Source organism: Geothrix sp. 21YS21S-2 (assembly GCF_030846775.1).
In the GTDB taxonomy this organism is placed as follows: Bacteria; Acidobacteriota; Holophagae; order Holophagales; family Holophagaceae; genus Mesoterricola.
The window spans coordinates 4,833,953-4,891,623 of record NZ_CP132910.1 but is presented as its reverse complement, the minus strand read 5'-3'; the positions used below and the strand labels follow the sequence as shown (position 1 = coordinate 4,891,623).

Below are 57,671 nucleotides of genomic sequence, written 5' to 3'. Positions count from 1 at the left end.
AGGCACCATGGCATTCCTGCGATCCCTCAACCTCCGCGGCCAGTTCCTGTTCCTGCTGGGCACCCAGCTGGCGCTCCTGGCCCTGGTGGCCGTGCTGGGCGCCGCCAGCCTCGAGCGGCTGCGCACGGACCAGGTGGCCCTGGGATCCGGGCTCCCCAAGAGTTCCGTGGCCGCGCGGGTCCTCCACGACTCAGACGTGCTCAGGGTGATCCACGTCTCCCTGGTCGGCGCGGCCCGGAACGCGGACTATCTGGAGAACCGGGTCAAGCGCCTCAAGGAGGTGGAGGCCGATCTCGCCAGGTCCCTGGCCGAGATGGACGCCCTCCCATGGACGGGCCAGGACCGGGAGGACGCCGCCAGGATCACCGCCGGCATGCGGAAGTACATGGAGTCGTTTCCCCCGGTGCTGGAAAGGGCCCGCAAGGCCACCCTCGACGAGCTCCCCACCCTCATCGAGGCCAACACCACCTACCGGAGGGAGGGCTACAACCTCCTCCTCAAGCTCATCGCTCGCCTCCAGACCGACGGCGAGGACCTGGTGCGCAGGGACCTCGCGGGGAGCCGGACCGGTCAGTACCTGATCCTGGCCGGCCTCACCGCCGCCCTCGCCCTGGGCCTCACCTTCACCCGGGTGCTCGGGAACGCCGTTCGCAGGCAGGCCGCGGGCCTGCTCACCGCCATGGAGGCCCTGAGGACCGGGAACCTCGCCACCCGCTGCCCGGAGCCCGGAGGGGGCGAACTGGGGGATACCGGCCGCGCGCTGAACGCCGTCATCGACGACCTCGGGGAGCACATCCGCACGATCTCCGAAGTGAGCCACCGCGTGGCCTCCTCCGCCATGGAGCTGAGCGCCACCGTTTCCGAGGTCAAGGGCGCCACGGACGAGATCGGCGTCTCGTCCAACGAACAGAGGTCGATCATGGAGGCGGGCACCGGCCTGGTCCAGGACATGCGGGCCCTCACCGGCGCCGTCCAGACCGGCACCGCCCGGCTCCAGAACCTGGCCTCGGCCTCGGAGACCGCCGCCGACACGGCCCGAGGCAGCGCCGCGGACTCGGACCGCGCCATGGGGGGCATCCTCGAAAGTTCCCGCAACGTGGGCCGGATCACCACGGTCATCGCCGACATCGCCCGCCAGACCAACCTCCTGAGCCTCAACGCCGCCATCGAGGCCGCCAAGGCCGGCGCCCAGGGCAAGGGCTTCGCCGTCGTCGCCGAGGAGGTGCGCAAGCTCGCCGAGCGCAGCGCCGTGGCCGCCAAGGAGATCACCGCCCTGGTGGCCGAGAGCTCCCAGCGCGTGGACGAGGGCATCCAGGCCGTGGGCCAGGTCAACGAGGGCCTCGGCCGCATCCAGGGCCACATCCAGGAGAACGGCGGCCAGGTGCGGGACATCGCCGCCGCCATGGACCGCCAGGCCACCTCCTCCGAGCGCCTCCTGGACCACCTGGGCTCCATCGGCGCCCTCACCGAGCGCCACGGCTCCGCCACGACGCAGCTGGTGGCCACCATGGGCGAGACCGCGAAGACCGTGGAGGAGCTGGCGGCGCTGGCCTCGGAGCTGCGGCGGCTGACGGAACGGTTCCAGCTGGCGTGATCCTCGTTTGACCGGGTGGGCCGGGCCTTCGGATGATTGCCTCTACCCACCACGCATTGAACCTAGGCTGTGAATTCCATTGAAAAAAATCATCGCCGAGGACGCCGGGGAGCCGAGGTACGCCGAGAGGAAGGTCCATTTCCCTCGGCGAACCTCGGCACCCCGGCGTCCTCGGCGATGGGCATTTTCTTGCCCGACCACAGGTTCTTGCCATTGCGTGATGGGTCGGCGCATTCATCCGAAGGGCCGGCCCACCCACTCACACTAGACCTACGGTTCCTTTGCCGGCACCGCCCGCCACGCCATCACCTTGTTTGCCGCCGCCCGCCCCGCCTTCTCCACCAGGGCCGCCTCCTCCGCCTCGCGAACCGCGGTCACGCTCCCGAAGGCCTGCAGCAGCTTCTTCGCGGTGGCGGCGCCCACGCCGGGGATGGTGGTCAGTTCCGTCTGGATCGTGCGCTTGGCGCGCAGGGCGCGGTGGTAGGTGATGGCGAAGCGGTGGGCCTCGTCGCGGATGCGCTGGAGGAGCTGGAGGACGGGGCTGGTCCTGGGGATGCGCAGGGGCTCGGAGCTGCCGGGGCGGTACACCAGCTCCTCCTTCTTGGCCAGGGAGGCGCGCTCCAGCTGGTCCAGGCCCAGGGCCGAAAGGGCGCTCTCGGCGGCGTGGAGCTGGCCCAGGCCGCCGTCGATGAGGACGAGGTCGGGGAGGTCCTTTCCTTCGGCCTTCAGGCGCTGGTAGCGGCGGCCCACCACCTCGGCCATGTTGGCGAAGTCGTCGTTCTGCTCATTGCTGACCTTGAAGCGGCGGTAGTTCTTGCGGTCGGGCACGCCGTCGGTGAAGACGACGCAGGACGCCACCACTTCGCGGCCCTGCCCGTGGCTGATGTCGAAGCACTCCATGCGCCTGGGCAGGTGGGCCAGGCCCAGGAAGGCCTGCAGGCCCTCCAGCACGGCCTGGTTGAGCCGCGCGGGCTCGAACTTGCGCTCCAGGGCCAGGCGGGCGTTTTCCTGGGCCATGGTCAGGAGGTCCACCTTCTCGCCCCGCTGGGGGACGGCCAGGTGCGGCTTGGCGCCGCGCATGGTGCCCAGCCATTCGCGCAGCAGCTCGGCGTCCTCGGGCTCCACTTCCACCAGGATCCGCGCGGGCACCGGCTCCTCGGTGTAGATGCGCTTGAGCACCTCGGCCAGGACCTGGCCGTCGAAGGCCTCCACGTCCTCCAGCACGTACTCCCGGCGGCCAACCATGCGCCCCTCCCGCATCTCCAGGCGGTGCACGCAGGCCCTGCCGTCCAGCACGGCGCTGCCGAAGTAGTCGGTGTCCTCCTGGTCCACGGTGGCCGCCTTCTGGCGGTTGAACCAGGCGTCCACCTGGTTCAGCGTGTCCCGGTAGTTCGCGGCCTGCTCGAAGGCGCTGTGCTCCGCAGCCCGCCACATGGCCGCCTCCAGGCGGCCCTTGAGCTCGTCCCGCTTGCCCTCCAGGAACAGGCGCGCCTCCTTGGCCTGCTCGCGGTAGGCCTCCTGGGTCACGGCGGCGATGCAGGGGGCGGTGCAGCGGTGCAGCTGGTACTTCATGCAGGCCCGGCCCCGCTTGCCGTCGATGTCGATGTCGCAGTCCCGGATCTGGAAGAAGCGGTAGGCCAGCTCCGCGGTGCGGTAGGCGGTGGACGCCGGGAAGAAGGGGCCGAAGTAGAGCGAGCCGTCCTTCTTCACCTTCCGCGTGACGAACACCTGGGGGAAGGGGTCCTTCCAGGTGAGCTTCACGTAGGGGTAGCTCTTGTCGTCCCGGAGCATGATGTTGTAGGGCGGGCGGTGCTCCCGGATGAGGTTGTTCTCCAGGACCAGGGCCTCCAGCTCCGTCTCGCAGACGATGAACTCCAGGTCCCAGATGCGGCTCACCAGGCGCCGGGTCTTGGCGTCCAGGTGCTTGGCCTGGAAGTAGCTCTTCACGCGGTTGCGGAGGACCTTGGCCTTGCCCACGTAGAGGAGGTTGGCCTCCTTGTCCCGGTAGAGGTAGACGCCGGGGCGCGTGGGCAGGTCCGCCAGCTTGCGCTGGAGAAAGGGGCTGCGGTCGGCGTTCGAGCGGGTGCTGGCCATGGGGAATTCTAGCGGGAACCCCGGCGCCGCGCGGAGCACAGCTCCCCCATGGACGCTTCCCGGGGCCGCGCCGCCCAGCGGTACGGGCGCTGGTGCGAACGCGGCACCCTCTGGCTCCTGTGGCTTCGGGGCTGGGACCCCGTGGCCCGGAACCTGAAGGCCGGCAGGTTCGAGATGGACCTCCTGGTGGCCCGGGCCGACGAATTGCGCCTGGTGGAAGTGAAGGCCCGCGCCCCGGGGGCCTGGGTGGGGGGGGACGCGGCCCTCACCTTCGCCCAGCGCCTCCGCCTCCAGAAGGCCCTCCGGGGCTTCCTGGAGCAGGTGCCCTGGCCCTTCCGGGTGACGTTCCAGCGGGTGAGCTGGTCGGGGTGGCGGTGGCGCTTCCACCCGCCGGAGCGGTGGCGATAAGAAACCTTCATAATCATCCCCGCACCTGAGGATGCACGCGACATTCCGTCATGTGCTTGAAAAACATAGGATTTGAACAAATGACAGGCCGTTCGTTCCTCACGTACCGCAACCTGGGGTTCATCTCCCTGGTCCTGGGCGCCCTCAGCCACGCCCAGGCCCAGGACTCCACCTTCGCCGCCCTGATCAACCAGACCGACCGGAACTTCCACGTCGAACTTGCCGGGTTCGGGCACTTCCAGCATGATCCCTCCACCCAGCAACCGGTCAAGGCCATCCGGAGGGACAGCGCCGAAATGATCGGCCGCAAGGCCAGGACCCCGGCTCCGGTCCTGTACCTGGGCGCAGGGGTTCCAAACGTCAAGAGCACGGTCCTGGGCCCCGGCGAGGCCATCGAATTCACGGGCCGGGCCGGGTTCGACACCATGCAGACGGTGGGCCTGGCCGTCACGGAGGCGTCCGCGGGATCCACCGCGGGGCCGGGAGCCGTGGGGACGTTCGTCTACTGGACCTGGGAAACCGAGGTCCTGCCGCACGGCATGGTGGCCTCCGGCGGCGCCAGGGGAACCAACCCCGGGGGACCGGCGACCTTCTCCTTCGTGAACTACAGCGACGGCCGGATGGTCGGCATCGTATCGGGGCCCCCCAAGCCGGCGGGGCACGGGGTCGGGGTGCCCGAAACCAAGGACCTCCTGCCCGAACCCCAGGGCCTCCTGCCCGAGCCCCAGGGCCACGCGGAACGCAACCTCCCCTTGGGGATGGTGATGGTCCTCCATGGGAAGAACGGGGACCCCGGTTCCTCCACCTCCTCGACCTCGACCTCGACTTCGACCACGACCTCCTCTTCCTCCTCCAGTTCCACCTCCTCGACGTCCCAGCCCAACCCTGGCGTCCCCCCGGGCGGGTTTTGAGGATCCCGGGTCCGATTCCGGTACAATCTCGGGATGCTGGTACTCGGACTCGAATCCTCCTGTGACGACTGCTCCGCGGCCGTGGTGCGAGAAACGCCGGAGGGCCCCGTCCTCCTGGCCATGACCCGCAAGAGCCAGGACGAGCTCCACGGCCCCTACGGGGGCGTGGTGCCCGAACTGGCGGCGCGGGAGCACCTCCTGCAGCTGCGGGGGGTGATCGCGGGGTGCCTGGACAAGGCGGGTCTGCCGCTTTCGGCCATGGACCGTATCGCGGTGACCCAGGGGCCGGGTCTCGTGGGGTCCCTGCTCACCACCTTCTCGGCCAGCAAGGCCATGGCCTGGCGGGAGGGCATCCCCTGGGTGGGGGTGCACCACCTCCTGGGCCACCTGAACGCGGCGCGCTTCGCCGTGCCGGACCTGCCCTTCCCCGCCCTGGCGCTCCTGGTGTCCGGCGGGCACACCCACCTCTACCTCGCCCGGGACTGGTCCCACCTGGAGCTCCTCCAGAAGACCCGCGACGACGCGGCGGGGGAGGCCTTCGACAAGACCGCGCGCATGCTGAACCTGGGCTACCCGGGCGGGCCCATCGTGGACACCTGCGCGAAGACCGCCGACCGCGCCGCGGCCCCCTTCACTCCGCCCAAGTTCCGGGACGGCAAGGCCGGCTGGAGCTTCTCCGGCCTCAAGACCGCCGTGAAGATCCGCATCCACGGCGAAGCGGGCCTGGACGCCGCGGGCGTGGACGACCCCCGGGTGCGGGCCCTGTGCCGCACCCTCCAGGAGACCGTGGCGGCCTGGCTCCTGAAGCCCATCCCCGCCTTCCGGGACGAGACCGGGGCCCGCGCCCTCATCGTCTCCGGAGGCGTGGCCTGCAATTCGGAACTCCGGTCCCAGGCCAAGGTCCTGGCGGAAAGGCTGGGCCTGGTGCTGGCCATTCCGGAACCGAGGTTCTGCACGGACAACGGCGCCATGATCGCCGCGGCCGGCGCGATCCTGGAGCCCGCGGCGGACCCCTGGCCCTTCAACGCCGACCCCAACCTGCCGCTGGGGGCCTAGCCATGGAGGTCACCCGCGAGGACGTGCTCCGCTGCGCCGCCCTGACCCGCCTCAGCCTCCGGGAGGAGGAGATCGAGCCGCTGCGCAGGGACATGGCCCAGTTGCTGAGCCACGCCCAGAGCCTGGACGCCCTGGACCTGGACGGGGTGGAGCCCGCCAGCCTGGACCGGCCCCTGCCCCGCCGGGAGGACGTCCCCAGGGAGGGCTTCACCCAGGCCGAGGCGCTGGCCAACGCGCCGGAGTCCTACCGCGGGCTGTTCGTGGTGCCGCGGGTCCTCTGACGGTCACCAGGCGTCGAGGAGGGCCTTGAACTCCGAGAGGCTGAAAGGCTTGCGCAGGCTGCGCACCCCGGGGCGGCCCTCGGCGAGCCGGGCCACGTCCTGGTCGCTGTAGCCGCTGGCCATGACCACCCGCTGGCCGGGGCGCAGCGCCAGGATCCTGGGCAGGGTCTCGGCGCCGGTGAGGCCGGGCATGTTCATGTCCAGGATCACCAGGTCCACCTCCAGGCCCTGTTCCAGCAGGGTCAGCGCCTCCTGGCCGCCGGGGGCCAGGCGCACCTGGTGCCCGAGCACTTCCAGCATGGGTCCCACGGCCTCCCGGATCAGCTCGTCGTCGTCCACCAGGAGGATGGACAGGGGCCGGCCCCCCTTCGGCGCGGCGGCGGCCTGGACCGATTCCGGAAGCGCCTCCAGGATCCTGGAGGCCGGGAACCGGAGCGTGGCCACCGTCCCCAGCCCGGGGCCGCTCCTCAGCTCCAGGGCGCCTCCATGGGCCTTCATGGTGCCGAAGACCATGCTGAGCCCCAGGCCGGTGCCCTTGCCCAGGGGCTTGGTGGTGAAGAAGGGCTCCATGGCTTTCTGAAGGACCTCGGGGGCCATGCCCTCGCCGGTGTCCTCCACGGCGAGGCTCACGCCGCCGCCCGGCTCCCGCCGCGTGCGCAGGGTGAGCGTCCCGCCGCGCTCCATGGCGTCCACGGCGTTGACGCAGAGGTTCATGACGGCGTGGCTGAGGGCGCCGGCGTCCCCCATCACGGCCGGCAGGCCCTCCTCCAGGGCCATGACCGGCTTGACCCGCTTGAGCGTCGTGTGGGCCAGCAGCTGGGTGAGATCGGCCACCAGGGCGTTGAGGTCCAGGGGGCGCTCCTCCTCCAGGCCCTTGCGGGCGAAATAGAGGAGGCTCTTGATGACCCCCCGCCCCCGCAGGCAGGCGGTGACGATGGTGGTCAGGGCGCGGGCCAGGGCCGGGGGCAGCCCGCCGTCCTCGCGGTGGGCCGAGGCCAGGCTGAGGATGGCCCCCAGCACGTTGTTGAGGTCGTGGGCGACGCCGCCGGCAAGGCTCCCCAGGCTTTCCATCTTCTGGCTCTGCTGCAGCTGGGCCTCAAGGCGCTTCTGTTCCTCCGCGGCCAGGCGCTGCTGGGTGATCTCCACGCCGAAGGAGATGGTTCCCGTGATGCGTCCGCCCCTGCGCACCTCGCTGTTCTGCCAGCTGATGACCTTCTCCGTGCCGTCCTTGGCGAGGATGGTGTTCTCGAAGTGCCGGGGTACGCCCCCCCCGGCCAGGAGGTCCCTGAAGACGTCCCACACCTCGGGATACCGCTCCCTGGGCACGAGAACCTCGAACCAGTTGCGGCCCAGCAGCTCCTCCCGGGTGTACCCGGTGATGGCGGTGGCGGCCTCGTTGAGCACCACGACGCGGCCCGTCTCGTCCAGGCACACGACGATGGCGCTGGCGGTCTGGATGAGGTTCTCCGCGAATTCCTCCGCGGTGCGCAGCTGCTCCTCGGCCCGTGCGCGGCGGGCCTCCTCGTCCAGCTTGTCCAGGGCGAAGGCCAGGTCCAGGGCCGTCTCTTCGAGCAGTTCCACCTCCCCGGCCCCGAAGAAGCCCCGGTCCGTGGCCACGACGCCCAGGATGTGGGTGACCACGCCGGCCTGGGCGATGGGGAAGGCCGCGGCGGAGTCCGCCTCGTCCTCCAGGATGCTGGGCCGGCCCTCCCGGACCACCTCGGCCAGGGCGTCCCGCCCTCCTTCCCGCCTGAACCGGCCCAGGCCGGTCTCCCTTCCGCTCCGGCCCGCCACCGTCACTTCGCCCGTGGCGCGGTCCACGACGCCGATCCAGGCGGTGCCCATGCGGCCGAATTCCACCAGGACCGAGCACACGCGCTGGAACAGCCCGGCCCGGTCCCGGGTCCACACCACGGCCTGGCCCACCTGGCCCAGGGCGGCGTACAGCTGGGTGAGGTGGCGGATCTCCCGGGCCTGGGCGTGGCGCTCGGAGATGTCCCGGAGGAAGGAGAGCACGTAGGTTCCGCCGCCCTGGGAGACGACGCGGCTGCTGATCTCCACGGGAAACACCGTGCCGTCCTTGCGCCGGTGCCAGGTCTCCCAGACGCCGGAGCCTTCGGCCTTCAGCCACTCCCACTTGGACTGGAAACCCGCCGCGGCCTCCGGGGCCCTCAGGTCCGCGGCGTTCCGGCCCAGCAGCTCCTCCGCCGTGCAGCCGTAGCTGGCCTGGGCGCGCTCGTTGGCCTCCAGGATCCGCCCATCCGGGTCCAGCAGCAGGATGAGGTCGTTGGCCTCGCGCATCAGGACCTTGGATCGCTCGGCCAGGGCCTTGCGCTCCCGCTCCATGGCCAGCTGCTCCCGGATGCGGATGCCCCCCTGGCGCCGCACCAGGAAGCCCGTGGCCATGGCCAGCAGCAGGACGCTGCCCAGCGTCCCCATGGCCGTGCCCCAGAACCGGGGCCGCAGCTGCTCGACGAGGTCGGCCTCCCGGATCCGCACGGCCAGGGACCAGGGCGCCCGGCGCAGGGGCCTAACCGCGCCGAAGGCCCGGTTGCGCAGGCTCCCGGCGCCGACCGGGAAGTCCTGCCTGCTTCCCCTGGAGGCCGCCTCCAGGAACACGCCCAGCGCGTCGGCGGGAACCGAACCCAGGAGCCCCCTGCCGGGTTCCACCAGGAACGCCTCGCCCCGGGGCCCCATGACCGGCCACTGCGCCAGGAACGGCCCGAAGAATTGCCCGGCGCCCATGGCCAGGTTCACGGCCCCGGCCGGGGTGCCGCCGGCGTCCAGCACCGGGATCCAGAGGCCGAAGCGCCACTCGCCGCCGCCTTCGTCCTGGTGCAGGTCCTCCAGGCACACTTCGCCGGTGTCCAGGGCCTTCTGCAGCGTGCCGGGCGCCGGCCGGAACGGACCGTCCCCGGTCACCACGCGCCCCGCGGGATCGCACAGCGCCACGCAGCGGTAGCCGCACTGCGCGCGCAGGGTGGCCATCCAGGTCCGGATGGCGCCGTCCCCGGGCCCGGGGCCCCGCTGGAGCCTCTGGGCCAGGCTCTCCTGGAGGATGCCGCCCTTCCGGATCACCTCCGCGTCCGCGAGGCGCTCCTCCATCCAGCGGTCCAGGGCCGCGGCCTTCAGGTCCGCCGCCGCCGCCAGCTGGTCCTTGGCGGAGCGCCGGTGGGCCGTCACCTGCCCCCGCATCCACAGGGCCCCCCCCGCCCCGCCCAGGCTGGCCAGGACCATGAAGCTCAGCACGGGCAGGCGCTTCAGCCAGAGGCTGGTGGAGGCGGCCAGTTCCACCCGGTCCAGGTGGAAGAGGGTCATGGGGAAGGTGTCGTTCCCGGCCAGGGCCAGGAGGGCGTGGCCGAGGAAGAAGAGCGTGAGCGCCGCGGGCAGGGAGGTGGCCGAAGCCTCCGTCTCGAACAGCAGCGGCATCCCCGCGGCATAGCCGAACAGGAGCAGGGACCCCGCCACCAGGGGCACCAGGGCCGCCAGGGCCGCTGCCTGCCGGTGCCTCCAGCGCGCGGACCGGTGGCCTGCGGCCGCCGCCAGCGAGAAGCACGCGGCAAGGTACCCGATCCGGGCCAGGAGGGTGTTGCCGGGCGCGCGAAGGACGAGGACGCCGTAGAGGAGCGGCGCCCCCACCGCCAGGCCCGCCGCGATCATGAGCCCGCGCAGGATCAGCCGGCGGCGCCCGCTGCCGGCAAGGAACACGCCGCCGCCAATGAGCGCCGCGAGCCACCCGGCGGCGGGGGCCATCGGACGCAGGTCCCGGCCGAAGCCGGCCAGGGCGGGAAGCCCGGCATAGTGCCCCGCCAGGGACGCCAGCGCGGTGAGGAGGCAGAGGGAGGCCCAGAACCCGACCTTGTACCTTGAAAGGATTCCGAACACCGCAACTCCATTAAATCCACATAATACATTTTACAGGCAGAGCTGCGGGGTTGTTGAGATTTCGTACAAACCGGGGACGAGCGCCTTCGCAGACGCCTGCCCGTACGAACCCTTGCTATGGGTTCAGAAGTCGCTCCCGCCGGAGTCCCCGCCGCCCGAATCGCCCCAGTCGCCGCCGGAATCCGAGGAGCCGCCCGAGTCGCCCCAGTCGCCCCCCGAGGAGGAGGAACCCCCCGAATCGCCCCAGTCGCCGCCCGAGGAGGAGCCGCCGTCCCCGCTCCAGCCGTCCCGGTCGCGGTCGTGGTGGCCGCCGCCCATCATGCTGCCGATCATCATCCCGGTGAGCAGGCCGCCCATGCCGCCGCCGCCCTGGTTGGGGTAGTAGCCCGGCTGGCCCGGCGCCAGGCCCTGGGGCGCGTCCAGGCCCAGCCGCTGGCGGGCGCCGGGGGGCAGCTCCTCGTCCTTGAGCTCCTGCACGCCGGCGGTGCCTCCGCAGTAGCCGCAGGTCCAGGTCACCTTGCGCAGGCCGTCGTAATGCTGCTTCATCTTGTCGCCCGCGGCGCCGCAGGTGGGGCACTTGGGGTAGGGATTGGCGAAGGTGAAGCCCTCCACGGGCCCGGAGCCCATGGGGCGGTGCGCCGCGCCCAGCTGCTCCTGGCGGTCGCGCCGGCCGCGCATCACGAGCCACACGACGATGCCGATGACCAGGAGCATTACGAAACAGCCCATCCCCCCCCCGCCGGACGATTCGTCCCTCCTGCGAAGGAAGGCGGCCTGTTCCGTGAGCATGAGCGTCTGCATGGCGTACCTCTCGCCCTACAGCTTAACTCCACTGGCATACTGTCCGGGAGATGATCAGCGCCTCCTCCCTCCCGCCGGGCCCCTGGATGGTCCTCGGCCTCATGTCCGGCACCAGCGCGGACGGCGTGGACGCGGTGGTGGCGCGGGTGGACCCGGCCGGATTCAAGGACGGCAGCCCCTTCCTCGACCTCGTGGGGCACCTGCACGAGCCCTACCCGCCCGCCCTGCGGGAGACCGTCATGGCCGCCGCCAACGACAATCTCAGGCCGGGCGCGCTCTGCATCCTCCAGCGGGACCTGGGCGACCATCACGCGCGCGCGGCCTTCCAGCTGTCCCGGTCCCTGGGCGTGAAGCCCCACCTGGCCTCGCTCCACGGCCAGACGGTGCAGCACCACCCGGTGCGCGGGGCGACCCTCCAGCTGGCGGATCCCTACGTGCTGGCGGAGAAGCTCCAGTGTCCGGTCGTCTGGGACCTGCGCCGGCGGGACATGGCCCTGGGCGGCCAGGGAGCGCCCCTGGTGCCCCTCACCGAGCTCTGGCTCCACGGGCGCAGGGAACCCTGGATCGCGCTCAACCTGGGCGGCATCGCCAACGCCACGGTGTGGGACGGCGCGAAGGTGCGGGCCTGGGACCTGGGGCCCGCCATGACGCTCCTGGACCTGGCGGCCACGCTCTGGCTCGGGAAGCCCTACGACCCCGCCGGGGCCTCGGCCTCGGGCTTCGTGGAGGACTCGCTCCTGGAAGCCTGGCTGGCCCATCCCCACTTCCGCATCCCCCCGCCCAAGTCCACGGGGCGCGAGGTCTTCGGCGCGGCCTGGCTGGACTCGGAGCGGCGCTCCCTGGAGCACCTCCCCCTCCCTTCCCGCATGGGCACCCTGGCGGCCTTCACCGCCGAGGCCTGCGCCCGGGAGTTGCGGGCCTGGGCGCCCCCCATGCCCGCGGGCACCCCGATCCTGCTGTCCGGGGGCGGCGCCCTCCACGGCCGCGTGCGCCGGGAACTCGCCGGACGGCTTCCGGGCTTCCGCATCCAGGACGACCTGCAGTTCCCCTCCGGCGCCAGGGAGGCGGTGAGCTGGGCCCTTCTGGGCGCCGCCAGCGCCGCGGGCGTCCCGGGGAACCTCGCCGAGGTCACGGGGGCCTCCCGGCCCGCGATCCTGGGCAGCTGGGTGCCCGGGTGAAGACGGGGAGCTGGCTGGACCACCTCCCCCCATGGATGGCCTGGGGGGCCGTCGCCAGCACCGGCGCCTACAGCCCCGCGGAGATCACCGCCATGGCCGTGCCCCTGGCGGGAGCGGCCCTCGTGGAATGGCGCGGCGGCTCCCTGTACCGCTTCCGGCGCCTGCTGGAGATCGCTGCCCTGGCCGTGTTCCTCGTCCACGTGGCGGCGCGCACCGGGGTGCTGCCCACCGTCGTGAACACCCTCTTCGCCCTCTGCGGCGTACGGCTGTGCCTGCCCCGGGAGGATGCGCAGCGGCGCCAGCTCCTGCTCATGGGCTTCCTCGTGTTCCTCACCACCGCCGTCTCCACCTCCGAGCTGGATTTCCTGGTGTGGGCCCTGGTGTGGGTCTCGGGCAGCGCGCTGTTCCTCATGCAGCTCAACTGGGAGAAGTCCGCCCTCCTGCGCCACGGACCCGTCCACCCGGCGCCCTTCCGAAAGGCTCCTGCCTGGCTGGCGGCGGTCGTCGTCATGGCGGCCGGGTTCTTCGTGGTGCTGCCGCGGCTGCGCATGGGCGTGCGGGGCCTGCCCCTGGGCGTCCATGGGCTCGCGGGGGGACGCGCCGGGCTCAGCGACGTCCTGGACCTCGCGGGCGGGGGGCCCATCCAGGGCGGGGGCGAGGTGGCCCTGCGAATCGTCCCCGGTCCGGGGCAGCCCGGCTTCGAACGGGCCTTCGCGCTCCTGCGGGCCGTGGTCCTGGAGGAGCTGGACGGGCAGCGGTGGGAGGTCTCCGAGGCCACGCCCCGCAATCCCTCGGCCCTGTGGAACGAGGCCGGGCATGGCGGGGCGGCCCTCTCCGCCGAGGCGTTCATCAGCCCCAGCCCGCTGCCCGTCATCCCCCTCCCCTACGGCCGCACCATCCTGTTCCCGCCCGAAGGGGAGCGCCTCCGGGCCGGGCCGGGCGCCTCGGTGCGGTGGTGGTTCCCCATGCGCCGCATCCTGCCCCTCAAGCTCTCGGTCGTGCCCCAGGAAGGCGAGCCGGAGCGGCTCCCCGGCGGGGCCCGGCGCGACTTCCTCACCCGCGCGGGCGGGGACACCGGGAGCGCCCTGCGGTGGAGCCTGGCCACGGCCCCGGGAGACCTCCCCCCGCGCGAGCTGGCGGCGCGGCTCTCCAGCGCCCTGCGCACCTTCCGCTACACCCTGGACAACCCCTCGGGCGGGGCCGCCAACCCCCTGGCGGACTTCCTGGAGCGCACCCGGGCCGGGCACTGCGAGTACTTCGCCTCCGCGCTGGCCGTGATGCTCCGCCGCCGCGGGGTCCCGGCGCGGGTGGTCAACGGCTACCGGCTGGGGACCTGGATCGGGGGGGGCGGCTACTACCTCGTGACCCGGAACGAGGCCCACAGCTGGGTGGAGTACTACGATCCGGACCTGCGGGCCTGGAGGACCGAGGATCCCACCCCGGCCGCGCCGCCTTCGGCCCTGGGCTCGGGTTCGTTCATGTCGGCCATGGCGCGCCTGGCGGACTCCGCGCGTTTCGCCTGGGACCGCAACGTGGTGCGGTTCTCGGACGAGGATCAGGTGGCCGGCCTCGAATGGCTCCAGGCCAAGGTGGGCGGCATGGCACCGGACAGGCTGCGGGAACCCCTGCGCGCCGGGCTCGCCTTCACCGCCGCGGTGGCCGCCCTGGCGGCCCTGGCCTGGGCGGCGCGGGCCCTGCTGCCCCGGGCCCCGGGCGGACCCGGAAGCCCCGGCCGGCTCCCCCAGCTTGGGCCCCTGCTGCGCGCGGCGGGCCGGGAACGGCTCCCGGCCCCGGGCGAGACGGCCCGGGTCTGGCTCTCGCGCCTGGGAGCGCAGCGCCCCGATCGCTCGGCCCACCTGGAGGCCCTGGCGCGGGAGGCCGACGCCGTGGCCTACGGCGGCGGAGAGGCCGGCGCCCTGGCCCGCCTCGCCAGGGAGGAGGCCAAGGCCTGGAGACGGAAGGCGCGGGCATGATAAAATTTTTTCAATCGAGGTAATTTTTTTATGCACAGCCCCGTCCCCGCCGACATCGACATCGCCCGCCACGCCGCCATGCTGCCCATCGGGGAGATCGCCGCGAAGCTCGGCATTCCCGAACCCGACCTGGAGCCCCACGGCCGCACCAAGGCGAAGATCTCCCTGGACCTCTACCGGCGCCTCCGTGGCGGCCCCCAGGGCAGGCTGGTCCTGGTCACCGCCATCACCCCCACCCCCGCGGGCGAGGGGAAGACCACCACCACCATCGGCCTCACCGACGCCCTGGCCCGCCTGGGGAAGAAGGCGATGCTCTGCATCCGCGAGCCCTCCCTGGGCCCCTGCTTCGGCATCAAGGGCGGCGCCGCCGGGGGCGGCTACGCTCAGGTGGTGCCCATGGAGGACATCAACCTGCACTTCACGGGGGACTTCCACGCCATCGGCGTGGCCCACAACCTGCTCTCGGCCGTCATCGACAACCACCTCGTCTCCGGCAACGCCCTGGACATCGACCCCGGGCGGGTCGTGTGGCGGCGGGTGGTGGACATGAACGACCGGGCCCTCCGCCAGATCGTGGTGGGCCTCGGGGGCACGGCCAACGGCGCCCCGCGGGAGACCGGCTACGACATCACCGTGGCCTCCGAGGTCATGGCGGTGTTCTGCCTCTCCGAGTCCCTTCACGAGGTCAAGGAGCGCCTGGGCCGCATGATCGTGGCCTACACCAGGGACCGCAAGCCCGTGCTGGCCTCCCAGCTGAAGGTCCACGGCGCCATGGCCGCCCTCCTCAAGGACGCCGTCAAGCCCAACCTCGTCCAGACCCTGGAGAACAACCCCGCCCTGGTGCACGGAGGCCCCTTCGCCAACATCGCCCACGGCTGCAACAGCCTCATCGCCACCCGGATGGCCATGGGCCTGGCGGATTTCGTCGTCACCGAGGCGGGCTTCGGCGCGGACCTGGGCGCCGAGAAGTTCCTGGACATCATGTGCCGGCAGTCGGGCCTGGTGCCCGACGTCGTGGTGCTGGTGGCCACGGTGCGCGCCCTCAAGATGCACGGCGGCGTGGCCAAGGCCGACCTGGCGCGCCCCGACGCGGGGGCCGTGCGCCGGGGTCTGCCCAACCTCGTCAAGCACCTCGAGAACATCCAGGCCTGGGGCCTGCCCGTGGTGGTGGCCATCAACCACTTCACCGCCGACACCCCCGAGGAGACCGGGGCCATCGAGGAGGCCTGCGCCGCACTGGGCGTGAAGGCCGTGCGCGCCGACCACTGGGCCCGGGGCGGCGAAGGCGCGGTGGACCTGGCCGGGGAGGTCCTGGCCCTCACCCGAGGGCCCCGCCCCGCCCTGGCCTTCACCTACCCCGCGGAGCTCCCCCTCTGGGAGAAGGTCCGCGCCGTGGCCCGCCGGATCTACGGCGCCAAGGACATCAAGGGCGACGCCAAGGTCCAGAAGGCCTTCGCCGACCTGGAGGCCGCGGGTTTCGGCCACCTCCCGGTGTGCCTGGCCAAGACCCAGTACTCCTTCTCCACGGACCCTCTGCTCCGGGGCCGGCCCGAGGGCTTCACCCTCGCCGTGCGGGACGTGCGGGTGTCGGCGGGCGCGGGCTTCGTGGTGGTCCTGACCGGGGACATCATGACGATGCCCGGCCTCCCCAAGGTCCCCGCGGCCGAACTCATCGACATCGACGAGGACGGGAACATCACCGGCCTGTCCTGAAGGCTACTTCAGGTGGGACCTACCCGCCAGGACCCAGTCCTTGAGCTGCGCCCCCGGCATGGGCCGGCCCAGGAAGTAGCCCTGGCCCCGGTCGCAGCCCAGGGCCTTGAGCGCGTCCCACGTCTCCTGGGTCTCGATGCCCTCGGCCACCGAGGTGAGGTGCAGGTCCTTGGCCATCTGGAGCATGTTCCTCGCGAGGATGGTGTGGCGCTCGGAGCCGGGGAGGCCGCGGGTGATGGACTGGTCGATCTTGAGCTCGGTGAAGGGAATCCGCTCGAGCTGCTCGAAGGTGGCGAAGCCGGTGCCGAAGTCGTCGATGCTCAGGCCGAAGCCTCGCATGCGCAGGCGGTTCAGGTTGGCGAGGGTGTGGCCCAGGTTCGAAACCGAGGCCGATTCGGTCATCTCGAAGACCAGGAACCTGGGTGGCATGTCCAGGTCCGAAACCTTCTCCATGAGGCGGTCCGCGAAGGCGGGCTCGCTCAGGGACTGGGCGGAAAGGTTCACGGCGACTTCCAGCTTGAGGCCGCGGGCGTTCCATCCCTGCCATTGCCTCGCCACGAATTCAAGCACGTGGAGGGTGAGCCCGGACATGAGCTCCGTGTCCGTCTCCGCCTGGGTCAGGAAGGCGCCTGGGCCCAGCAGCCCGGACTGCGGGTGGCGCCACCGGAGGAGCGCCTCCACGCCCTTCAGGTGCGCTCCCTGGAAGGTCAGCTGGGGCTGGAAGAAGCAGAGGAATTCGCCGTCCCGGAGTCCCTTGCGGATCTCGTCCAGGCCGATGGCGCCCTGGACGGCCGGCACCGGCGCGGACCGGCCCAGGAAGGGCGGGCCCGAAAGGACCTTCAGCAGGTCCTCGCGGAAGACGGGCTTCTGCACGAAGCCCGCCACCGACAGGCCGAAGGTCACGGCCATGAGGCGGACGGAGCGCAGGATGTTCTGCTCCTGGGAGCTGACGATGACCAGCTCGGGACGGTAGCCCCGGGAGGCCATTTCCCCGATGAAGGCCACGCCGTCCATGACCGGCATCTCCAGGTCGGTGAGGATCAGGTCGATGAGCGGCTCCCGCTCCAGCTGGGCCAGGGCCTCCAGCCCGTTGGCGGCCTCGAGGGGGGCGGCTCCCCCGAGCTCCCGGATCAGGCCGGCCAGGTGGACCCGCTGGGTGGCGCTGTCCTCCACGACCATGACCCGTCGCCCAGCGAAGGGGGAAGACACGGACGCCGGAAGGAGGTCGGGCACGCGAAGGTCCTCTGGAAGTGGACGGGGAAGGGAATCCGTCCAACTATAACCCACGGGACCAGGGCCGTGCGACCGACTTCTGCGTGCGCTCCTCGAGGGTCACCGGACCGGGCCCGCCTGGAACGGTGAGGACCCAGAGGCGGTCATAGGCCCGCACTTCGGGGAAGAAGCCACGGAACCCCAGGGCCCCCGCCAGGGTGGCCAGGGTATCGGAATGGCCGCAGATGACCACGGTCCGGCCCTTCCAGTTCTCCAGGACCTCCTGGCCCACCGCGGCCTCCTCGCCCCGGGCGCGGATCTCCGCCTTGAGCCCGAGCCTGTCGGCAAGGGGCGCCACGGTCTGCTGGGTGCGCCAAACCTCCGTGGCGAAGATCGCCGCGGGCTTGAAGGCGGCGAGTTCGTCCACCAGGTCCCCGGCGCGGCGGAGCCCCCGGGAGGACAGGTGCGCGTTGGAGGACCTGGCGCCCTTTTCGGCATGGTGGATCAGCACCACGACGGTGTCCTGCCCCATGAGGGCGAAGGTCGCCAGGACCGCAAGAATCAGCGGCTTGAACATCTACGGCTCCCTTTCCAGCATCCCGAACCGCGCGACGATGCGCTTCTCGCCCTCCTGGAACCGGATGGTGTAGGTCAGCATGTCGCCGCTGCCCGAGGCTGCGGTGATGACCCCCCGGCCGAACCGGGGGCTCAGCACCCGGGTGCCCTTGGGCCAGCTCCCCGCGGGAGGGTGGGGCGGCTCCTCGGGCGGGGCCCCGTCTTCGGCCTCCGGCGCGGGCGGCTCCGGAAGACGCGCCTGGCTGAAGAAGCTGCGGATGCGCCCCAGCTCCGAGGCCACGCTGCTGCCGCCGCCCGAGGCGGGGCGCTGGGACGGGAAGTTGCCCTGGCCGGACCGGTACAGCTCCGTGCCCCACCGGATGGGCGTCTCCAGGCCCTCCTCGGGCAGTTCGCGCAGGAAGCGGCTGGGCATGCCCAGCATCTCCTGGCCCATGGCCCGGCGCCGGCGCGCGGCGGTGAGGTAGAGCTTGGTCTGGGCGCGGGTGATGGCCACGTAGAAGAGCCGGCGCTCCTCCTCCAGGCCGTCCTCGGCCTCGCGGGCGTTGCGGTTGGGAAAGACGTCCTCCTCGAGGCCCACGAGGAACACGACCGGGAATTCCAGCCCCTTGGCGCAGTGGATGGTCATGAGGGACAGCAGCGAGGCCTCCTCCAGCTCGTCGGAATCCGACGCCAGGGTCACCCGGTCCAGGAACTCCGCCAGGCGCAGCCCCAGGGTCTCGGCCTCGGCCGCGGCGGAGACGAATTCCTCCAGGTTGCGCAGGCGGGTCTCGGCCTCCAGGGTGGCCTCCTCCTCCAGCATCTGCACGTAGCCTGATTCCACCAGGACCCAGCGCACGAGGCCCGAGAGGCTCAGGGAATTCGCCTCGTCCGCGGCCCGCCGGAAGAGGTCCACGTACCGCCCCAGCTCCCGCTGGGCGCGGCCCTTGAGCTCCCCGGAGCGCAGGAGGGCCACGGTGGCCTGGAGCGCGGTGCCGCCGTCGGGAATGGCGGCCTCGATGCGGGCCAGGGTCGTGGCGCCCACGCCCCGGGTGGGGGAATTCACCGAGCGCCGGAAGCTCACGAGGTCGAAGGGATTGCAGACCAGCCGCAGGTAGGCCAGCAGGTCCTTGACCTCCTGGCGCTCGTAGAACTTCACGCCGCCCACGAGCTTGTAAGGCATGTTCTGGGCCCGCAGGGCCTCCTCCAGCTGCCGGGACTGCCAGTTGGCGCGGTAGAGCACCGCCATGCGGGCGTTGGGGAAGCGGTGGCGCTCCTGCCGGATGCGGTCCACCACGTACTCGGCCTCCAGCCGCCCCTCGTCCAGGAGCTTGAAGGTGATGCGCTCCCCCAGGCCCAGGTCCGTCCAGAGGGTCTTGCCCAGGCGCTGGGTGTTGTTGGCGATGACGGTGCTGGCGGCGTCCAGGATCAGCTGGGTGGACCGGTAGTTCTGCTCCAGCTTGATCTGCACGGCGTTGGGGAAGTCGGCCTGGAAATCGAGGATGTTCTTGATGTCGGCCCCGCGCCATTTATAGATGCTCTGGTCTTCGTCCCCGACGACGCAGAGGTTCCGGTGCTGCCTCGCCAGGTGCTGGACCATCAGGTACTGGGCCCTGTTCGTGTCCTGGTACTCGTCCACCAGGATGTAGCGGAACCGCTCGGCATAAATCGTCTGGACGGCCGGGTCCCGCAGGAACCGTTCCGTGTGCAGCAGGAGATCGTCGAAATCGCAGGCCTTGTGGCTCTTCAGGCCGTTCTGGTAGCCCCGGTAGGCCTCCAGCACCTTCCGGGTCCACGGGTCCATCGCCTCGTCCATGGCCTCCTCGGGGAGCAGGCACCGGTTCTTGAAGTCGGAGATCACCTCCAGGACCTTCTTGGGGTGGAACTGCTTCTCGGGGAGCTTCAGGTCCGCCAGCACCTGCTTGACGAGGCTCCGCTGGTCGGAGGGGTCGAAGATCACGAAGTCGCGGCCCACGGGCGTGCGGTCCCCCTCGCGGCGGAGGATGCGGGTGCAGAAGCTGTGGAAGGTGCTCACCCAGAGCTGCTCGGCGGGCACGTGGACCATGCGCTGCACGCGCTCGGCCATCTCGCCCGCGGCCTTGTTGGTGAACGTCATGGCCAGGATGGAGGCGGGGCGCACCCCCACCTCCTCGATGAGCCAGGCGATGCGCCGCGTGATCACGGTGGTCTTCCCCGAACCGGCCCCGGCCAGGATCAGGAGGGGGCCGTCCACGTGGGTGACGGCCTCCTTCTGGGGGTCGTTGAGGTTGCGGAGCAGGGGATGGTCGGGGGGATACTCGGGCATCCCACGAGTCTAGCAACGAATGGGGTCCTACTTGCGGGGGGTCCACATGGGGGCCTCGAAGCTCAGGTAGAAGAACACGGACTTGTCCCCCTTGCTGGGCCCCACGCCGATGGGGAAGGCCAGCCCCGGCACGATCTGGAGGCCGCTCTTGAAATTGAGGGCGAAGCGCACGCCGGGACTGATGAAAAAGGCGTCCGTCCTGCCCTTGAGTCCGGGTCCGGCCACGGTCTCCCCGCTGGAGAACGCGAATTCCAGCATGGCGTTGGCGTTGGGGTGGGCGAGCCAGATGAAGCTCTGGCCCATGGTCCAGGTGGTGATGTCGGCCTTGTCACCCGCGGCGTTCTTCGCGCCGGGAGTCCAGGTGGCGCCCAGGTTCCAGTGGGTGACCAGGGACCTGGCGAGCACCACGCTCACGGGCAGGAGGACCTGGTAGCCGATGGCCCCGTTGCCGCGCAGCTGCCGCTGGTCGCCGGTGGGCAGCACCAGGGAGAAGCGCGGGGCCACGGCCACCGGCGCGTCCCCGTCCCCGAGGAGCTGGTACCGGTAGTTGAGGAGCACGTCCCCCAGGGCGCTGCGCCCGTCGGGGGAGTCCTGGATCCGCTGGTACGGCAGGGTGTAGCTCAGCTGGTGGGTGATCTCCGGGACCGGCCACTCCTGGGTGAAGGTGTAGAGCCAGTCCTTCGTCACCCGGTTCCGGCTGAAGGTGCTGATGTGCTGGACCACGCCGGCTTCCTGGTTGTAGGCCTCCTCCACCAGGAACGAGTTGTCCTGGATGGGTTTGGGAGGCTCCTCCGCACGGGCGCCGACCGCGGCGGCCAGGGAGAGCCCCAGGATCCAGGAAACCGGATATTTCATTCAAACCCCCAGGCAAGCGAAACCCCTAGATTCTATCCCTAGAACTGGGAGGCCGCGTAGCCGATCCAGATCTTGGCCGGATCATTGGGATCCAGGATGTTCACGGTCTCGTCTGAGCCGAAGCGCTGCCGCCAGGTGGCCGAGTCGATCAGCAGGCCGAGGCTGGGCGCGCCCGAGGCCTTCACCACCTGGTTGTAGGGATCGTCCCCGTGGTCCATGTAGAGGTCCTCGCTCATGAAGTACATCAGCTCGTGGCCGGTGACCCAGACGGGCTGGACGGGGATGTTCACCACCCGCAGGGCCGAATGCACGAAGCCCGTGCTGCCGTGGCACCCCGCCGTCCAGTGGCGCAGCCCGTAGCCCGGGTTGTTGAGGTCGGTGGTGCCGTAGACGATGGCGGAGATGGGCGACCAGCCGCGGTACTGCCATACGGCGGCGTCGTTGCCGAACGTGTCCCCGCCGAAGAAGTGGGTCATGTTCTGGCGCATCCAGTCCAGGGTGCCGCCGATGGTGGCGAGCCGCGTGGAGCCCAGGATCCCGGCCTCGCGGAGCCAGCGGAAGGTCCACCTGGGATCCGCGAAGGAGGTGCGGGGGCGGTTGTTGGCCCGGAGGGAGGGCACCCAGGCGCTCTCGTAGGTGCCCATCCAGTAGACGTTCGTGTTGGGCGGCGTGAGCCAGGCCATGGTGGCGCTGTCGAAGATCCAGGCCAGGTTGGGCGCGGGGTAGTCCTTGACGCTCCAGGGGACCTGACGGGAGGTCTCCAGCAGGAGGGAGAAGGCCACGTGGGCCGTGTAGAGCTTCCACATGTAGGCGGGCGAGACCTGCTCGAAGGTGGTGCTGAGGTCGTTGGCCACGGAGGGGTGGAGGTTCACGGGCTGGTCCGTGAGGCCGGGCCCCCCCGGGACCATCGTCACGGCCGGCATGCCCTGGGAGTACCAGGCGGCGGCGTCCAGGTAGGCCTGCTCGAGATCCGCCTTCTGGCCGGGGCTCCAGGCGGCCCAGGCGATCTTGGAGGTGTCGTCGGGGGCGAGGTAGTAGTTGGCCGGATCCGCGCTCTTGAACTGCCACTTGATGGCCGCGGCCACGTCGGGGTTGGCCGTGAGCCAGGCGGTGAGGTCATGGAGCAGCGAGAGCGTGGCGGGGGTGCTTGCTGTGGTGTTGCCGAACGTGTCGCTCACCGAGACGGTGTAGATCGTCCCGTCATCCGCGGCCTGGAAGGCCGGGGGCGCGTAGGTGCCGGCGCCCGCGCCCCCGATGGCGGTGCCGTTGCGGTACCACTGGTAGGAGAGCGGCCCGGTCCCCGAGGCGGTGACGCCCAGGGAGGGGAGATCGCCGGGCGACAGGATCTGCCCGGCGGGCTGGACCGTGATGATGGGCGCGCCCACGGCCACCGACAGGGTGACGGAGGCGCTGCCGGTGCCGCCCGAATTGGCCGCGCTGACGGTGTACGCCTGGGAGGATGCCGTGGCCGTGGGGGTGCCCGAGATCCGGCCGGTGGCGGGGTCGAGGGCCAGGCCGGCAGGGAGCGGCGGGCTGATGCTCCAGGACGTGGAGCTCCCGCCCGTGTTCACGGGGGCCAGGGCGGCGATCGGGGCGTTCAGCTGGAAGTCGTGCGCCCACGCCGGGTAGGAGAAGGCCGGGGCCGCGTCGTTGACCGTGAGGATCAGGGTCGCCTGGCAGGAACCGTAGCTGTTGGTTCCGCGCACGACGTACGAGGTGGCCACGTTGGCGGACTGGGGCGTCCCGCTGATCACGCCCGTGGACGGGTCGAGCGCGAGACCCGCGGGGAGGGCCGGCGCGACGGTGTACGACGTGATCGGCCCGCCCCCATTGGCGGGACTGTCGGGGGTGATGGCCGCGTTCCGGGTGAAGACCGCCGGATTGACCCCGTAGGCCAGGTTGACCGGGGGACCCGAGCTCACGGTCACGGTGGCGGAGGTGGAGCCGTAGGCGCTGGTCGCCGTGAGCCGGTAGGTGGTGGAGCCCGTGGGCGGCACGACGGACACCGAGGTCCCGGCGACGGCGCCCACGCCGTGATCGATGCTGTAGCTGGCGGCGTCCGTGGCGGCCCAGGAGAGGGTGGTGGCCTGCCCCGGCGCCAGGTCCACGGGGCTGGCGGTGAAGGAGGTGATGGCCGGCGGCGGGATGACCGTGAAGGTCACCGAGGCCGTGGAGGTCCCCACCGCGTTGACGGCGGTGAGCGTGTAGGTGGTGGTGACCATCGGGTACGTCTGGGCCATGCTCGTCGTGATGGCGACCGGGCCCACGCCGTTGTCGATGCTTGCGCTGGTGGTGAAGGCCATGGCGTTCCAGGCCATGTTGGCCTGCTGCCCTCGGCCGATGGTGGACGCGAGCGCATGGAAGTTGTTGATGACCGGGAGGCGCGAGAAGTTCGCCGTGACCGTCATGTTCGCGGTGACGTTGCCGAGGATGAGGGGGTTGGCGGAGGTCGTCGCGAAGCCGCCGGTCCCGGTCCAGTTGAGGAAGGCGTAGCCCGCGGCCGGGACGGCGGTGACGGCGCTGGCGCTCCCCCCCGAGGCGATGGCCTGGCTCGTGGATCCGGTCAGGGACCCGTTGGAGCCCGCGGCGAACTGGACCACGAACAGCGTCGTGAAGTTGGCCGTGATGGCCAGGTCGGACGTCACGTTCGCGACCGTCAGGGGATTGGCCGCGGTGGAGGCGAAGCCGCCCGGGCCCGTCCAGTTCAGGAAGGAGTAGCCCCCGCCCGGGATGGCGGTCACCGCCGTGGCGCTGCCGCCGTAGGCCACGGTCTGGGAGGTGCTGCCGCCCAAGGACCCGCCGGTGCCGGCGGCGAACGTGGCCGTGAAGGTCCGGATGGCGAAGGAGGCGGTGACGGAGAGGTTCCCCGCCACCGCGGCATCGGTGCGCGGGTTGGCCACGGAACCGTCGCTCCACTGCACGAAGGCGTAGCCGGTGGCGGGCACGGCCGTGACGGCGGAGCCGGAGGACCCCTGGTCCACGGTCTGGGACGCGGAGCCCGAGATGGAGCCGTTGGCTCCGGCGGCATAGGCCAGGGTCCAGGTGTCGACGGCGAACCCGGCCGACACGGCGAGGTTGCCGGCCACCGCGGCGTCGGTGCGGGGATTGGCGGCGGAGCCGTCGCTCCACTGGGTGAAGTGGAAGCCCGGGGCCGGCACCGCCGTGACGGCGGAGCCCGAGGCGCCGTGGTTGACGGTCTGGGAGGCGGCGCCGGCGAGCGAGCCGTTGGCCCCCGCCGCGTAGGCCAGCGAATAGGCGTTGATGACGAATGAGGCCGTGACCGAGACGTCACCGGCCACCGCGGAGTCGGTCCGGGGGTTGGCCGCGGACCCGTCGCTCCACTGGGCGAAGTGCCAACCCGTGGCCGGCACCGCCGTCACGGGGGTTCCGCTGGCGCCGTAGGCGACCGTCTGGGCCGGGACGCCGGAGAGGCTCCCGTTGGCGCCGGCCGCATAGGCGAGAGCATAGGCGTTTATGCCGAATCCAGCCGTCACCGTGAGGTTCCCGGCCACGGCCGCATCCGTCCGGGGGTTGGCCGCGGACCCGTCGCTCCACTGGGTGAAGTGCCAGCCCGCGGCCGGCACCGCCGTCACGGCCGAGCAGGTCCCGCCGGGCGCCACCGTCTGGGTCCCGGCGCCGAGGATGGAACCGCCGGCTCCCGCCAGATAGGTGACCTGGCAGTCCACCCCGACGGCCGCCGTGGCCGTGACGGCGTCCCCGGCCGGGTTGGTCACCGTGAGGGTGAAGGTCGTCGCCGCCGCGAGGCCGCCCGTGGGGACCGGCGCGCCGCTGGCGACGGCGCCCACGCCGTGGTCGATGCTGCCCGAGCCGCCGGAGAAGACGGGGGTGAGGGTGGTGGCGGTGCCGGCCACGACGCGCGGGACCGCCGAGGTGAAGGACGCGACCGCCGCGGGGGGGACCACGGTGACCGCCAGGGACCGGGTGACGGGGCCTCCGAGGCCGGTGGCCGACAGGGTGTAGGTGGTGGTGGCCGAAGGGGTCACCGGATAGCCGGTGCCGCTGGCCACGGCGCCCACGCCCGGGTCGATGGCCGCGGAGGCGGCGTTCACGAAGCCGGGGGTGAGGACGGTTCCGGCGCCTGCGGTGATCGTGGACGGGGAGGCGGCGAAGGAGGTGATCGCCACGCCGGGTCCCACGGCCACCGTGGCCAGGGCCGTGGCGGCGTCGCCGGCCGCGTTGGTGACGGTGAGGCGGAAGTCCGTGGTGGCCGCCAGGGCCCCGGTGGCCAGGGTGCCGCCGCTGGGCAGGGCGCCGAGGCCGTGGTCGACGGTCCCGGTCCCTCCGGCGTAGACCGCCGACAGCTGGCCCGCGCCCCCCGGCAGGACGGCGCCGGGGACCGCCGTGAAGGCGGCGATGGCGGGGGCCGCCACCACCGTGACCGTCACCGCCGAGGTGACCGTGCCGCCCGCGCCCTGCACGGAGAGCGTGTAGGTGGTGGTGGCGGCGGGCGCCACGGTGACGGGCGTGCCCGAGGTCACGGCGCCCACGCCCTGGTCGATGGCGGCTCCGGTGGCCGCCGTGAACACGGGCGTGAGGGTCGTGGCCGCGCCCGCGGTGAGGATGCTCCTGGCCGCCGTGAAACTGGCGATGCCCGCGGGGGGGACCACGGTGACGGTGGCGGCGGCGGTGGATGTGCCGGAGGCGTTGGCGGCCGTGAGGGTGTACACGGTGGTGGAGGCGGGGCTGACGGTTGCGGAGGTGCCCGGGACGGCGCCCACGCCGTGATCGATGATCACCGAGGTGGCCCCGCTCACGGTCCAGGAGAGGGTGGAGGCCTGCCCGGGCACGACCGTCGCCGGGCTGGGAACGAAGGAGCCGATGGCGGGGACCGCGGGCGCCGCCGGAGCGGTCGTTCCTCCGCCACCTCCCCCGCCGCCGCATGCGAGGGCCAGGGCCAGGAGGAGGCAGAGCCCTCCGTTCCGGAAGTATCCAGACAGGTTGCCCCCAGAACCGTGGTGGTTTTCCATTCCGAGTCTCCGGAGCACCGAGCGGGCAAAAGCCCGCTGAGGAACCTATCGGTGGCACGGCCGGAAAAGTTGATCTAATTCTCCTCTTTGCAAGGACTCGTCCGGAGGTCCCTCCCGCGTTGCCGGTTCCAGCCGCGGGCATGGTGCCCCCACCCGGGGTCGAACCGGGATTCCATTGCTGGAGGGCGATTTTAAGTCGCCAGCGTCTGCCATTCCGCCATGGGGGCCCTGCTTGGGTTCCAGTCTACCGGGGCGGGCGGGGTCCGGACCATCCCGCACGCTGCACCCGGGGGAAAAATCCGTTCCGTACCCTTTACCGTGCCTTCTCCAGGAGTCATCCTTTGGCACTGTCCACTCTGGAACATGGATGTTCCCCCTTCTTCCAGTGGAGTATCCGATGAACGTTTCCCGTTCCTTCCGATCCGGGGTCCTCCTGACCGCCCTGGCGGCACTCGGCATCCTGGCCGCGTGCGGCGGCACCGCCAGCGGGACCCGGCCCGCCCACGCCGCGGGCACCGGCAGCCTGAACCTCGCCGTCACCGACGCCCCCTCCGATTCCTGGCAGCAGGTGTCGGTGGTGCTCAAGACCGCGAGCCTGCGCAACCAGGCCGACCAGGCCTGGACCCAGGTGTGGGCCGCGGACCCGGCCAACCCCGCCTCGGGCATGGTGAACCTCGTGGATCTCGCCAGCGTGGCCGAGCTCCTGGGCAAGGTCCCCGTGGCCGCGGGCACCTACGACCGGCTCCAGCTCACCATCGACACCACGCCCGCCTCCATGATCCTCGTGGACGACGGCGGGACCGCCATTCCCGCCGCCGACATCACCGTCATCGACCCCTCCGGCAAGGGCCAGATCAACGTGGTCATCGACCCGTCCCTGACGGTGGCCGCGGGCGCCACGGCCAGCCTGCAGGCCGACTTCGACCTCGCCCATCCCCTCTCCATCGTCCAGGAGACCATCGGCGGCGTGCAGAAGGTCATCCTCAACCTCCAGGTGCGCCACAAGGCCCTGCCCGCGAACATCCAGGACCTGCAGTTCGCCCGCAAGCTGGGGAAGGTGACCGCCGCCACCGCCACCGGGTTCACCCTCACCGACGCCCGGGGCGCCTCCTTCACCTACGGGGTGGACGCCGGCACCATCTACCTGGACGCCGACGCCAAGGCCGCCGGCACCCTGGCGGGCCTCAAGGCCGGCGCCTACGCGCTGGTGGCCTCGAACCTCAACGCCGACGGGAGCCTCTACGCCCGGCGCGTGTGGTACGCCGCCGACGCGGCCACCCTCCCCGCGAGAACCCCCGAGGGCCTCGTGCGCCGCGTCGACCTCGCCGGCAGCTCCTTCACCGTGTTCACGAAGAACGTCGCCGCCAGCACCCTGCGGGAGCGCTGGCTGGGCCAGACCGTGAAGGTGGATGCAGGCACGGTGTGGACCTTCCACAGCACCGTGGCCATGGGCACGGGCACCGCCCCCCTCCGGAACATCTGGCGCGGGGTCCGCGTGGACGTGCAGCTGGACAGCGCCGGCACCACGGCCACGGCGGTCAACGTCAACAACGCCCATGACGAGGGCTTCGTCACCTCCGCCACCGCCACGGGACTCACCTTCGGGTGGCCCGCCCTGACCCACCTGCCCATGGCCGGCGGCATCGTGAACGGCCCGGACGACCCCGGCGCCCGCACCTGGGCCTACGAACAGGGCACCGCCAGCCCCTTCAGCTGGTGGTACTTCGGCCTTCCGTCAGGCGCCAGCAGCGTGGTGCAGGACCTGGTGGACACCCTCGCCGCCGCCAATGCCGCCAGGCTCCCCGCGGCCGGATACGCCAACCTCGCCTGGGACACGGTCTCCGGCTCCTGGCAGGTCCACCAGCTGATCCTGGCGCCCGAACGGCTCCCCGTTGCCGTCATCACCAAGGCCTACTCCGACGGCCCCGCGGCCGGTTCCGGAACCCTGGGAATCAGCTACCAGACGCCCTTCGCCGGGCCCGCCTTCTCCCCCATGACGGTGACCCTGGACTTCACCGGGGATCTCCAGACCGTGGTGGAGTCCGTGACCTGGAACGGCGCCACCCGCCTGTTCACGTTCCAGGCCCCGGTGGACCACGCCCAGTGGGCCACCCTTCTGGCGCCCCCCGCCGCCGGCTCCTACGGAGGCGCCCGCATCTGGGTGCGCCCCGTGAAGAACGGCACCGCCTTCGACTGGCACGCGTACACCGTGGAGGTGTTCACCATCAACTAGCGCCCGGCGGCGCTAGAAGGCGATCCCCAGGCCCGACATCCGGTTCCGCAGCAGCAGGTGGAGGTCCTCCAGCTGCCCGCGGACCTCCGGGGCGATGCGCCTTCGCGTGGGCGAAAGGCCCCATCGGAGCCTGCAGGGCGCGCCGAAGTAGACGCCGTCCACGAAGCTGCTGGCCAGCACCTCCTTGCCCGCGAGGAGCTCGGGGAGCGTGAGCACGATGGAGGAGAGGGCCGGCCCGATGTACGGGAGGAAGCCCAGGTCCCGCACCCGGTAGTTGCCGGTGCGCGCCGTGCGGGTCATGGCCTCGCAGAGGGCCGGGTCCGGTGCGGCGGGGTCGTCGAAGACCAGCACCTCGGCGGAATGGGGTCCGTAGGGCACGCCCGTGCGGGCCACGCGCTCCCGCTGGCCCACGGCCGCGGCCTCGGCCATGGCCCGGCCCCACATCACGCCCAGGGCCAGGCCTCCCAGGCGCTCCGGGGCGAGCCCCGTGCCCAGCCAGGCCCCACCGGGGGCGTTGCTGTCGTGGAACGCGGTCTGGGCCAGGACCTCCACGGGGTCGGAGACCATCAGGAAGAGGCCCGCGTAGCCCTCCGCGTTGGCCGCGTCCAGGGCCCCCTGCAGGCAGGCCCGGTTGGGCTGGAACTGGGGAAGGCGCACGTCCCCCGGGGTGCCCAGAGGGGGCACCGCGCTGGCCGCGGCGAACAGGAACGCGTCGCAGTGCCGCATCATCTCCGGAAGGCCCGCGGCCTCGACCCGGGGCAGCGGGGAGTTTCCCCTCCAGCTGGCCACGGAGCCCAGCTCCTGAACCATGCGCTCGAGGTTGCCGGCATCGCAGTCGTGGAGCAGGAGGGTGCCGATGCGGGTGTGGGCGGTGGCCGCGGCCGAAAGCGCGGAGGCGGCGAGGCCCCCCACCCGGCCCAGCCCCGAGATGCCCACGGTGAAGTCGCGCACCCTGGGCGGCCTGGCCAGGGCCCGCAGGTACCGGTCCACGCCGGGCGCCTCCCGGAGGTAGGTCCAGTCCCGCCCATGCCCTTTCCAGAGGATGCCGGCACCCCCGCCGGGGGGGACCCGCCCCTGGGCGATCCAGGGTTCCCGCCGGGGGTCGCCGGCCACCGGCGCCAGGACGATCTCCGGTGCCGGGGCGGACCGCCTGCGCACGGTCCATCCCAGACGCTCCGCGGTGGCCGGATCATCCGCCAGCACCACGCGTTCGTTCCCGAAGAGCTTCATGTCCCGCTCCCGCAGCCATGTTTCTGTGATTTTGCCGATGAGCATAGCACAGGCCGGGAAGCGTCAGGATGGCCGGCGGATACGAGACGTCCCCGCCGGCCAGCTTGTTCGCTAAAAGCCTAGACGAGGCCCTGGTCGATCATGGAGTTGGCCACCTTGATGAAGCCGCCGATATTGGCGCCGAGCACATAGTTGCCGGGGTCGCCGTACTCCCTGGCGGTGTCGACGCAGGTCTTGTGGATGCCCTTCATGATGTTGTGGAGCCTGGCGTCCACCTCCTGGGTGCTCCAGTTGGAGAAGCAGGCGTTCTGCGCCATCTCCAGGCCGGAGGTGGCCACGCCGCCGGCATTGGCGGCCTTGCCGGGCCCGTAGAGGATCTTGTGCTTGAGGAAAACCTCGACGGCGTCGGGGGTGCTCGGCATGTTGGCGCCCTCGGAGACCACGAAGCAGCCGTGGTCCACGAGCATCTGGGCCTCTTCCTTGTTCAGCTCGTTCTGGGTGGCGCTGGGGAAGGCCACGTCGCACTTCACGAACCAGGGGCGCATGCCTTCGAAGTACTCGCACTTGAACTTGTCGGCGTACTCCTGGATGCGGCCGCGGCGGTTGTTCTTGAGGTCGAGGACGTAGGCCAGCTTGTCGGCGTCGATGCCGTTCTTGTCCACGATCGTGCCGTTGCTGTCGGAAAGGGTGATGACCTTGCCGCCGAACTGGTTCACCTTCTGGATGGTGTACTGGGCCACGTTGCCCGAGCCCGACACGGCGCAGATCTTGCCCTTCAGGCTGTCGCCGCGGGTATTGAGCATCTCCTCCGCGAAATAGGTGGCGCCGTAGCCGGTGGCTTCCGGCCGGATCAGGGAGCCGCCCCACGCCAGGCCCTTGCCGGTGAGCACGCCCTCCCAGGAGTGGGTGAGCTTCTTGTATTCGCCGAAGAGGTAGCCGATCTCGCGCCCGCCCACGCCGATGTCGCCCGCGGGCACGTCGATGTTGGCGCCGATGTGATGGAAGAGCTCCTTCATGAAGGCCTGGCAGAAGCGCATGACCTCCCAGTCCGACTTGCCCTTGGGATCGAAGTCCGACCCGCCCTTGGCGCCGCCCATGGGCACCGTGGTGAGGCTGTTCTTGAGGATCTGCTCGAAGCCCAGGAACTTCAGGATGCCCAGGTTCACCGACGGATGCAGGCGAAGGCCTCCCTTGTAGGGCCCGATGGCGTTGTTGAACTCCACCCGGTAGGCCTTGTTGACCTGGATCTCGCCCTTGTCGTCCTGCCAGGTGACGCGGAACTGGATGATGCGGTCCGGCTCGGTGATGCGCTCGAGGATCCGGTGGCTGAGGTATTCGGGGTGCCGTTCCAGGCAGGGCACCAGGGTTTCCACGACCTCCTTCACCGCCTGGTGGAACTCGTTCTCTCCAGGGTTCTTGGCGATGAGCCTGTCGAAGAAGATCTGGACGTACTGGCTGACACTGGAGACGGGCAGTGTGAGTGAGAAGGTCATAAATGACTCCTTGGAGTTGCCCCGGGGGGGGTGGTTGGATTACAGGGAGGAAGGTACGGCTCTGCGGGCCCCGGTCCGGGGCTGGACAAACACCTCCCAGGAGGCTGGATCCAATGGAGGCCTGCCTCTGGGAACACTTTGTGAACCTCAGCGTTCTCGGCCCCAATTATCAGAAGGTACCTTTTTGGGTCAATAACTATTTGGGCCCTTCCTAAATCCTGTGACATTCATCACGAAGCCCCCTGAATGCATTAAATGATTCATCCCTATTGGTCCGGGCGGACGGAGGGTCCGATTCATCGATTATTTGCTCGATCGCCTATTTGGTTGACGGACCGTCAAAGTGGCTCCGGATTCCGGGAGGCCGGACACAGGCTTGGCGGGGGAACTGCGGAGGGGGGATTTTCGGCGGTTTTACGAACAGGAAACGATGCACCGGCCCACCATGCATCGAACGTGCGCGGGACCGGCGTTGGGCAAAAAGAATTCAACGCGGAGGTCGCGCCACCGCCTTCCCTGCCCCACCGGATATGTCGTCCGGGCGACCGTCAGGAGCCTTGAATCCAGGCGCCGCCGCGCGGGACCCTCGCAGGGCCCGTCACCGTCTTCCCCATCCCGCCCGATGGTCCTTGTGGGCGTCAGGAAGGAGCCGCGCCAGGGCCTCGAGGTCCTGGCTGATGAACTCGCTGGGAGCGCAGTCCCGGGGCGGCACGAAGCCCCTCGGGAAGGGCGGGCACCGGGGGTGGCGCACCACGGCGGCCAGGTCGGCCAGGCTCAGGAGGCGGCCTTCGTGGGCGCGGAAGGCGTCCTCCAGGACCTGGAAGAGGAGGGCGGACTGCTCCAGGGCCAGCCGGGAGAAGTCCAGGGCCTCCTCGGAGCTGAGGCCGAGGGGGTGCGGGTTGTGGTAGGGGAGGCAGTCGTTCAGGCTCGGCGTGAGCGACAGGCCCATGGAGCGGCGGTCCCGGATGGTCCAGCCGCCCACGAAGGGGATCACGGCGCTTTCGCGCACGACGCCGCGCCAGTGGGGCACCACCAGGCCGGTGCGGTGGGGCACGCCGGCCATGTGCAGGGCGGCGTTCACGGAGGCGCTGGTGGCGCCCACGAAGACCTCCCGCAGCCGGATCTTCACCTTCCGGCAGGCCTCCTGGATCCGGATCACCTGGTCGGCGCTGTCCAGGAAGGGGACCAGGAGGATGGCGTTGCGGCCCAGTTCCCGCGCGGTGGTCAGCTGGCGCTCCAGGCTGGGGCTTCCGTAGGAGGGGCCCACGCCGGCCTCGTAGCCCTGCCCGGTGAGGTAGCGCTCGATGTCCAGGGAGAGGGTGGGGACGTTGCCGATGGTGTCCCGGGAGAACTGCCGCCCCAGGCCCAGGGCCACCCAGCCGGGGCCCTCCTTGGCGAGCCGCTCCTGGGTCCAGGCCGAAAGCTGGCGCTTGATCTCCTTCTCGTGGATGTGCAGGAGGCCGCTGCCGGGCATGCGCTCGGCGAAGAACCCGGCCAGGGACCTGCGGAGCTTCAGGATGACCTCCTCCACCGGCTCCGCGCCCAGGTAGGGGTGCTGGAGGAGCTGCTCCAGGTCGTGGATCATCACCAGGGGCCGGGTGAGCTCGATGCCGGCCCAGCGCAACCCGCGCGCGCCGCCGGCGTGGTCCCCCAGCCAGCCCGCGCCGTGGTGGCGCAGGAGCTTCCAGAGCCGCTCCCCGCCCTGCTCCGGCACGCCGATGAGGGCGAAGAGGAGGCCCTCGCTGAACCACTGGCCGATGATGCGGGAGAGGAGCTGGTCCAGGTCCACCAGGGAAGTGTCCCCGGGGCTGCAGCCCACGGCTTCCACCAGGGCTCCCGAACCCATCAGCCGGCCTCCCGCCAGCCCCGCCAGGGATTCGTCCTCCAGGGCCACGGGCAGGGCCGCGGCGGTGCCGGCCACCCAGGTGATGGCCGCCAGGTCCTCCCCGGTCTCCCGCGACTGCAGGACGGCGGTGCGGGGCTTGTGGCCCGTCCAGCGCGTCACCGCGCGCACCGTGTCCAGCTGCGCCAGCGGCACCAGGCCCGTGGGCAGCCCCCTTCCCTCCCGGGCGAAGCGCAGCTTCCACTGGGACTCGAAGATCTCCTCCTTGCGGGCGGGGTAGTTGACGTAGAGCCGGCGCTCCAGGAGGGTCCGGGCCACGAGCGGGTCGCAGTACAGGTCCAGCTCCCCGCGCCGGTCGAAGGCCTCGCGCAGGGAGGTGCTGGAGACCGTCTTCATGCGGGCGCCCACCTGGAAGACCTGCACCCCGGCCGTGAACTGCTCCAGCATGCCCTCCCAGCGCCTTGAGTTGGCCTCCTCGCGGGTGATCAGGAGGTGCGGGATGGCCCAGATGGGCGATGCCGGCCTGCGGTAGGCCGAGGCCCCCTCCAGCACGTCGGTGCCCACGATCAGGTGCAGGGGGCGCCGGCCGAGCTTGGCCTGGAGCTCCACCAGGCTCTCCGTGTTGGCGATGTTCACGGGCGGATCGAAGGGGAAGATGTAGGCCCCGGGGATGGTCGACAGGGCCATCCAGGCGAGCTCGTCCCGGACGTACCGGGGCTGGGCGTGCTTGCGCCAGGAGAAGTCGTCCACCTGGACGAACACCTCCTCGCAATGGGCCAGCGCCTTGTGCACCATCTCCCCGTGGGCGGAGGTGAAGGGGTCGAAGGTCCCCGGCAGGAAGCCCACCCGGGGGGCGCGGGGAAAGGCCACGGGACAGGCCGCAAGGGCCTTGTCCAGGCTCGACAGGGCCTCCGCGGCCAGGAAGAACCGGGCCCGCTCCCCCGGGAGGTGCTTGACCAGGGTCAGCACCTTCTTGGTGACGTGGGCGAGGATGGGGGCCAGGCGGGGATCGGGCGCCTCGCGCAGCCAGTCCAGGAGCACCGCCACGTGGGCGTAGCCTTCGTGGGCCACCGAGACCCGGCTGTCGGCCAGGGCCCCCAGGAGGAGCCCCGCCAGGCGGAGGATGCGGCCCATCGCTTCCAGGGGCAGGGCCAGGATGAGCCAGGTCGAGGCCTGGACCAGGAGCTGCTGGAGGCCCTCCGCTCCCCTGCGCGCGTCCAGGGCCATGTCGTCCAGGAGCTCGTCCAGCTCCTGGGCGGGGAGGCTCGCCAGGAGCGGGCCCAGGAACCGGGGGAGGTACCGCGTCACCCCTTCCCCGTCCAGCTGGAGGGAGCGCAGCAGCTCGATGGCGAGGTCGTTGCGCTGGGTGTCGGTGAGCAGCGGGATGAGGCCCACCAGGCAGCGCCCGGCGTGGAAGCGGGTGCCCTCCACGCGGCTCACCTTGAGCAGGTTGGCCAGGTGGAAGCCCACCTCGCCCACGAGCCGGGAGTCGAAGTCCGGGCCCGACACCAGGGAGACCAGGAAGTCGCAGGCGACCTTCTTCTCCACCCAGCCGGTCTGGCCCTTGAGGTTGCGCAGCATCACCTCGCGGATGGGGCTGCGGCCCTTGCCGCGCATCTCCCGGCAGCGGTCGGCCAGGACAGCGCGCCCCGACAGGGCCGCGCAGCGCTCCAGCAGGAAGAGCTCGGCCACGGTGGCCGTGGGTCTCGCGTAGGCGCCCAGGGCGTCCACGCAGTGCCCCACCTCCTCCAGGAGGGCGGGCTCCTGCTGGCCGAAGTTCGCCAGCACGTGGAGCACGCGCCACGCCATGAGGCGCACGTTGGCCACCTCGTGGAAGCCCCAGGTGCGGATGAGCTTGGGGAGCCTCAGGCGGCCCGCGGGGTCCATCTCCCGGGCCAGCAGCTCGAAGGATTCGCAGGTGTACAGCGCCGACAGGGGACGGCGGTCCGCGGCCCGGCCCAGGAGGCGCTCCACCACCTGGGGCAGGGCCTCCGCGGCCAGCTTCGGATTGGCGCGGCTGAAGAACCGGCGAAGGAAGATGGGGACGCCGTAGAGGATCTGCTCCTCGGGGCCCATGTCCTCGGCGGCCTCCTTCGGGGCCAGGTCCAGCAGGTCCAGCACGGCGATCACGTGGGGCATCACCCAGGGGCGCTCCTCCAGGGCGGCGCCCACGGGCAGGTCCTTGCGCCACTCCACCTCCCCGAGGGCGAGGAGGTCGGCCATGCGGCACGCGGCCTGGTAGCGGATGTCGTCGTCGGGGTGGCTGAGCAGCTCCCGGAAGAAGTCCAGGGCCAGGGCCTTCTGCTCCTCGGAGAAGGCCGGGGCGTAGTCGCCCACGATGCCCACGTACGTGCGCAGGTCCCGCCAGCCGTTGAAGCTCCGGGCCTCCTCCAGGAGCCGGCGCAGGGCCGGGAGATCGCGCAGCCGCTCCATCACGCCGATGTTGTGGGCCGTGGCCACGAGCCGCGCGGTGGACGGCACCTGGCCGCCGGCGGCCAGGGCCACGGTGTCGGGGCGCTGATTCCCCGCCATGAGGGCGACGATGTCCAGGCCGGGGGGGAGCCAGGGCCGGCGGCGCCGGGACACCTCGAACCCCGGGGGGTCCAGTTCCACGCCCAGGCTCAGGGCGTAGTCCTCCATGTCGCGGAGCTTGCGGTACACGGCCTGGTAGCGCAGGCGCTTTTCCGCGTCCACGTCCTCGAGCTTGTCCAGGATGGTGTCGAAGGCCTCCTTGAGGGAGATGACCTCCATGCGCCATTTCCCGTCCGGCCCCTTGACGTCCTTGACCCTGAAGTCGCAGTAGATGAGCACCTGGGTCTCGATGGGCAGGCGGATGAGCTCCAGGTCCCAGCAGGAGTGGTTGGTGGCGATGTGGCCCAGGCCGCCCAGGTCCCGGGAGGCGTAGTACTGGTGGGTGTAGTAGTAGTGGAGGCGCGGGATGCGCTTGGCCTCGTCGCCCACGCAGCCGAACTTGCCCACGTCGTGGCCGATGGCGCCGCCGTGCAGGAGGGGCAGGTCCACGGGGATGGACTTCGCCAGCTGCCGCCCGATCCACAGGGCCAGGCCGGTGACGCCCAGCACGTGGTCCTGGATGGAGAAGCCCCGCCAGAACTGGGCCATGGCCATGGCCACCAGGAACCCCTCCTCTTCCAGGTGACCCAGGAGCCGCCGGTACTGCTCCCCGGAAGGCCACGGGGCCTGTTCGGCTTCCGCCAGGGCCTGGAAGGGCAGCCGCGCGGAGAGGCTGGACGGCGCCGGCAGCCGGAGCCGGGCCGCGTCGGCCAGCGGGAAGAACGCGTCCGCCACGCCCAGGATCCGGCCCTCGCCCGTGCCGAAGCGCTGGGGGTAGAGCCTCCGGCGGGCCTCGGCCTGCATGGCCTCGCGCCAGGCGTCCAGGGTCTCGGGCACGTCCTCCCGGGCGATCTCCAGGGCCAGCCTCAGGGCCTCGTCCAGAGGCGCCTCCGCGGCCCCGGCCCGTGCGAGGGACGCGGGGGCCACGGTCCAGCCGTGACGCAAGAGGACAGCATCGAACACCCGACCCCCCCAGGTTTCTGATCAGAGGCTAATTCGAACCTCCGGAGGGGCCCTTGTCAAGCATTCCCGGGCAAGCCGCGGGGGGCGCACCTATACTCTTCAGCGGGATCCGACCCCCAGGGTTCATCCGGGAGGCGACATGGCTTCAGGCGTTCTGCGGAACCTCAAGGTCAAGGCCAAGCTCCAGGTCCTGGTGGCCACCCTCCTCGCCATGGGCATCGGCCTCTGGCTCTCGGGCTTCCTCGCGCTCAACCGCGTCGTGACCCAGTCCGGGAACGCCCTGGCGGCCACCTCCCGCGCCACCCTGGCCGGGGATCTGGCCCGGGACGCCCAGGCGCAGTTCAAGGGCCAGGTCCAGGAGTTCAAGGACATCCTCCTGCGGGGCCACGATCCCGAGCTGCTGGCCCGGTACCGGGGCAACTTCGAGAAACAGGAGGCCGAGGTCCGGGCCAGCCTCACCCGCCTGGAGGGGCTCCTCCCCCCCCTCGGCCTGGACCCCGCCCTGGCCGCGAGGTCCCTGAAGGAGCACGCGCGCCTGGGCGAGGCCTACCGGGCCGGCCTCGCAAGGTTCCAGCCGGCGGTGCCCGGGTCCTACCGCACCGTGGACCAGTCCCTGCGGGGCATCGACCGCCCCATGGGCGCGGCCCTGGGCGAGCTGGCCCGGTCGATCATCGCCGATGGCGAGGAGGTGCGCGCCCGCAGCACCGCGGACATGAAGCGCCTGAGTTCCGCCATCCTCACCGTGCAGGTGGTCCTCCTGATCGCGGGCGTGGCGCTGGCCCTGGGCCTCGTCCGGACCCACGTGCGCCAGATCACCGGCCCCCTGAAGGACGTTTCCGAGGGCATCCGGCGCATGGCCGGCAACGATTTCCGCTCGGGAGTGCTGGTGTCGGGCAGGGACGAGTTCGGGACCATGGCCGCGGACTTCAACGGCCTAGTCCGGCTCTTCCAGCAGCACTTCGGGGGCCTGCGGGAGACCAGCGCCCGGGTCGCCTCGGGCTCCACCGAACTGTCGGCCACGGCGGGGGAGATGGCCCGTGCCTCCGGGGAGATCGCGCAGTTCGCCGAGACCCAGCGCCTCACGGGGGAGCGCACCTCCGCCGCGGTCATGGAGTTCGCCGCCTCCGTCCACCAGGTGGCCCGGAACGTCCAGGTCAACGCCCAGGCCACGGACGCCATGGTGGCGGCCGTGGAGGAGGGGGTGGCCCAGGGCCGGGAGACCGGGGAGGCCATGGCGGCCATCCGCCAGTCGAATCAGCAGATGGTCCAGGCCGTCCGGGTCATCCAGGACCTGGCCCGCCAGACCAACCTCCTGTCCCTGAACGCGGCCATCGAGGCCGCCAAGGCCGGCGCCCACGGCCGGGGGTTCTCCGTGGTGGCCGAGGAGGTGCGCAAGCTCGCCGAGCACAGCGCCAGCGCGGCCCGGGAGATCGCCGGCCTCATCGGGCAGGCCGAGGAGGCCATGGCCCGCGGCGTCAACACGGTGGAGCGCACCGAAGCCACGCTCCGGTCCCTTCGGGAGAGCATCCAGGCCGTCGCCTCCGTGGGCCGGGAGATCGGCATGGCCACCGAGGAGCAGGGGCGGGCCTCCGACGACGTAGCCCGCCAGGTGGAGGAGGCGGCCCGGGCCACGGAGCGCAGCGCCGCCGCGTCCCTCGAGCTGGCCCAGACCGTGGAGGAGGTGAACCGCACCGCGGAATTCCTGGCCAAGGTCGCCGACGAGGTGGCCGAGGCCATCGCGAGCTTCAAGATCGACTGAAAATCCCGGGCCGGAGGCGTATGATGGTCTTCCCTCCCCACCTCTGGAGTTCTGATGGACGCCTTAGAAGCCCTCAACACCCGACGCAGCATCCGCGCCTTCACGCCCCGGCCCGTGAGCCTGGACATCGTGCGGGAACTGATCCGGGCGGCCATGCACGCTCCCAGCGCCGGCAACGAACAGCCCTGGCATTTCCTGATCATCACGGACCGGGAGATCCTGGACAAGATCCCCGACTTCCACCCCTACGCCGGCATGCTCAGCGAGTCCCCCGTCTCGGTGCTGGTCTGCGGCGACCCCCGCCAGGAGAAGCACCCCGGCATGTGGGTCCAGGACTGCGCCGCCGCCACCCAGAACCTGCTCCTGGCCGCCCATGCCAAGGGCCTGGGCGCCGTGTGGGTGGGCGTCCATCCCCGCGAGGACCGCATCGAGCCCCTGCGCAAGCTCATCGACCTGCCCGAGGTGGTGATCCCCTTCGCGCTGATCCCCATCGGCCATCCCGCGGAATCCCCCGAATCGGAGGACAGGTACCGCCCGGAACTGATCCACCTGAACAAGTGGTAGCAATCCAGGCAAAGGAAAAGGGCCGGCGATGCCGGCCCTTTTCCTGTTCCGGGTGAAGGCTAGGCCTTCCAGCCCGCCAGCACGCGCATGTAGTTGGCGCGTTCGAAAGCCTGGGGGTTGGGGCACTTCATGAGGCTCAGCGATCCCCGCATCTGCTCCAGGGACTCGTACTCGTGCTCTTCCATCCACGCGGCGAGGCCGTCGCGGACTTCCGTGATGCGCTCGGGGCCGTGCTTGAGGGTGGCCGAGACCATCTGGATGCCCGTCGCGCCGGCCATGGTGGCCTTCACGGCGTCTTCCGCGGTGTGCACGCCGCCGGTGACGGCCATGGGCATGCTGATGTGGCTGTAGAGCAGGGCCAGCCAGCGCAGGCGCATGCGCAGCGTGGAACTGGAGGAGAGCTGCAGGGCGGGGACGACCTCCAGGTTCTCGATGTCCAGGTCGGGCTGGTAGAAGCGGTTGAAGAGCACCAGGGCGTCGACGCCGGTCCCTTCCAGCACCTTGGCGAAGTGGGCCAGGCTGGAGAAGAAGGGCGAGAGCTTGACGGCCACGGGGATCTTCACGCTGCTCTTGACGGTGCGGACGATCTCGAGCGTGCGCTTCTCGACCATGTCGGCGGTCTCGAAGGGGTTGGTGGCGAGGTAGTAGATGTTGAGCTCGAGGGCGTCGGCGCCGGCCTGCTCCATCTTGCGGGCGTAGTCCAGCCAGCCGGAGTTGGTGATGCCGTTCAGCGAGCCGATGACGGGGACCTTCACGGCCGCCTTGACGCGCCGGAGCTGGTTGAGGTAGCTCTCGGGGCCCAGGGTCATCTCGTCGACGCTGGGGAAGTAGGAGGTGGCCTCCGCGAAGGAGTTCGCGTGGCCGTCCAGGTCGTAGAGGGTGCCGGACTCCTCGCGGGTGATCTGCTCCTCGAACAGCGAGGGCAGCGTGATCGCGGCGGCGCCGGCGTCCTCCAGCCTCCGCACGGCGTCCAGGTCCGCCCCGAGGGGGGACGCGCCGGCCATGATGGGGTGGTCCAGCTGCAAGCCAAGGTAGGTGGTCTTCATGTTCATGCCGAACCTCGAGAAGAAACGTGCTTCAGATTAGATCACCGGCCGTCCAGGGCCGTCACCGGAAATAATCGGTGACGGCCGGGGACGGCCGGTGCAACCAGGTTCTAGTCCACCACCGTCTTGACCGGCATGGTCAGGTTGGCGAGGTTCTCATACGTGGCATAGCGGTTGGTGACTTCGCGCTGGGCCATGGCGAGCAGGTGCTTGAAGTGCTCGGGGTTCTGCTGCTGGACCATGCGGAAGCGGGTCTCGTTCAGGATGTAGGTGGCCAGGTCGATCTTGGGGGCCGGGCTGTCCATCTGGAGCGGGCCCTGGCCCTCGGCGACGCGCCGGGGGTCGAAGCGGAACAGCGGCCAGTGGCCGGAGTCCACGGCCAGCTTCTGCTGCTCGCAGCCCTGGACCAGGTCGAACCCGTGGGCGATGCAGTGGCTGTAGGCGATGATCAGGGACGGACCATCGTAGCTCTCGGCCTCGACGAAGGCCTTGGCGACCTGCATGTCCTTGGCGCCCATGGCCACCTTGGCCACGTAGACGTTGCCGTAGCTCATGGCGATCATGCCCAGGTCCTTCTTGGGGAGGGACTTGCCGGCCATGGCGAACTTCGCGGAAGCGCCGATGGGGGTGGACTTGGAGGCCTGGCCGCCGGTGTTGGAGTACACCTCGGTGTCGAGCACCAGGATGTTGACGTTGCGGCCGGAGGCCAGCACGTGGTCGAGACCGCCGTAGCCGATGTCATACGCCCAGCCGTCGCCGCCCACGATCCAGACCGCCTTCTTGACCAGGTAGTCGGCCAGGATGGCGAGGCGCTTGGCTTCGGGCGTGGCGATGGAGGCCAGCTTGTCCTTGAGGATGGCGACCCGCTCGCGCTGGGCCTTGATGCCGGCCTCGGTGGACATGTCGGCGGCCACGATGCCGGCCACCAGCTCGTCGCCGATGGAGCCGGCGAGGCGGTGGAGCATCTCGAGGGCCTGCTGGTTGTGCTTGTCCAGGGCCAGGCGGTAGCCCAGGCCGAACTCCGCGTTGTCCTCGAACAGGCTGTTGGCCCAGGCGGGACCGCGGCCGTCCTTGTTGACGGTGTAGGGCGTGGTGGGCAGGTTGCCGCCGTAGATGGAGGAGCAGCCCGTGGCGTTGGCAATCATGGCGCGGTCGCCGAACATCTGGGTCATGAGCTTGATGTAGGGCGTCTCGCCGCAGCCGGCGCAGGCGCCGCTGAACTCGAACAGGGGCTCCATGAACTGGCTGCCCTTGACGTCGTACTTCAGGTTGGTGCGGTCGGGCTCGGGCAGGTCGAGGAAGAACTTGAAGTTAGCGGCCTCGGCCTCGCGCAGGGGAACCTGCGGGGTCATGTCGATGGCCTTGTGCTTGGGATTGCTCTTGTCCTTGGCGGGGCAGACCGCGACGCAGATGCCGCAGCCGGTGCAGTCCTCGGGGGCCACCTGGATGGTGTACTTGGAGCCCTTGAAGTCCGCGCCCTTGTAGTCCACCGACTTGAAGGTCTCAGGCGCGCCCGAGAGGCAGCTGGGCTCGTAGACCTTGGGGCGGATGGCGGCGTGGGGGCAGATCAGCGCGCACTTGTTGCACTGGATGCAGATCTTCTCGTCCCACACGGGGATGTCCAGGGCGATGTTGCGCTTTTCCCACTTGGTGGTGCCGGAGGGCCAGGTGCCGTCCACGGGGAAGGCGGAAACCGGGAGCAGGTCGCCGTTGCCCTGCATCATGATGGCCGTGACGCGCTGGACGAAGTCCGGAGCCTCGGCGCTGACGGTGGGGGGCATGACGCGGATGGCGGAGACTTCGGCGGGGACGTTGACCTGGTGCAGGTTGACCAGGGTGGTGTCCACGGCCTCGAAGTTCTTCTTGACCACGGCCTCGCCCTTCTTGCCGTAGGTCTTCTTGATGGCCTTCTTGATCTGGGCGATGGCCTCCTCGCGGGGCAGCACGCCGGAGATGGCGAAGAAGCAGGTCTGCATGATGGTGTTGATGCGCACGCCCATGCCCGTGGCCTTGGCCACCTCGAAGGCGTCGATGACGTAGAACTTCAGCTTCTTGCTGACGATGGCCGTCTGGACTTCCTTGGGCAGGGAGTCCCAGACCTCGTCCTTGCTGAACGGGGTGTTCAGCAGGAAGGTCGCGCCGGGCTCGGCCGCGGTGAGCATGTCGTACTTGTCCAGGAAGGACGTGTTGTGGCAGGCGATGAAGTTGGCCTTGCGGATCAGGTAGGCGCTGCGGATGGGCTTGGGGCCGAAGCGCAGGTGGCTGATGGTGATGGCGCCGGCCTTCTTGGAGTCGTAGACGAAGTAGCCCTGGCCGTAGTTGGGGGTCTCCTCGGCGATGATCTTGATGGAGTTCTTGTTGGCGCCCACGGTGCCGTCGGAACCCAGGCCGTAGAACATGGCGCGCTTGACGCCCTCGGGCTCGATGTCGAAGTCCAGGTCCATGGGCAGGCTGCTCATGGTGACGTCGTCGATGATGCCCACGGTGAAGTGGTTCTTGGGGTTGGCCTTGGCCAGCTCGTCATAGACGGCCTTGATGCAGGCGGGATTGAACTCCTTGGAGGAGAGGCCGTAGCGGCCGCCCACGACCTTGGGGGCCGTCGCGAAGTGGGTGAGGCCCTCGTCGGCGGCTTCGCGCAGGGCGGTGACCACGTCCAGGTAGAGGGGATCGCCGATGGCGCCGGGTTCCTTGCAGCGGTCCAGGACGGCGATGGTCTTGACGGTCTTGGGCAGCGCGTGGACGAAGTCCTTGATGGAGAAGGGCCTGAACAGCCGGACCTGGAGGACGCCGATCTTCTCGCCCTTGGCCAGCGCCCAGTCCACGTATTCCGTGGCGGTGTCGCCGCCGGAGCCCATGATGATCATGACGCGCTCGGCCTCGGGGTGGCCGTAGTAGTCGAAGAGGTGGTACTTGCGGCCGGTCAGCGCGCCGAAGGCGTCCATCTCCTGCTGCACGATGGCGGGGGTGGCGTTGTAGAAGCCGTTGCAGGCCTCGCGGGCCTGGAAGAAGGTGTCGGGGTTCTGGGCCGTGCCGCGGACCACCGGCTTGTCGGGGGTGAGGCAGCGGCTGCGGTAGTCCTCGACCATGCCGTCGGTGACCATGCTCCGGAGATCGTCGTCGTTCAGCATCTCGATCTTGGAGACCTCGTGGGAGGTGCGGAATCCGTCGAAGAAGTGCACGAAGGGCACGCGGCTCTTCAGGGTGGCGGCCTGGGAGATCAGGGCGAAGTCGTGGGCCTGCTGGACCGAGTCGGAGCTCAGCATGGCGAAGCCGGTCTGCCGGCAGGCCATGACGTCGGCGTGGTCGCCGAAGATGGACAGGGCGTGGGCGGCCAGGGTGCGGGCCGTCACGTGGAGCACGAACGGCGTGAGCTCGCCCGCGATCTTGTACATGTTGGGGATGAAGAGCAGGAGGCCCTGGGAGGCCGTGAAGCTCGTGGTGAGGGCGCCGGCCTGCATGGCGCCGTGCACCGCGCCGGCGGCTCCGCCTTCGGACTGCATCTCGACCACGGCGGGAACCGTGTTCCAGATGTTCTTCCTGCCCGCGGCGCTCCACTCGTCCGACCACTCGCCCATGTTGGAAGAGGGGGTGATGGGGTAGATCGCGATCACTTCATTCAAGCGATGCGCAACGGATGCTGTCGCCTCGTTACCGTCTACGGTAACCATGCGTCGTTCGGCCATGGCCTTCCTCCTACGTGTGTCGTTAAGACTTGTCCGACGTGGATATGGGACTCTTGGAGAAGCAGGGCCTTGTGGGCCAGGACATACCGCTTCGCACAAAGGTGAGTTTATTCTTCAAATTGGCCATAATCAAGAGCGGTGGGTCTTTTTTGGGGCGGGTGTGTCGCAGGTTACACCCCCTGGCCGTTCGCCAAGAGGCTAGACTCGAGGCACCGCCTATCAACCCACTGGCCTCGGGACGGAAAGCAATGGGTCTTTCATTCCTTTTGGGCCGCAACTGACCGAGGGTCACCATGGAATTCAAGGACAGCAGGACCGCCAAAAACCTCCTCAAGGCCTTCGCCGGGGAGAGCCAGGCCCGCAACCGCTATACCTTCGCCGCCCGCATCGCCCGCACCGAGGGCCTGGAGCACGTGGCCGCCGTCTTCGAGGAGACCGCCCGCAACGAACAGGAGCACGCCCGCCTGTTCTACGCCCATCTGGCCAAGCTCGCCCCCTCGGCCCTCGAGATCACCGCGTCCTATCCCGCCGTCGCCGGCGACACCGCTGCCCAGCTCCGGGCCGCCGTCAGCGGCGAGAACGAGGAATGGTCCGCCCTCTACCCCGAGTTCGCCCGCATCGCCAAGGAGGAGGGCTTCAACGACGTGGCCCGCACCTTCGAATGGATCTCCAAGGTGGAGAAGGAGCACGAGGACCGGTTCCAGCGCCTTCTCGACCACGTGGTCAACGGCACCGTCTTCCAGCGCGGCGAGAAGATCTACTGGCGCTGCATGGAATGCGGGCACATCCACGAGGGCCTGGCCGCTCCCAAGGCCTGCCCCGTCTGCATGAAACCCCAGGGCTGGTTCGAACCCGTGGGCGAGAAGTTCTAAGGGACTTCTCTACTCGGCGAACCTCGGCCCCTCGGCTGCCTCGGCGATGCATTTCTTTCTTAAGACCTTGCGGCGCATCGCTTAAATGCGCCGCAAGGTCTTGAAACAGAATGCATCGCCGAGGCAGCCGAGGGGCCGAGGTTCGCCGAGATGAATGAAAGCGATTTTTTTTCAGGGGGTCTCCCGTTTTTTTCTGAGACCACGGTCACGGCCATTCCATGCGATCCTTTCTTGCAAGGTTCCGCTGCCGCGAACTCCAGAAGAGAGGCCCCCATGCTCACCTTGCCCCTTGTCCAGGCGCTGACGTTCGACGATGTGCTCCTGGTTCCCGGACACTCCACCGTCCACCCCAACCAGGTGGACCTCAGCTCCACCCTGGTCGCCGGCGTGAAGCTGGGGATCCCCCTCCTGTCCGCCGCCATGGACACCGTCACCGAGGGGCGGCTGGCCATCTCGCTGGCCCAGCAGGGCGGCATCGGGATCATCCACAAGAACCTCTCCATCGAACGCCAGGCGGAGGAGGTCGACAAGGTCAAGCGCAGTGAGAGCGGCATGATCACCGACCCCATCGTGATCCGCCCCGACGCCCCCATCCGGGAGGCCGAGGCCATGATGGCCAAGTACCGCATCTCAGGCGTGCCCGTGGTGGAGAACGGCAAGCTGGTGGGCATCCTCACCAACCGGGACCTGCGCTTCGAGACCCGCTGGGAGCTCCCGGTGCGCGAGGTCATGACCAAGGACCGCCTGGTGACCGTGCCCGTGGGCACCACGCTCATGGAGGCCCGGGCCATCCTCCAGAAGCACCGCATCGAAAAGCTCCTGGTGGTGGACGATCAGGGAGCCCTGCGCGGGCTCATCACCGTCAAGGACATCCAGAAGTCCACCGAGTACCCCAACTCCTGCAAGGACCCCCAGGGCCGGCTGCGCGTGGGCGCGGCGGTGGGCGTGGGGCCCGACCTGCTGAACCGGGCCAAGGCCCTGGTGGCGGCCCGGGTGGACGTCCTGTGCCTGGACAGCAGCCACGGCCACAGCGAAGGCGTCCTCGCCGCCCTGCGCATGCTGCGCCAGGCCCTGCCCGACACCCCGGTCATCGCCGGCAACGTGGCCACCTACCAGGGCGCCCGGGACCTGTGCGAAGCCGGCGCGTCCGCCGTCAAGGTCGGCATCGGCCCCGGCTCCATCTGCACCACCCGCATCGTCACCGGGGCGGGCATGCCCCAGATCACCGCCATCCTGGAGGCCTCCCGGGCCTGCCGCGAGTTCGGCGTGCCCTGCATCGCCGACGGCGGCATCAAGTTCTCCGGCGACGTGGCCAAGGCCCTGGCCGCCGGCGCCGACAGCGTCATGATCGGCAGCCTCTTCGCGGGCACCGACGAGGCTCCCGGCGAAACGATCTTCTACAGCGGCCGCACCTACAAGTCCTACCGCGGCATGGGCAGCATGGGCGCCATGAAGGCCGGTTCCAAGGACCGCTACTTCCAGGACGGCAAGGACGACGCCAAGCTGGTGCCGGAGGGCATCGAGGGCCAGGTGCCCTACAAGGGCCGCATGAACGACCTGGTGGGCCAGCTCATCGGCGGGCTGCGGGCGGGCATGGGGCTGGTGGGGGCCGGGACCATCCCGGAGTTCCACGACAAGGCCACCTTCGTGCAGATCAGCAGCGCGGGGCTCAGGGAGAGCCACGCGCACGACGTCATGATCACGAAGGAAGCGCCGAACTACCGCATGGACTGAGGTTGGTCTTCAATCCGAGGAAAAGGCCGCAAAGGCCGGGGTCGGCTTGACCGATCCCATCCCCTTCCAGTCGGGTAGGCCGGGGAGCTTGCGCCCCCGGCCCCCCTCAGATCCGGACGTGCGGGACTACCGCATCCGGCTCCTCGTCACGGTCGCTGAGGACGTAGTTTCGATGCGTAACTGATGGCTGGGGCCAGTGGGAACCGAGCCAGAAGCTTGTTCATGCGATCCCAGGTCATGCGGGCCCGCTGGGACCTCCGGTTGAGCCATCCACGCCACCTTCGCCCAACTTCATAGCGGAAGTGCGCCAGGGCCCTGGAGTTCCCCGTGATCCCGTAATACCTGAAGTGACCGACCAGTTTCTGGTTGATCGTCCGCCATTGCTCGCGCACCGGGAGGTGGCGGTGTTTGGCCATCCACTCCCCGATCTTCGTGAGCGCCCGACTCATCCGGCTCTTCGCGGTCTTCCGCTTCACCACCCACCGGCCGTTCTTGGCCGTGGCCCAGTAGTGGGTGAATCCCAGGAAGTCGAAGTGGCCTGGTCCCCCATTGGGGTCCCTGGGCTCCCTCGGCTTCCAGAACTCCACCAGCCGGGTCTTATCCGGGTGGATCGTCAGGCCATACCGCTCGAACCGCTTGGGCAGGACTTCCATAACCCGCTTGGCATCCTCCTCCTGGGCAAAGCCCATCACGAAGTCGTCCGCGTAGCGCACCAGGAAGGCCCGACCCCGGAGTCGGGGCTTGACCTCCCTTTCAAACCACACGTCCAGCACCTCGTGGAGGTAGATGTTGGCGAGCATCGGACTGACCACCCCGCCCTGGGGCGAGCCGGTTTCCGGGTGCGTGATGCATCCTTTCTCCAGCACGCCCGCGTTGAGCCATTTGCCGATCAGGCGCCTCAGAACGCCGTCCTTCATCCGCAGGTCAAGGATTTCCCGCAGCTTCCCGTGGTCCAAAGTATCGAAATACTTACGGATATCCACGTCAAGCACCCAGCCTCCCCCCATGTCCATCAACCCCTGCCAAATCGCCTCCAGCGCCATGTGCGCGGAGCGCCCGGGCCTGAACCCGTAGGAGCAGTCCAGGAAGTCCTGCTCATAGAGCGGTTCCATCACCATCACCACGGCCCTTTGCAGGACCTTGTCTTCGAAGGCGGGAATGCCCAGGGGGCGTTGGCTGCCATCCCCTTTCGGGATGTAGGTTCTCCGGACTGGAGGGGCCTTGTAGGTGTCGCCGTTCTTAGCCCGGTTCAGGAGGCTCTGGAGGTTGGACTCCAGGTTTTCCCCGTATTCCTTGCCCGTCACGCCGTCCACCCCGGTCGCCCCATCCTTGCGGGTGCGCCCGAAGGCTTCCTTCATCCAGTCCAGGTCCATGTGGTAGGCCAAGGAGGTGAAAGCCACCTCCGGGTGGATCCTGGCCAGTTCTGCGATCCGTTGTTGTTTCGTGGAGACGCTGTTGGATGTCATTGCACCCATTATCTTTCCCTTCAACGGTTCCGTGATCCGGCAGCTCCTTGGCTCCAGCGGGTCCCGGCGGCCCGGTTCCCCGCGATCATCGCTACTATGAGCTGCTCCGACTTCCGGCCACCCCTCCCGCGCTCCTTCGTTTCCTTCAGTTTGCGGTACCGCCCTGTGCCGGCTGTTCGCTCCCGCCGGGGGCGGCACCCCCCGGCGAGCCTGGGTTCGTTTTACGTGGCTTCCCTCACCACTGGGTTGTTGGCGGAGATGGCTGGATCTCCCAGGTTCCTGGGGAACCCCTGTGCACGTGCCCTGCTCTATGACCCCGGTGGGACCCTACGGTCAGGCCCTTGCGACCTTCGGGTGCTGTCTTCCGATCGGAGAACGGCGTCGACTCCCACGGTTGGATGCTTTCGGGGCTCCATCACACGGCCCATGCACTCCCTGTCTACGCTTCACGAGGTCGGTCGCCCTTCCCCACGCAAGACTCGGTTCCGGCTGCTGGCCAGCTTTGCCGGGCGGGGCTTGCTGCCTCCCCGCTGGGCTCCATTGCGAGGTTTCAGTCTGTCTTAGGTCATCCATCCTCCTCGCCCAGGCTTGGCCTGGCGCACTCCCCGTGTATCCCCGTGTCTCCCCGGCTGATTCCTGCCGGGGTGGGTCCGGGCGAGTGGCCATGGCCCTGCCCCCTTGTTTCGGCGGCAACCAAACGTTGACTTGGCCGGGGATGCACGGGGATGGAACTGGATGACCGCCCTGACCGGGGTGGCTCCCTTGGGACTTGAACTGGATTCACGCCCTGGACCCCGGTGCTTCGTCTCAGGTGGACGGCCGGCCGGCCACGGGAAAATGCGCCTCCACCCCACGACGGGGCGGATGGCCCCTGATCCCGGTTAGGACCGGCCGGGAGCGCTACCTTTACGGTGATCCCCAAATCCCGTTCCGCATCCAGCCTCACCCACCCATGCCCTGCGTCCTGATCCACGAGGAAGGGAGCTGCCACCATGCGTTTCCAGCGCCTGCTTCACGTCGCGATCGCCGTTCTCCTCCTGGCGGGCACCGGCCCTCTGCGTGCGCAGGAGGACAGCATCACGATCGGGACCCGGGCCAGGATCCATTCCGCCATCCTGAAGGAAGACCGGACCCTCCTGATCTCCCTGCCCCCGGACTACGCCGACCGGCGGATCCGCTGCCCCGTGATCTACCTCCTGGATGGCAGCGCCCTTTTCCTGCAAACGGTGGCGGACGCCAGGTTCCTGGCAAGCCAGGGCATGGCCCCCGCAATGATCGTCGTGGCCATCGAGAACACCGACCGCACCCGCGACCTCACGCCCCCCTCCAGCAAGGAGAAGGAGAAATTCCCCACCAGCGGTGGCGCGGACCGGTTCCGGGAATTCCTGGTCAAGGAACTCCGACCGTACCTGGAGAGCACCTACAGGACGGAGCCCTATTCCATCCTGATCGGATGGTCATTCGGGGGCTTGTTCGCGGTCCACACCCTGATGGAGGAGCCGGAAGCCTTCGGCGCCTACCTGGCCATCAGCCCGAGCCTGTGGTGGGACAGCGAAGCGGAAGGCGCCAAGGCCGAGCGCGGTTTCGCGCCAGGTGCCGGATTCCGGAAGTTCCTCTACCTGACCCATGGCCGGGAGAACAACGGAATCCCCAAGTCCGTCCAGGCCTTCACCACCATCCTGGGCTTGAAGGCCCCCGCCCTTCTTCGATGGAAATTCGACTACATGTCCCGCGACAACCACCAGTCGACGCCCTCCCGGGCCATCTACGACGGGCTCGAGAACCTGTTCGACGGCTGGGCCCTGTCGGAGGATCGCATTCCCGGGGTGGCCGAAATGGAGAGGCAATTCGGCCGTCTGACCGAAGCCTTCGGTTTCCCTTGCCGGCCAAGTGAAGGGAGGCTCAACCGCAGAGCCTACGCTGCCCTCCAGCGGAAGAAAACGGACGAAGCCATCTCCCTCTTTCAGTACATCATCCGGCTGTATCCTGAATCCCCGAACGCCTACGATTCCCTCGCCGAGGCTTACCAGGCCGCGGGGGAACCCGCCTTGGCCCTGGAGAACAGCCAATCGGCATGCCGCCTGGGGGAGAAATACGCCGATCCGAACCTGCCCGTTTTCCTCGGCCGCCTTGAGAGCGTCCGGAAGATGCAGACACCCTCTAACTGACCAGCCGCTCCCGCCTCGCCTTCAGGATCCGGTCCCGCAGCTTGGCCGCCTCCTCGAACTCCATCTTGCCGGCGAAGGCCTTCATCTTCGTCTCCAGCTTGGCCACCTCCCGCTCGAACTCCTTGTCGGTGAGGTAGAGCAGCGGCTCCTCCGCGGCCCGGTCCTCCTTGGGGACGTTGATGAACTCCCGGGCCAGGGCCTCGCCCATGACGTCGTCCAGGAGCCGCTTGGTGGTCTCGGGGGTGATTCCGTGCAGGGCGTTGTGGTCCAGCTGCTTCTGGCGGCGGCGCCCGGTCTCGCCGATGGCCCTCTCCATGGAATCGGTCATGCGGTCGCCGTAGAGGATGGCCTTCCCGCTGACGTTGCGGGCGGCGCGGCCGATGGTCTGGATGAGGCTCCGCGCGCTGCGCAGGTAGCCCTCCTTGTCCGCGTCCAGGATCGCCACGAGGCTCACCTCGGGGAGATCCAGGCCCTCCCGCAGGAGGTTGATGCCGATGAGCACGTCGAACACGCCCCGGCGGAGGTTCTTCAGGAGCTCCACCCGCTCCAGGGTGTCGATCTCGCTGTGGAGGTACTCGGCCTTGATGCCCAGCTCCTGGTAGTAGGACGTGAGCTGCTCCGCCAGCTTCTTGGTGAGCACGGTGACCAGCACCCGCTCGTCCCTGGCCACCACCTTGCGGATCTCCTCCAGGAGGTCGTCCACCTGGGTGCCCACGGGGCGCACCTCCACCAGGGGATCCACCAGGCCCGTGGGACGCACCACCTGCTCCACCACCACGCCGCCCGACTGCGCGAGCTCGTAGTCGCCGGGGGTGGCGCTCACGAAGACCAGCTGCCTGACGCGGGCCTCGAACTCCTCGAAGCGCAGGGGCCGGTTGTCCAGGGCCGCGGGGAGCCGGAAGCCGTAGTCCACCAGGGTGCGCTTGCGGGACTGGTCCCCCAGGAACATGCCGTGGAGCTGGCCGGTGGCGACGTGGCTCTCGTCCATGAACAGGACGAAGTCCTCGGGGAAGTAGTCCAGGAGCGTGTGGGGCGGCTCGCCGGGGCTGCGCCCGTCCAGGAACCGGGAATAGTTCTCGATGCCCGAGCAGTAGCCCATCTCCTTCATCATCTCGATGTCGTAGATGGTGCGCTGGTGCAGGCGCTGGAGCTCCACGATGCGGCCCTCGGACCGGAAGAACGCCTCCCGCTCCTCCAGTTCCGCCTTGATCTCGCGGATGGCCTGGAGCAGCTTGTCCTCGGGCGTGACGTAGTGGCTCTTGGGCCAGATGGTCAGCTCGTCCAGGGTCTCGAGCACCACGCCCCGCAGGGGGTCGATGCGGCTGAGCCGCTCGATCTCGTCGCCGAAGAGCTCGATGCGGTAGGCGGTGTCCTCGTACGCGGGGTACACCTCCACCACGTCCCCCCGCACCCGGAACACGCCCGGCTCGAAGGCCATCTGGTTCCTGGCGTACTGGATGGCCACCAGGTCGCGCAGGAGCATGGCCCGGTCGCGGGTGCCGCCCCGGCGCAGCGTCACCGAGAGGTTCATGTAGCTGCTCGGGTCGCCCAGGCCGTAGATGCAGGACACCGAGGCCACCACGATGGTGTCCCGCCGCTCCAGCAGGTTGCGGGTGGCCGAGAGCCGCAGCTTCTCCAGCTCCTCGTTGATCTTGGCGTCCTTGTCGATGAACAGGTCCCGCTCGGGGACGTAGGCCTCGGGCTGGTAGTAGTCGTAGTAGCTGACGAAGTACTCCACCGCGTTCTCGGGGAAGAACTGCTTGAACTCCGAGAACAGCTGGGCCGCCAGGGTCTTGTTGGGCGCGAAGATCAGCGCCGGCCGCTGCAGCCGGGCGATGGTGGAGGCCATGGTGTAGGTCTTGCCGCTGCCCGTGACGCCCAGGAGGGTGGACCAGCGGTCCCCGGCCTCGATGCCGCGCACGAGCTGCTCGATGGCCTCCGGCTGGTCGCCGGCGGGCTCATAGGGCGCATGGAGCTTGAAGGGTTTCGCGGCGGCCATGCCCCATTCTACACGGGGCGAACAATTGGCGAACGCTACTTGCCCTTTTTCTTCACGGTGGGATCGATGGCGCCGGCCGGGAGGGGGAGCTTCATGCGCTCAGCAGTCTCCTTGCTGACGTATACGGGATCCTTGGCGCCCGGCCCCGCGGTGAGCACCGCGCCCAGCTGCAGCAGGCCCTGGGACAGGCCCACCGTGGGGACGTCCCGGCCCGAGGCGCGGTAGATCATCCGGGCGGTGAGGCGGCCCTTGGCGCCCAGCAGGGGGTCGCCCTCGACGATGAAGATGAACCCGGGGTTCCGGCTCATGGCGCTGGCCAGGGTCTTGTTGTAGTCCTTCTCCTCCCGCAGGTCGACGATCAGCAGGGAGATGTTGCGGGCCTTGGCGGTGTCGGCCAGGTCGATGAGCTCGAACTGGCTGGCGTCCTTGTCGCAGATGGCCATGGCCACCAGGCGCTCGGGCCAGATCTCCTTGACCACGTCGAAGAGGTGGTCGAAGTCGCCCGCCCGGAGGGGGGCGCAGAGGATGGCAGCAGCCGCAAGGATCCTACCGGTGGACAGGTGGAACATGGGCCCCCCTCAACGTGTGGTTTCACCTTGATGGGATCAAATTCCTTCAAATCGCCGGCATTGGCAAGCTAAATTTTCCGCAGGACGAGGCAGCCGTTGGTGCCGCCGAACCCGAAGTTGTTGTTCAGGACGTATTCGCCGTCGAAGGTGCCGGCGACGTTGGCCGTCACGTCCAGGTCGCAGTCGGGGTCCTGGTCCACCACGTTGATGGTGGGCGGGATCTTCCCGGTGCCGGCCACGAGGGCCGCCACGATGGTCTCCAACCCGCCCGCCGCGCCCAGGAGATGGCCGGTCATGGACTTGGTGGAGCTCACCTTGAGCCTGGCGACGTGGGCTCCGAAGACGCCCTTGAGGGCGGAGCACTCGATGCGGTCGCCGGCGGGGGTCGAGGTGCCGTGGGCATTCGCGTACCCCACCTGCTCCGGGGCGATGCCGGCGTCCTTGATGGCCGCGGCCATGACGCGCCGGGGCCCGTCGCCGTCCTCGCTGGGGCTGGTGATGTGGTGGGCGTCCCCGCTCATGCCGTACCCGCAGACCTCGGCGTAGATCTTCGCGCCCCGGGCCTTGGCCAGCTCGTACTCCTCGAGCACCACCACGCCCGCGCCCTCGGCCATGACGAAGCCGTCCCGGCCCTTGTCGAAGGGACGGCTGGCCTCGGTGGGGGCCTCGTTGCGGGTGGAGAGGGCGCGCATGGCGCCGAAGCCGCCCACGCCCAGCGGGTTGATGACCGAGTCGCTGCCGCCGGCGATCATGCGGTCGGCATAGCCGAACATGATCTGGCGGGCCGCGTCGCCGATGGCGTGGGTGCCCGTGGCGCAGGCGGTGGCCATGGCCGCGTTCGGGCCCTGGAGGCCGTACTTGATGCTCACGAAGCCGGAGGCCAGGTTGATGATGAGGCTGGGGATGAAGAAGGGGCTCGTGCGCCGGGGACCCCGGTAGCCGTTGGCCTCCTCCCAGATGGTGGAGAGGCCTCCGATGCCCGAGCCGATGGAGATGCCGAACAGCTCCCGCTCGGCCTTGCTCAGCTCGCCCAGTCCCGAGTCGTTCATGGCCTCCTGGGAGGCGGCCATGGCGTACTGGATGAACAGATCCATCTTCTTCTGTTCCTTGCGGTCGATGTACAGGTCGGCGTTGAAGTTCTTCACCTCGCCCGCGATCTTGCACGCGTAGTCGGTGACGTCGAACTTCGTGATCGTCCCGATGCCGCTCCGGCCGGCCAGGAGGTTCTCCCAGGTTTCGGCGACGGTGTTGCCGCAGGGGTTGACGGTCCCCATGCCCGTGATGACGACGCGCCTGCGCTGAATGGTGGTCATGGCCTCACCTCAGATGACAAGGATGCCACAGGCATGGGTCCGGCAACCTCTCCGTTTCACTGGAAACGGGAGGGCTCGGACGTCTGCCTGAAATTTTCTAACGGCGAGCGCCGCAGGACTTTTCGTTCTGCGGCGCCGGGATGGTTCCCAAGGAATGTTCAGGCCTTGGCATTCTTCTCGATGTACGAGATGGCATCGCCAACCGTACGGATCTTCTCCTGCTCGCTTTCGGGGATCTCGATCCCGAAGGCTTCTTCGATGGCCATGATGATCTCAACCGTATCCAAGCTGTCGGCGCCGAGATCGTCAACGAAGTGACTGTTCTCGGAAATGGAATCCTCGGGCTTGGCAAGCTGCTCGGCGATGATCGCAATGACCTTTTTGCGGATTTCAGCCATGGTCTCTCCTTAGAACCTGACGAGGCTAGCATGGCTTTTCCGGAATGCCAAGCGGCTAGACTGGATGGCATGCCGCGACCCGTCCAGAATCCCGTCCCCGAAAGGGGCTGGCCCCTAGGGTGGAGCACCTCCCTGCGCGAGTTCGAGGTCTTCCTCGCCGTCGAGCGCGGGCTCTCCCGCCACACGGTTTCGGGCTACCTCTCCGACCTCCAGCACCTGGCCCTGTGGGCCGCCGGGGCCGGCCTGCCGCCCTCGGACCTGGACCGGGACCGGGTCACGGCGTTCCTGGTGTCACAGCAGTCCACAGGCAAGGCGGCACGGAGCATCGCGCGCCTCTCCTCGGCGCTCCGCCAGTTCCTGGGTTTCATGCGCATGGAGGGCGAAGGCGCCGCGGGCCCCGAGTCCGTGGTGCGCCCGCCGCGCCCTCCCCGCATCCTTCCCAGGACCCTTTCCGAAACCCAGGTGGAGGCCCTCCTGGGCGCGCCCGACCTGAACGCGCCTCTGGGCGTGCGGGACCGGGCGTGGATCGAGCTGCTCTACGCCTCGGGCCTCCGGGTCTCCGAGCTGGCGGGCCTTTCCGGCCTCACGGTGTTCCTGGACGAGGGCTTCCTCAAGGTGATGGGCAAGGGCCGGAAGGAGCGCCTGATCCCCTTCGGCGAGAGCGCCGAGCACTGGGTGCGCCGGTGGCTGGCCCTGCGCCCCTCCTTCAGGCCCCAGGACGACACCCTGTTCGTGGGAAGGCGGGGGGAACCCCTCACCCGGCAGCAGTTCTGGCGCCTCCTGAAGGCCTACGCGGTCCGGGCGGGCATCCGCCAGGAGGCCGTGAGCCCCCATGTGCTGCGCCACGCCTTCGCCACCCACCTCCTGGACCATGGCGCCGATCTGAGGGCCGTGCAGTCGATGCTCGGCCATGCGGACATCTCCACCACCCAGATCTACACCCACGTGCACCAGACCCGGCTCAGGGCGCTGTACGACCGGATGCACCCAAGATCATAAATGTTAATTAATGCATCGTAAATTTTAATGAATTCGATTAATTCAATATTTTAGTTATATTTGGCCAAACCATACCCATGAGGCGGAATCGGGCATGTCCCCGAAAATGCTGTTGATTCGGTTCGATTTCAATTCCTGCATTTCGGAATGGACCCTTCGTGCATAATGAATCCAAGATCTGTTCATATTTCAGCCCTGAAATGGACGGATTGGGTTGGGGCAAGCCCCATCACTTCCGTTTGAGGACCCGCAGTGATCGAATCCGGAAAACGAATCATTGATCAAGTCATCCTCCGGCTTCTGGCCGAACATGCGGTGCCCGATCAGGCGACCCTTCTGGACCTGCTGGCCAGGGACGGCTACGCCCTCACCCAGGGGACCCTGTCCCGGCGCCTGGCCCGGCTTTCCATCCGCAAGCGGGGAGGCCGCTACCAGCGGGTCCCCAGCGCCGCCCAGCCCCCCCCGCCCTACGCCTTCGTCCCGTCCGCACCCAATCTCCTCGTGCTCCAGACCCACCAGGGTCTCGGCCAGGCCCTCGCCCTGCGGGTGGACCGCACCACCGTCAGGGGCGTGGCGGGCACCGTGGCGGGCGAAGACGCCCTGTTCATCGCCATCCACGGCGATTCCTCCCTGGAGGAAGTGCAGAAGGAGGTCGAGCAGGTGCTCGGCCCACCCCGGGCGCGCATCTAAAGAGAGCCTTCTGTTTCCAAAACACCCTCAAGGAGGGCGTCGGCAAAAGGGGAGGTTAGGCAGGTGGACGAAGCCGCGGCTTCCCGCCATGATGGGATCTGGAGAATCCACTGATGGCCCCACGAAAATCCACGAAGGTTGCCGCCGCCCCTGAAGCTGGAACGCCTGAGGCGGCCCCCGAAGCAAAGACGGCCAAGCCCCGGACCCGGAAAGCCGCAGCCCCCGTCGTAGCCGCCCCGCCTGCCGCCCCCGCCCCGAAAGCGGCGCGCAAGCCCAGGGCCGCCGCGCCGACGGCCCCCGCCGCCGTGCCCGAACCCACCCTCGAGGCGTCCGTTCCCGCCGTCGCCGCGCCCGTGCCCGCCGTCCTGCCCGCGGCCCCCGCGGGAGACCCCCTCACCGCCCCGGCCCGGGCCGTGCTGCAGGCCATCCAGGACGGGGCCGCCGTGGAGCTGCTCTTTGTCGACGCCGAGACCAATCCGCCCCGCACCTTCGAACCCCGCCAGCTGATCTTCGACACCTTCGCCAGGGAATGGTACGTCTGGGGCTGGGACCGCCGGTACAACGCCGAGCGCCACCACCGGCTGGACCTCATCGCCCAGGTGGGTCCCGTCGAGGGCATGGGCCGCGCGGCCCAGGGCCCCTACAAGGAAGGCACCGCCGCGAACCTCATCGGCGGCTGGCTTGGCGGCGAGCCCATCCGCGTGAAGGCCGTGCTGCTCAAGCAGTGGATCTTCGCCGTGCGCCAGGCCCCCGCCCCCTTCCCCGAATTCGTCATCGAGGAACTGGAGGAAGGCAAGGCCCAGGTCACCTTCGTCGGCACGGATCTGCGGGCCATCGCCCGCTGGGCCATGCAGTTCGGGGACGGAATCCAGGTGATCGAGCCGCAGCGGCTCCAGGACCGCATCAAGCAGGTGGGCATCGCCTGGGCCGGCAAACCCGCCCCGGCCCCCGCGCCCGCCGCCGACCGCCCCGCCTCCGACCGCCCCCGCCGGGACCACGGCCACAAGGAGCACCGCTCCGAGCACCGGTCCGAACGGGAAAACCGGGAGCCCCGGGAAGCCAGGGAGACGCGCGAACCCCGGGATTCCGCCCCGGAACCCCGCCGCAAGCCCGAGCCCTCCCGCCACGTGCCCGAGGCCCCCAAGCCCACGGTCAAGGCCGGCAAGATCGAGATCCGCATCGACCGTCTCTGATTCTTCTCTCGGCGAACCTCGGCCCCACGGCCGCCTCGGCGATACCTTCTGTTTCTAGACTCGACGGCGCGCTGAAGCGTTGCGCCGCGGGATCCCGGACAAGGAAGGCATCGCCGAGGCAGCCGAGGGGCTGAGGATCGCCGAGAGAAAACGGGTTCAGTACCAGCCGCCAGTCATTCGTCTGAAGGCCTTCTCCCGGCGGGCGATAGGCCGAAAGCCGGAACAGACGGTCGGCCCTGCCAACTCGGGGCAGGCGTTGCATGCCTGCCGATCCGGGCCCCGGTGCCGGTAGTGCCGCCAGAAGGCGAAAAAGCCCGCAAGCACGGCCAGGGCCACCCCCCAGCCGGCCGGCCCGGAACGCAGGCCCCGCACCGCCAGGAAGGTCCCCAGGGCCGCCGGCAGGAAGCGCGACAACCACTTGGAGGGCCGCCCGCGCGTCAGCAGCAGGAGCAGGACGCCCCAGGAAGCCATCAGGGCCCAAAGCGAACCGGAAGGTGCGAGCAGGCCCGCACCGGTCCCCGCCACGAACCCCATTCCCGTCAGAAGGCAGCCCTTGCAGACCCGCATGCGCCCCAACGCCACCACCTCGCCGCGGTAGGCGGCGCACAGGGGGTGGTGGGCGAAGCGGTGGAACCGGTGGGCGCGCCGGCTGAACCGGTCGATGCGGCGGGCCAGGTCCCGGTCGATCACGCGCCGGGCGGCTTGGGACGCAGGACCACGGCGGTGCCGTAGGCCACGATCTCGTTGGTGTTCTGCATGAGGTCCCCGGAATCGAAGCGGAACCCGAGGATGGCGTTGGCGCCCATCTGGCGCGAGTGCAATTCCAGGCGGTTCATGGCCTCGTTGCGCGATTCCCCGGCCAGTTCGGTCAGCATGGTGATCTCGCCGCCGAACACCTGCTGGCATCCCGCGCAGGCCGTCCCCACGATGCTGCGGGAGCGCACGGTGATGCCCCAGCAGGGACCGATGATCCGCTCGATCTCCGTGCCGGGGGGCGGCTCGAAGGTGGTGAGGATGGGCATCTGGTGGATGGAGATGGTGGCCATGGCTAGCGCGCTCCCAGGACAGGCAGGGCGATC

The 57,671-nt window shown here is 69.6% G+C and carries 38 protein-coding genes and 1 tRNA gene (1 of these 39 cut by a window edge); 17 read left to right on the top strand and 22 right to left on the bottom strand.

All coding sequences use genetic code 11. From position 1 onward, the window contains the following. The first annotated feature begins 7 nt into the window (after positions 1-7). On the top strand, positions 8-1,594 hold the full coding sequence (locus RAH40_RS21430) for a methyl-accepting chemotaxis protein (protein ID WP_306599671.1): 1,587 nt from the start codon (positions 8-10) through the stop codon (positions 1,592-1,594). A 270-nt stretch (positions 1,595-1,864) separates the two neighbouring features. Here RAH40_RS21430 and uvrC read toward each other — a convergent pair whose 3' ends face one another. Next, positions 1,865-3,688 (bottom strand): excinuclease ABC subunit UvrC, encoded by a 1,824-nt coding sequence (gene uvrC, locus RAH40_RS21425; protein WP_306599670.1) that lies wholly within the window; start codon positions 3,686-3,688, stop codon positions 1,865-1,867. 48 nt (positions 3,689-3,736) lie between these two features. Here uvrC and RAH40_RS21420 point away from each other — a divergent pair, with 48 nt between their 5' ends. From RAH40_RS21420 to gatC, 4 genes are all read left to right on the top strand, one after another. Continuing rightward, entirely contained in the window at positions 3,737-4,096 is a 360-nt protein-coding gene (locus RAH40_RS21420; protein ID WP_306599669.1) for a YraN family protein, read from the top strand. An 80-nt stretch (positions 4,097-4,176) separates the two neighbouring features. Beyond that, positions 4,177-5,007 carry a hypothetical protein gene (locus tag RAH40_RS21415; RefSeq protein ID WP_306599668.1) on the top strand — a complete coding sequence of 277 codons (831 nt, stop codon included), beginning with the start codon at positions 4,177-4,179 and terminating at the stop codon, positions 5,005-5,007. Positions 5,008-5,040: 33 nt separating this feature from the next. Continuing rightward, positions 5,041-6,063, top strand: a complete 1,023-nt coding sequence (gene tsaD / locus RAH40_RS21410; RefSeq protein WP_306599667.1) for a tRNA (adenosine(37)-N6)-threonylcarbamoyltransferase complex transferase subunit TsaD — start codon at positions 5,041-5,043, stop codon at positions 6,061-6,063. Between the two features lie 2 nt (positions 6,064-6,065). Continuing rightward, positions 6,066-6,344, top strand: coding sequence for an Asp-tRNA(Asn)/Glu-tRNA(Gln) amidotransferase subunit GatC (gene gatC, locus RAH40_RS21405; RefSeq protein WP_306599666.1), 279 nt, complete (start codon positions 6,066-6,068; stop codon positions 6,342-6,344). A 3-nt stretch (positions 6,345-6,347) separates the two neighbouring features. Here the strand turns inward: gatC and RAH40_RS21400 are convergent, their stop codons facing one another. Together RAH40_RS21400 and RAH40_RS21395 are read right to left on the bottom strand one after the other, a co-directional pair. Beyond that, positions 6,348-10,229: a PAS domain S-box protein gene (locus RAH40_RS21400; protein WP_306599665.1), complete on the bottom strand. Its 3,882-nt coding sequence runs from the start codon at positions 10,227-10,229 to the stop codon at positions 6,348-6,350. Positions 10,230-10,352: 123 nt separating this feature from the next. Next, positions 10,353-10,958 (bottom strand): hypothetical protein, encoded by a 606-nt coding sequence (locus RAH40_RS21395; protein ID WP_306599664.1) that lies wholly within the window; start codon positions 10,956-10,958, stop codon positions 10,353-10,355. A 122-nt stretch (positions 10,959-11,080) separates the two neighbouring features. Here RAH40_RS21395 and RAH40_RS21390 point away from each other — a divergent pair, with 122 nt between their 5' ends. The 3 genes from RAH40_RS21390 to RAH40_RS21380 are packed head-to-tail and all read left to right on the top strand — an operon-like array spanning position 11,081 to position 15,894. After that, entirely contained in the window at positions 11,081-12,208 is a 1,128-nt protein-coding gene (locus RAH40_RS21390; RefSeq protein WP_306599663.1) for an anhydro-N-acetylmuramic acid kinase, read from the top strand. Next, entirely contained in the window at positions 12,205-14,181 is a 1,977-nt protein-coding gene (locus tag RAH40_RS21385; protein ID WP_306599662.1) for a DUF3488 and transglutaminase-like domain-containing protein, read from the top strand. The genes RAH40_RS21390 and RAH40_RS21385 overlap by 4 nt, the downstream gene beginning before the upstream one ends. A 30-nt stretch (positions 14,182-14,211) precedes the next feature. Beyond that, entirely contained in the window at positions 14,212-15,894 is a 1,683-nt protein-coding gene (locus tag RAH40_RS21380) for a formate--tetrahydrofolate ligase (protein WP_306599661.1), read from the top strand. Positions 15,895-15,897: 3 nt separating this feature from the next. Here RAH40_RS21380 and RAH40_RS21375 read toward each other — a convergent pair whose 3' ends face one another. The 6 genes from RAH40_RS21375 to RAH40_RS21350 form a co-directional block, all read right to left on the bottom strand. Then, positions 15,898-17,127, bottom strand: coding sequence for an EAL domain-containing protein (locus RAH40_RS21375; RefSeq protein WP_306599660.1), 1,230 nt, complete (start codon positions 17,125-17,127; stop codon positions 15,898-15,900). Positions 17,128-17,170: 43 nt separating this feature from the next. Beyond that, a complete protein-coding gene (locus RAH40_RS21370) occupies positions 17,171-17,683 on the bottom strand; it encodes a histidine phosphatase family protein (protein ID WP_306599659.1) in 513 nt (170 codons plus the stop codon). Then, positions 17,684-19,963 carry an ATP-dependent helicase gene (locus RAH40_RS21365; protein WP_306599658.1) on the bottom strand — a complete coding sequence of 760 codons (2,280 nt, stop codon included), beginning with the start codon at positions 19,961-19,963 and terminating at the stop codon, positions 17,684-17,686. A 27-nt stretch (positions 19,964-19,990) separates the two neighbouring features. After that, entirely contained in the window at positions 19,991-20,818 is an 828-nt protein-coding gene (locus RAH40_RS21360; protein WP_306599657.1) for a hypothetical protein, read from the bottom strand. A 38-nt stretch (positions 20,819-20,856) separates the two neighbouring features. Next, the gene (locus RAH40_RS21355; protein WP_306599656.1) at positions 20,857-25,806 is read right to left on the bottom strand and encodes a putative Ig domain-containing protein; all 4,950 of its coding nucleotides are present in this window, start codon (positions 25,804-25,806) and stop codon (positions 20,857-20,859) included. 141 nt (positions 25,807-25,947) lie between these two features. Continuing rightward, positions 25,948-26,033, bottom strand: a tRNA-Leu gene (locus RAH40_RS21350). Between the two features lie 170 nt (positions 26,034-26,203). On the opposite strand from RAH40_RS21350, the gene RAH40_RS21345 reads away from it, so the two are divergent. Then, a complete protein-coding gene (locus tag RAH40_RS21345) occupies positions 26,204-28,039 on the top strand; it encodes a DUF4382 domain-containing protein (RefSeq protein ID WP_306599655.1) in 1,836 nt (611 codons plus the stop codon). Positions 28,040-28,051: 12 nt separating this feature from the next. Here RAH40_RS21345 and RAH40_RS21340 read toward each other — a convergent pair whose 3' ends face one another. The 3 genes from RAH40_RS21340 to RAH40_RS21330 form a co-directional block, all read right to left on the bottom strand. Further along, positions 28,052-29,269 (bottom strand): hypothetical protein, encoded by a 1,218-nt coding sequence (locus tag RAH40_RS21340; RefSeq protein ID WP_306599654.1) that lies wholly within the window; start codon positions 29,267-29,269, stop codon positions 28,052-28,054. A gap of 119 nt (positions 29,270-29,388) precedes the next feature. Continuing rightward, on the bottom strand, positions 29,389-30,762 hold the full coding sequence (gene gdhA / locus RAH40_RS21335) for an NADP-specific glutamate dehydrogenase (RefSeq protein ID WP_306599653.1): 1,374 nt from the start codon (positions 30,760-30,762) through the stop codon (positions 29,389-29,391). 598 nt (positions 30,763-31,360) lie between these two features. Then, entirely contained in the window at positions 31,361-36,139 is a 4,779-nt protein-coding gene (locus RAH40_RS21330; RefSeq protein ID WP_306599652.1) for a hypothetical protein, read from the bottom strand. A 139-nt stretch (positions 36,140-36,278) separates the two neighbouring features. Between RAH40_RS21330 and RAH40_RS21325 the strand changes: the two genes are divergently transcribed. Further along, complete coding sequence (locus tag RAH40_RS21325; RefSeq protein WP_306599651.1) at positions 36,279-37,898, top strand: methyl-accepting chemotaxis protein; 1,620 nt, start codon at positions 36,279-36,281, stop codon at positions 37,896-37,898. A 54-nt stretch (positions 37,899-37,952) separates the two neighbouring features. Beyond that, complete coding sequence (locus RAH40_RS21320; RefSeq protein WP_306599650.1) at positions 37,953-38,462, top strand: nitroreductase family protein; 510 nt, start codon at positions 37,953-37,955, stop codon at positions 38,460-38,462. 59 nt (positions 38,463-38,521) lie between these two features. Here the strand turns inward: RAH40_RS21320 and RAH40_RS21315 are convergent, their stop codons facing one another. Next, the gene (locus tag RAH40_RS21315) at positions 38,522-39,514 is read right to left on the bottom strand and encodes a dihydroorotate dehydrogenase-like protein (protein WP_306599649.1); all 993 of its coding nucleotides are present in this window, start codon (positions 39,512-39,514) and stop codon (positions 38,522-38,524) included. A gap of 104 nt (positions 39,515-39,618) precedes the next feature. Continuing rightward, positions 39,619-43,191 (bottom strand): pyruvate:ferredoxin (flavodoxin) oxidoreductase, encoded by a 3,573-nt coding sequence (gene nifJ / locus RAH40_RS21310; RefSeq protein WP_373432537.1) that lies wholly within the window; start codon positions 43,189-43,191, stop codon positions 39,619-39,621. A 293-nt stretch (positions 43,192-43,484) separates the two neighbouring features. Here nifJ and rbr point away from each other — a divergent pair, with 293 nt between their 5' ends. Both rbr and guaB read left to right on the top strand, forming a co-directional pair. Then, positions 43,485-44,063: a rubrerythrin gene (gene rbr, locus RAH40_RS21305; protein WP_306599648.1), complete on the top strand. Its 579-nt coding sequence runs from the start codon at positions 43,485-43,487 to the stop codon at positions 44,061-44,063. A gap of 273 nt (positions 44,064-44,336) precedes the next feature. After that, entirely contained in the window at positions 44,337-45,797 is a 1,461-nt protein-coding gene (guaB, locus tag RAH40_RS21300) for an IMP dehydrogenase (protein WP_306599647.1), read from the top strand. A 146-nt stretch (positions 45,798-45,943) separates the two neighbouring features. Here guaB and ltrA read toward each other — a convergent pair whose 3' ends face one another. Continuing rightward, positions 45,944-47,263 (bottom strand): group II intron reverse transcriptase/maturase, encoded by a 1,320-nt coding sequence (gene ltrA, locus RAH40_RS21295; protein ID WP_306597942.1) that lies wholly within the window; start codon positions 47,261-47,263, stop codon positions 45,944-45,946. A gap of 992 nt (positions 47,264-48,255) precedes the next feature. On the opposite strand from ltrA, the gene RAH40_RS21290 reads away from it, so the two are divergent. Then, positions 48,256-49,431 carry an alpha/beta hydrolase-fold protein gene (locus RAH40_RS21290; RefSeq protein ID WP_306599646.1) on the top strand — a complete coding sequence of 392 codons (1,176 nt, stop codon included), beginning with the start codon at positions 48,256-48,258 and terminating at the stop codon, positions 49,429-49,431. Here the strand turns inward: RAH40_RS21290 and uvrB are convergent. The 4 genes from uvrB to acpP form a co-directional block, all read right to left on the bottom strand. Continuing rightward, positions 49,424-51,430, bottom strand: a complete 2,007-nt coding sequence (gene uvrB / locus RAH40_RS21285) for an excinuclease ABC subunit UvrB (RefSeq protein WP_306599645.1) — start codon at positions 51,428-51,430, stop codon at positions 49,424-49,426. The genes RAH40_RS21290 and uvrB overlap by 8 nt on opposite strands. Positions 51,431-51,465: 35 nt before the next feature. Beyond that, positions 51,466-51,999, bottom strand: a complete 534-nt coding sequence (locus tag RAH40_RS21280; protein ID WP_306599644.1) for a hypothetical protein — start codon at positions 51,997-51,999, stop codon at positions 51,466-51,468. A 68-nt stretch (positions 52,000-52,067) separates the two neighbouring features. Next, positions 52,068-53,303, bottom strand: a complete 1,236-nt coding sequence (gene fabF, locus RAH40_RS21275) for a beta-ketoacyl-ACP synthase II (protein WP_373432588.1) — start codon at positions 53,301-53,303, stop codon at positions 52,068-52,070. A 167-nt stretch (positions 53,304-53,470) separates the two neighbouring features. Continuing rightward, positions 53,471-53,710 carry an acyl carrier protein gene (gene acpP / locus RAH40_RS21270; protein WP_243334161.1) on the bottom strand — a complete coding sequence of 80 codons (240 nt, stop codon included), beginning with the start codon at positions 53,708-53,710 and terminating at the stop codon, positions 53,471-53,473. Between the two features lie 69 nt (positions 53,711-53,779). Here acpP and RAH40_RS21265 point away from each other — a divergent pair, with 69 nt between their 5' ends. The 3 genes from RAH40_RS21265 (at position 53,780) to RAH40_RS21255 (ending at position 56,592) form a co-directional block, all read left to right on the top strand. Further along, on the top strand, positions 53,780-54,709 hold the full coding sequence (locus RAH40_RS21265) for a site-specific tyrosine recombinase (protein WP_306599642.1): 930 nt from the start codon (positions 53,780-53,782) through the stop codon (positions 54,707-54,709). A 252-nt stretch (positions 54,710-54,961) separates the two neighbouring features. Further along, a complete protein-coding gene (locus RAH40_RS21260) occupies positions 54,962-55,399 on the top strand; it encodes a hypothetical protein (protein WP_306599641.1) in 438 nt (145 codons plus the stop codon). A gap of 113 nt (positions 55,400-55,512) precedes the next feature. Continuing rightward, a complete protein-coding gene (locus RAH40_RS21255) occupies positions 55,513-56,592 on the top strand; it encodes a YafY family protein (protein ID WP_306599640.1) in 1,080 nt (359 codons plus the stop codon). A 156-nt stretch (positions 56,593-56,748) separates the two neighbouring features. Here the strand turns inward: RAH40_RS21255 and RAH40_RS21250 are convergent, their stop codons facing one another. The 3 genes in view from RAH40_RS21250 to RAH40_RS21240 are tightly spaced (at most 2 nt apart) and all read right to left on the bottom strand, a layout consistent with a single transcriptional unit that may run on beyond the window. After that, on the bottom strand, positions 56,749-57,282 hold the full coding sequence (locus tag RAH40_RS21250) for a hypothetical protein (RefSeq protein WP_306599639.1): 534 nt from the start codon (positions 57,280-57,282) through the stop codon (positions 56,749-56,751). Continuing rightward, positions 57,279-57,638 carry a YbjQ family protein gene (locus RAH40_RS21245; protein ID WP_306599638.1) on the bottom strand — a complete coding sequence of 120 codons (360 nt, stop codon included), beginning with the start codon at positions 57,636-57,638 and terminating at the stop codon, positions 57,279-57,281. Before RAH40_RS21245 ends, RAH40_RS21250 begins: the two co-directional genes overlap by 4 nt. A gap of 2 nt (positions 57,639-57,640) precedes the next feature. Further along, a protein-coding gene (locus tag RAH40_RS21240) for a YIP1 family protein (protein ID WP_306599637.1) crosses the window boundary here: on the bottom strand, positions 57,641-57,671 show its final stretch. 716 nt of this gene lie beyond the right edge of the window; only the last 31 of its 747 coding nucleotides appear in the window; its start codon lies off the right edge, out of view; its stop codon occupies positions 57,641-57,643.

Excerpts from the sequence above, each read along its gene's own strand:
- RAH40_RS21430 (WP_306599671.1), top strand. The coding sequence starts at position 8 with ATGGCATTCCTGCGATCCCTCAACCTCCGCGGCCAGTTCCTGTTCCTG.
- uvrC (WP_306599670.1), bottom strand. The coding sequence starts at position 3,688 with ATGGCCAGCACCCGCTCGAACGCCGACCGCAGCCCCTTTCTCCAGCGC.
- RAH40_RS21420 (WP_306599669.1), top strand. The coding sequence starts at position 3,737 with ATGGACGCTTCCCGGGGCCGCGCCGCCCAGCGGTACGGGCGCTGGTGC.
- RAH40_RS21415 (WP_306599668.1), top strand. The coding sequence starts at position 4,177 with ATGACAGGCCGTTCGTTCCTCACGTACCGCAACCTGGGGTTCATCTCC.
- tsaD (WP_306599667.1), top strand. The coding sequence starts at position 5,041 with ATGCTGGTACTCGGACTCGAATCCTCCTGTGACGACTGCTCCGCGGCC.
- gatC (WP_306599666.1), top strand. The coding sequence starts at position 6,066 with ATGGAGGTCACCCGCGAGGACGTGCTCCGCTGCGCCGCCCTGACCCGC.
- RAH40_RS21395 (WP_306599664.1), bottom strand. The coding sequence starts at position 10,958 with ATGGGCTGTTTCGTAATGCTCCTGGTCATCGGCATCGTCGTGTGGCTC.
- RAH40_RS21390 (WP_306599663.1), top strand. The coding sequence starts at position 11,081 with ATGATCAGCGCCTCCTCCCTCCCGCCGGGCCCCTGGATGGTCCTCGGC.
- RAH40_RS21380 (WP_306599661.1), top strand. The coding sequence starts at position 14,212 with ATGCACAGCCCCGTCCCCGCCGACATCGACATCGCCCGCCACGCCGCC.
- RAH40_RS21370 (WP_306599659.1), bottom strand. The coding sequence starts at position 17,683 with ATGTTCAAGCCGCTGATTCTTGCGGTCCTGGCGACCTTCGCCCTCATG.
- RAH40_RS21365 (WP_306599658.1), bottom strand. The coding sequence starts at position 19,963 with ATGCCCGAGTATCCCCCCGACCATCCCCTGCTCCGCAACCTCAACGAC.
- RAH40_RS21360 (WP_306599657.1), bottom strand. The coding sequence starts at position 20,818 with ATGAAATATCCGGTTTCCTGGATCCTGGGGCTCTCCCTGGCCGCCGCG.
- RAH40_RS21355 (WP_306599656.1), bottom strand. The coding sequence starts at position 25,806 with ATGGAAAACCACCACGGTTCTGGGGGCAACCTGTCTGGATACTTCCGG.
- RAH40_RS21345 (WP_306599655.1), top strand. The coding sequence starts at position 26,204 with ATGAACGTTTCCCGTTCCTTCCGATCCGGGGTCCTCCTGACCGCCCTG.
- RAH40_RS21340 (WP_306599654.1), bottom strand. The coding sequence starts at position 29,269 with ATGAAGCTCTTCGGGAACGAACGCGTGGTGCTGGCGGATGATCCGGCC.
- gdhA (WP_306599653.1), bottom strand. The coding sequence starts at position 30,762 with ATGACCTTCTCACTCACACTGCCCGTCTCCAGTGTCAGCCAGTACGTC.
- RAH40_RS21325 (WP_306599651.1), top strand. The coding sequence starts at position 36,279 with ATGGCTTCAGGCGTTCTGCGGAACCTCAAGGTCAAGGCCAAGCTCCAG.
- RAH40_RS21320 (WP_306599650.1), top strand. The coding sequence starts at position 37,953 with ATGGACGCCTTAGAAGCCCTCAACACCCGACGCAGCATCCGCGCCTTC.
- RAH40_RS21315 (WP_306599649.1), bottom strand. The coding sequence starts at position 39,514 with ATGAACATGAAGACCACCTACCTTGGCTTGCAGCTGGACCACCCCATC.
- nifJ (WP_373432537.1), bottom strand. The coding sequence starts at position 43,191 with ATGGCCGAACGACGCATGGTTACCGTAGACGGTAACGAGGCGACAGCA.
- rbr (WP_306599648.1), top strand. The coding sequence starts at position 43,485 with ATGGAATTCAAGGACAGCAGGACCGCCAAAAACCTCCTCAAGGCCTTC.
- guaB (WP_306599647.1), top strand. The coding sequence starts at position 44,337 with ATGCTCACCTTGCCCCTTGTCCAGGCGCTGACGTTCGACGATGTGCTC.
- ltrA (WP_306597942.1), bottom strand. The coding sequence starts at position 47,263 with ATGACATCCAACAGCGTCTCCACGAAACAACAACGGATCGCAGAACTG.
- RAH40_RS21290 (WP_306599646.1), top strand. The coding sequence starts at position 48,256 with ATGCGTTTCCAGCGCCTGCTTCACGTCGCGATCGCCGTTCTCCTCCTG.
- uvrB (WP_306599645.1), bottom strand. The coding sequence starts at position 51,430 with ATGGCCGCCGCGAAACCCTTCAAGCTCCATGCGCCCTATGAGCCCGCC.
- RAH40_RS21280 (WP_306599644.1), bottom strand. The coding sequence starts at position 51,999 with ATGTTCCACCTGTCCACCGGTAGGATCCTTGCGGCTGCTGCCATCCTC.
- acpP (WP_243334161.1), bottom strand. The coding sequence starts at position 53,710 with ATGGCTGAAATCCGCAAAAAGGTCATTGCGATCATCGCCGAGCAGCTT.
- RAH40_RS21265 (WP_306599642.1), top strand. The coding sequence starts at position 53,780 with ATGCCGCGACCCGTCCAGAATCCCGTCCCCGAAAGGGGCTGGCCCCTA.
- RAH40_RS21255 (WP_306599640.1), top strand. The coding sequence starts at position 55,513 with ATGGCCCCACGAAAATCCACGAAGGTTGCCGCCGCCCCTGAAGCTGGA.
- RAH40_RS21245 (WP_306599638.1), bottom strand. The coding sequence starts at position 57,638 with ATGGCCACCATCTCCATCCACCAGATGCCCATCCTCACCACCTTCGAG.